Source organism: Bacillus cereus group sp. Sample62 (assembly GCF_036851315.1).
In the GTDB taxonomy this organism is placed as follows: Bacteria; Bacillota; Bacilli; order Bacillales; family Bacillaceae_G; genus Bacillus_A; species Bacillus_A wiedmannii.
Genome location: NZ_JAFLPK010000001.1, coordinates 808,873 through 866,543 on the forward strand (window position 1 = coordinate 808,873; position 57,671 = coordinate 866,543).

Consider the following 57,671-nt stretch of genomic DNA (forward strand, 5'->3'; position numbering starts at 1 on the left):
CCAAAATTTACTGTTCAAGATACAGCCTCCTAAAAAATATGACATTACAGCTGAAATCATAGCACATCAAAGTATTTTTATAGGTCGATTGTTGTCGAAAAATAAAATAATCTGGCTAATAATTGCTAACCAGATTATTTTGTGATTACAAGTTGGTTATATATCGTCTTGAATTGACCATTACGAGAAATTGTATGTTCTGGTGCGTTATAATGAACATGCTCTTCGCCATACTTTTGTTTGAGAAGTTGAATGATTTTTTCCATAACCTGAGATATATCATCTTCAATGTAGGGGATTTTTGCTTCTTCAAACATGTCTTCTATTGAATCGATATAATCATCTCCAACGACATCAATGTTACCTTCAAATTGAATACCTACCCAGTTTACATAGTTTTCAACCAATTCTATTAGTTCTTTTTTCATCTTCATTCATCTCCTTAGTTATAAAAAAGAGAACCTCTTTTTATAAAGGTTCTCCTTTTTTTTAAAAATTATTCATATTCATAAAACTAATTCATAATAATGAATAATAGGTAGACAAGTTGTTCATAATGAGAGTAGGGTGTTTATTTGGATTGATAAAGTTCCAAACCTTTTTCAACATGAGCAATAAAGTAATCCGCTAACTCCGGATTTTCATCATGAGTTTTTTGTAATACCTGACATATTCGTTGCAAACGAAAATGAAGTTCGTGGTTTGGCAAATCTGTTTCCTGGGTGAGAGCAGGAAACAGATTCAGTTCTTCTTGTGTTTGTTGTAGAAAAGAAAGTGAAACCGTATCAGTTTTCATTGTTTCTAAGTTACTGAGATAACCAGGTGAAACATGTAATTTTGCTGCAAGGTCATTTAGGGTAATGCCTTTGTGTTTTCGCAAGGTTCGAATGGTTTGCCCAAGATGTTGTAACAAGTAAATACCTCCCTTATTTAAATTTGAAACGTAAGTTCCTTTGTTAAAAGTATATGCTGCAGGGAAAGAAAACAGACTTTTTATAAATTGTTTTTATGAAAATGAAATAAAAGAAGGAGCGAATCTTTTTGAAAGACACAGAAGCGATTGGATACATTGTAATGGGTGTATGTAGGCTAGGATATGGATTAGATGCTATATTTCAGGCTATAGACTTAGCTCAAGTTATGGTGAGCCAAAACATAAAAGAAGAATTGTGGAATGAAGATGTCTTAGAGGTAGTTGAAAAGTTAGGACATGAAATAGGAATAAATGAAGAAGAGCTAAAATCTGAAATGTATTGGAGTTTTGATGTTCATACAGAAAGCGAAGCACATAGCATTTATGAGAAATTTATTGATTTAAGAAAGAACGAATCAAAATTAACGAGATAACAGTATCGTTATTATGTAAATAAGGTCTAGCTCAGATGAGGGCTAAATCTTATTTGCTTTTTTATATTACCTTTGTGTAGTTATATCTGTCATATTACATTCATAAAGTAACTAGAGAAATGATCTGAGGTGGAATATGACAAGGTGGATAAATGTCCAAGAAGCAATGGAGATTCTAGGGGAACATTATATAAAAGTGAGTTATAAAACATTCACAGATTGGCTTCGTAAGTTAGAAATTCCAGGAGTGCCATCAGATAATCGAAAGGAGGGATGGGCGATTCGACAAGAGGATATATTCGAATTTGTTGATAAAAAACGTCCAGGGCTACGTCAAATTCTTCAAGAGTATCAAGGTTTGGTCGAAGATATGAGCCAATTGAAACAGCAAGTTCAATTGTTGATGGAAAATAGCGAGGAGACAGATACATATGTAGAAGAATCAAATGAAAGTAAAATGGTGGAACAGTTGCAAGGTGAAGATAAGGTTCAGAATGAAGAAGTTAAGTTTTTATATGATTTTCTAAATATAGTCCTGGAGGAGTTACAAGAGTTAAAGGAACAGAATAAGTGGATGAATCAAGCATATGAACAAATTGTGGGTGATTATAATTTTTTATATGAAGAATTTAAAAATTTTCATGTAAATAATGAAGAAATATCTACAATCGAAGAGAGCGAAAGTGAAATAATTCCCAAAATAAATGAAGAAGAATTTCATGAGTTATTACAGGTTCAGCTAAAGCAGAACTTCCCCTACAAACAAGTTCTATTAGAAGATGAAACGGTGAAACAGTTATATACAGTATTTTGTAATAAGTTATTTCTGCAGGATGAAAATAAGCAATCATTTATCATAAGAGAAGGAGATACTTATATTTGTCCCATTACTGAAAAAAAGTATAAACACATTAACCGAATTTATAATCCGATTATTCGTATGTTATTAGAAAATTTGATGGGAGAAGAAAATAAACAGGTGGATGCTAATGTTTCAGTAGAATTAGTAATTCAAGAAAACGAGGATTGTAGTGAGACTGATGAAATTCAACAAATTTAATAATGAGGAAAAGCAAATAACCAAGGTACAGTGTCTCTTGATACATGAAGAGATTGCACCTTGGTTCTTTTTATGGAATTAATTGAACTCCTTTAATAAGAAAGTCCTGTTTTTCATATGAATGAGGTGTATATAAAACACTCATTCGATTGTATCGATTCCAGTTTTGAAATAGGTGACTATGAGAATAGGCGTAAGCTTTCTTTTTAGAAAAGAAGAATTGGACGTGTTCTTTGTCTTTCCCAAAATAGGAGTGACCACAAGAAAAGATGTTTTGGCTCCGAAACGAGGGCTTTGGATGTCCGTTCCCAAATGGTTCAAGAGCCATTAAATCATCAAATAAATGATTTGGGAAATTATAGATTGGAAACTCGCTAATAAAATATGAAACAGGTTTAAAATGAATTTGTTGTTTGGCAGCTTCTTGTATACGTTCTCTAAACCGTTGGATGTTTTTCTCTTCTGGAACAATAGATAATCCAGCCGCCGCCGCATGTCCACCGAATTTCTTCAATAGTTCACCACAGGATTGTATGGCTTGTACAATTGAAAACTTACTTCCATTTCCACTACGGGCTGAACCTATTCCATCATTAGTAAATACAATAGTTGGTTTTTTATAGTGGTTAGAAATTTTAGAAGCAAGGATACCTATGATTCCTTTATGGAAATCTCCTTGGACAACGAGTAAAGTATCTTGTGCTAAGGATTGATTTTGAATGATATCAAATGCTAGTTCAAACTGTTTAGTGGTTAATTGTTTTCGTTGATTATTTAGATTCATAAGATGTTGAATATCTTCTATCGTTGGTTCTGCCTTTTGTAAAATATCTGAGCCGATGTTGGGGTCAGATATACGACCACAAGAATTCAGCATGGGTCCAATAAGAAAACCAATACTAGTGCTATCAATATATTTGAGTTTTAATTGTTCGCGAAATAATTTTAAAAGTGAATTCGGACACGTTCGCATTTTATATAGACCGTACCAACAGATAGCTCGATTTTCTCCAGTTAGTGGCATGACATCGGCAATCGTTCCTATTGTTGCATACTCAATATAATTCCATGTTTCTTTAATCCAGTCTTGCTTTAATGTCATAAAAAGCGCCTGTATCAATTTTAGTGCAACGCCAGCCCCGCACAAATGTTGATAGGGATAGGTATTATCTTTTCTTTTTGGATTAACGAATGCTAAACAATCTGGATGTGCTCCTAATACTTCGTGATGATCTGTGACAATAACATCAATTCCTTTTTCTTTTGCCCGTTTCATTGCTGGGTGTGAACTTGAACCATTATCAACAGTAATTAGTAAAGCAACATTTTCAGGGAGAGAGTCTACGGCATGCGGGGACAATCCATAACCTTCTTCTCTCAGAGGTAGTCTAGATATTACATGTGCACCAAGTTTTTGTAATGCTTGTTTCAAAATAGTAGAGGAAGTGATTCCATCGCAATCATAGTCTCCAAAAATATAGACGGTTTCTTTTTGTTGTATGGATTTTAAAATGCGTTCTACTGCATGTTTCATATCATTTAAAAGAAATGGATTATGAAACTGTGAAACATCAGGATAAATAAAGGACTGTACTTGTTCTTCTGATTGAATACCATGTAAAAAGAGATGGTAGCCCAATAAGGGATCAAGATTTGCTTGCCTTGCTAAATACAGCATACGCCCATGAAAAGGATGTATTTCGAATGGAATGTCAAGTTGTTTCCAGTGCATAAAGAGCCTCCTTATAAATGTAAAAAAGAACCTATCTATGGATAGGCTCTCTTTTCTATATAATATTATTCATCCTAATAAAATTAATTTATAAAATTGAATTAACAGGAGGGTATTTTATAATATTAATCATTGCAAGGGGTGTTACCTTTTAAATAATTCTAATCCTGTTTCGATATGAGAAATAAAATAGTCCGCTAGTTCAGGATCAGTATTGTGTAGTGACTTTAGCAGTTGGCATATACGGTCTAAACGAAAATGTAATTCATGCTGGGAATGTGTTTCTTGGTTCAAAGAAGGAAATAAATTGAACTCTTCATTCAGTTTTACAAGTAAGTGAAGGGAGATAGTGTCGGTTTTTCCAGTTTCGAGATTACTGAGGTAACCTGCGGAAATATTAAGTCTGTCTGCAAACTCGTTTAACGTAATGTTTTTCTGTTTTCGTAAGTTTCGAATCGTTTGTCCTAATTGAGTAATCATTGCTATTCCTCCGATTCTAGCCATTTTAAAAGGAGATAAAACGGAAGTGACTAGGAAAGATGAAATTAAAAATTATCCCTATATAAAAAATATTGGTAGATGTGGAATATAACTCCCGTATTGAGAACAAAATTACAATACAGAAAGTATTCTGTATTGTATAGAAGGAATCCTTCAACTTTTGTATTGTAATAGTCGTTGAAGAAGCTGTTGCTTTGTAGAATGATAGACGTATGGTTAATGATATTTGGACAGGGACCGATGGGACTATTTATATGGATTCACTAATATTTTATTGGGATGTAAGATGAGGAACTTATCTATAAAATAGAAAGATAGAACAGCAATAGTTAATAAATACAATTCATGGGGTTATTATAAAATCACTTTAAAAAAACCATCACATATCCAGGTATAATAAGTAAGATCAATAAAGAATCCATCAATATATTGATGGATTCTTTATTGATCTTACTTTTCTTTTCTAACGCCTTTAAACGGTGTCTGGCTACTTGTTTTTTGATCAAGAATTTGTCCAGTGGCAGTATCACGTTTTGCCCAATTTCCATTTGGAGTTTGGAATTGACTGCGACCTTTTACAGCACCTATGCGTCCTTTACCTGGTTCACCATTTTTTGCCATGTATATCCTCCTTTCCTATATTTTTACTGGTTGAGTGTCTGGTTGTATATATTTTATTATATATAAAAATATAGTTTCTTTATACTTTTTTATCACTTTAAAATAAGTTAGTTTTATGGCAATATCAGCATGAAAGATGAGAGTATTGAAAGGGAATAGAAAGATAAGTTGCCATTTTATTTAAGTCAAATAATAGGGTGTAATATGATTTCTAATTCTTCTTCCCCATTCAAGATAATTTTTTCAATAATCGTTTGTATGAGTGGTTTAAGTTCTTCAACGGGAACGACATTTAATGCATCATGTACGTTTTTTAGCTTGTTCTTTATCCATTCTTCTATTTGAGATAAATTCACATTTGAATTGGATGCAGAAGAAGGCTGTAATGCCAAATTCAGTGTGTCCAATCTTCTTTTTTCTTCTTGTAAATCCTCAAGTTCAATTAATCCAGATGCGTAAGCCTCCACTTTTCTTTGATATCGTTTCTTAGCAGTAGCGACTTTCACCTGATTGGTTACGGAATTCTTTTGATCCTGTATAGATAAAGAGGGGTGTGTCGAAAAACGAAAGGATTCACATAAATTAGATAGACCATCTTTAAAAAGTTCTTCTAGTTTTTCTGATCGATATTGTTTACTGGTGCATGTACCCTTGTTTTTATTAGCAGAACATCTATAAACACGATATCGGTTGTTTTTTGAACCGGACCAACCGATACTCATTCCAGATCCGCATTTTCCACATTTCAATAATCCTCCTAAAAGATGAGGACTAGTTTGCGAACGAGGAGAGAGGGAAGTTTGTTGCATCCTTTTTTCAGCTATATGCCATACGTCTTCGGTAACAATACTTGGCACAACGTTCTCTTTTATAATCCATTCTTCTTTTTGTTTGAGTTGTTCTTTTTTCTTTGAACGATCTTTACGATTCCATACTAGTGTTCCTTTATAAACAGGATTAGATAAAAGTAATTTGATAGAACGAATCGACCATTGTTTATTTTGACGAGAAGGAATACCGAGAATATTTAACTTTTTAGCAATTGCATAAAAGCCGTGACCTTCCTGTGTGTACCAACCAAAGATATCTTGAACAACCTTTGCTTCGTCTTCGTGTATAACAAGCTCTTTATTTTCCAACCGATAACCGTACGGATGTTGGGTCAACCACTTTCCTTTGCTGGCAGCATGATGCATATTCTCAAAGACACGTTCTCGAATGCGTTCTCTTTCGAATTCAGAGACTGCACCAAGAACTTGAAGCGTTAATCTTCCAGAAGGTGTATTTGTATCAAAGGATTCACTAATGGAAACAAATGAAACATCATGTTCTTGAAATAAGTCAATTAGTGTCAATAAATCTAATAACTTTCGGCTCATACGATCTAATTTTGTTACAAGTATTTTTTTAATTTCTTTTGCTTTTACATCTTCTATTAATTTTTTTAAATGTGGTCGATCTATATTTTTTCCTGAAAATCCGTCTTCTATATAAAGGACAACATCTTCAGACCAATTCATTGCTTTACAATACGCTTGTAGTCTTTCTTGCTGCTCTTCCAAAGAAACGCCTTCTTTAACCTGGTCATCTGTAGAGACACGACAATAAATTGCAATGTATTGGGAAGTGTATGTATTCATAAACAGATACCTCCTTGTCCACATATATATGAGATAAGAATTTTTTCATGATAAATTAAGTTATAGGTTTGTCCTGGCTTCCTCCCTGAATAGATATATGTCTATAGGGGGAATACACAATGACAGAAGGAAAAGTTACAATTTCAATTCAAATAAGGAAGGAACATACCTACATTCATAATTCATTCGAACACCTTACTGAATCTGAGGTGTCTAAGTTATCGGAGAAATTTTTACAATTTGAAAAACAGTTGAAACACCTAGCAACAAGTCATCTCCTTTCAAAATTTCAAAATGAAGTTCAGATAGAACGTATACAAATCGAAATGAAAGCAAAAAAAGGTAGTTCATCCATTACTGGATAAACTACCTTTTTTGTATGTGTATTATTCATTATTATAAAAAACATTTACAAATATGAATAAATTATTTGTAAATGCCTATACTGTTGATGGAATTACTTTATATAGAAAGAAGTGAATGAAATGAAAAAGAGTAAGGAAGTAAAAGAGTTACAATTGGGATCAATACAATATGTTCATAATCCACAGGCAACAGAAAAATGGTTTGAGTTATACATGGAGTGTGTAAAAGAAAAGTTGCTACAAGAAACTTCTAAATGCCATGGACAAACGTATATTGAAAATAGAGAGGAAGGTGAATGAAAGCAATGAAAAAAACGATTTCTTACTATAGAAGTTCTACATCACTTCAAGAAAATTCAATTCTGATGCAACGTTCAAGAGTTGTTCACTACAGTATGCAAAAGAAAATACCAATAGATGAGGAATATATTGATGAATATATTTCATCTCGGAAAATTACATTATTGGAACGTCCAGCAATGGCGAAGCTAATAAAAGATATAGAAATGGGAATCGTAGATCGAATACTTGTATACAAACGTGATCGACTAGCTCGGGATTTAAGTGAACATCTGAAATTATATGAGCTATTCAAAAAATATAATATCAAAGTTTGTTTTGCTTCCGGGAATGAAATTCCTATGATGTATTCACCTATGGGAGAATATATTGAGAGCATTCTAGGTGCAATTGCAGAGCATGAAGGAACACAAATTGCAGAACGTATTATGGAAACCCGAATTGCAAATTTCATGTCGGGGAAGTCGGCGGGAAATTTACCATTTGGTTATAAAATCGAAGTAAAAGATGATGAAAAGGTCATTGAGAAAGTAGACGAGGAATTAGCTATTGTACGAGAAATATATGACTGTATTTTAGATGATAAATTTAAAACGTTACAAGAACTTTATAAGGATTTGAATGAAAGAGGAAAACTAAAAAGGAATACAAAGTGGCACCAGCAATTAATTATAGATACAGTTTCTAACCCACTATATATGGGGACTCGAAGAATGGTATTCAATGATCAAAGGAATTTAAAATATTTACTAAATTTATCTATTGTATCCGAAAGTGAATGGAATGAAGTAAACGATAAAGTGTTAGGTATGAGTATCAAAAGGACACGAACAGAAGAGAGAGCTTATTTTCCATTAACCGAACTTTTAAAATGTCATGCGTGTAGAAAAGAATTATCTACAAATACAAGAATGCGTAACGGAAAAAAATATAAGGTATATGAATGCAAGGAACATAATGTTTTTCTAATTGTAGATCAAATTGAAAAAGATGTATTAAAACATGCAAAAGAATTTTTCACTAAGATGTTACAAGATGATTTTGAGAAATTGTATAGACGAGGTCAATACAAAAATATTGAAAGATTAAAGAAATGGATTGCAAATCAAGAAAAAATCGTTAAAACATGTGAATATAAATTTTCTAAAAAAATAGATATTTGGTTAAAGAAAGAAAAAAGTCACCATCAAGAAGAAATGAACACTTTGTATGATGAACTAAAAGAAGAACGAGAGCGATTATTAAAATTGCAAAAACGTCTGTATGAAGTACGAAATATAAAAGAACAGGCAGAACGTTGGTGTAAAGAATTACAATATGAAAATTCAATATTGATATTGAAAGAAGAACAACGAAAAGAGTTTTATCATGATATCATTGAAACCATTTTTGTCAGTGATTATGAATATCATATTGTGTTTAAGCACCCATTTATGATGGTACAGGAGGTGTATTGTGAACCAGAAGAAGTATCAACGAATTGAAGATGTAATAAAAACGGGGAGTAAAGCGGCTTTTTATGCTAGGTATTCAACGGATCAGCAAGACGAGAGCATGCAAGTACATTCAGCGAAAAATGTTTTAGAAGAATACGGTTGTGAATGGCAGGAAGACAATAAATACATTGATCAGAAAACTTCAGCTGTGAAAAACACCGCAGAACAAAGAGAAGAATTCCAACGATTGATTCGTGATGCTAGAAAAAAGAAATTTGATTTTATTATCTCATATAAGAGTGATCGTATTGCTCGTAATACAAAAGAACATTATGAATTCAGAAGAGAAATGAATAAGTTAGGGATACCAGTGATCCTTAGTAGTACCAAAGAAATATATACGGAAGGAGAAATTGTTCCGCAGACAGTGAAAGATGCTTTGACACAAATTGAGCCAGCGATTACTGCTGAGCGAACAAGAGATACGTTTGAAAGTAAAGTAGAAAGAGGGGAATGGATTGGCGGCGAAGCACCTTATGGATACTCCTATGACAAAAGTACAGGAGACTTCATAATGATAGAAAAAGAGAAAAGAGTTGTGGTGGAGATCTTCCGGCTGTTTAAACTTGGTTATGGGTTACAACAGATTACTGATAAGTTATCTTCGGGACAGTGGGATGTCACACAAAAGTGGTACAAGGATAAAATTAAATATATTATTACAAACCCTTTCTACTCGGGATATTTAACGATGAATCGATATAGTAAAGGGAAATTGAATGTAAATATGAGTGATTGGACTTGGTCTGAAAAACAAGAAAGTATTCAAATGTTTATGCCGAGAGAGGAGTGGGAATTTTGTTTTCGGTTATATTTGCAGCGAAGAGAAAGTCATACAGTAAGAAAAATAAATACACCTTTTTGGTTGCGTGATATTTTATTTTGTGAAGAGTGTCAAAGTCCTTTTAGAACAAAAAATCAACGAACTACAAATAAACGTAAAAGTGGAGAAAAGATAAAGTACGGAAAAATGATATATGAATGTAAAAAGTGTAAATTGAAATTAGAAATGGAAACCATTCATGAAAAGTTTAAAATACATATGGTACCGATTATAAAAAATACACTTGAAAAACACCGTGAAGATTTTATACAAAAAACAAAAAGAAATATTGAAGAAGAATGTGAATCCATTTCTCAAACACAACAAGAATTAGAGAATACACAAATGAAATTATTAAATAATATTTATAAGTTAGATGTGAAGATTAGTCAGTTGTATGAGGACGTAATGACAGGAAAGATGGAGATTGATAAAAGCATGGAGGATCAGAAAGACATTGATACGCAGGACGAACAGGTGGAAAATCCGAATAATAAGTTAATTGAAATGTTGTTAACAGGAAGATCAAAGAAGTATAGTGAACTGGAAGACGGGAAACGGCAACAGGAGATGTTAAAAGAAAAACTAAAGAAATTAAAGAATTCCATTTATGTTTTAGAAAATGGAGTTCAGGATGAGATTTTTCATTTTTCGCTTGAAGAAGAGCAGATACAATCTGTACGTAATTTTTTACTACAATTTCTTCAAGGTGTGTACGTGAGAAAAGATCTGAGTTTACGTTATGAGGTATATGAAAATTTAATCCATTGATACCCCACCTATTTATTCAAATATAGGTGGGTTTCTTTTTGTACGAAGTGTATAGCTTGTTAATTTCTTATCAAAAGTTTTCCACGTTAAGAACGATTTGTGAGAAAATGGAATAGAAAGTGGTGTTATTGAGTCATTGTATAATGAATTTTTTTATACAATCCTAGTTAAAATCGTAAGAGGAAATAACCACAAATATATGATGCTATGTCTTGATGTATCAAGGTGTGTACAAGCTAGGGTGATAATTTTAGAGAAAAAGCTGATATGCTAATGGATGGACAAGTTATTTTGATATTGGACAAGCTAGTTTAAACAATGAGTAATAAAAGTCAACAGGAGAGTTTAACCAAATCACGTGTCAATTCGATAGTAGTCGGTAGTATATTTTCTATGAAACTACTTCAAGTGACAAATAAATTCTCGGTTTTGGCGCAATACCATTAATATAGACTCAGGATAATTCTCGGTAATAGAAAGTGCCAGCGATCCCTGCCATTTTCTATTACCGAGAAACATTGGACAAAGAGTGTTTGTCCCTAGTGGTTTTAAGGATTCTGGTCTATTTCGTATCATTACAGTGTTTTTGATTTTAACAGTTCTCGGTTTTAAGAAAATCGAGAAGAGGCAAGCTCGGTTTTAGAGATTATCCGATCCTGTTCTATTTTCAAAGATTTGTAGAATGAAAACGATTTTTATTTAGTATATTGAATTATAAGGATTGAAGTGTATAATGTTACTTTTTTTATGTTACAAATGTAATTTTAATGAGGGGATGTTACACAAATACTATACGGGGAGTTTTTTTATTAAATAGATATAACCAAATTATTATTTGGTTTATTAACAAATGAATTTTTAATAAACCAAAGTGAAAATATTAATAAGAAGATCATACGAAAAAGAAAGTTATTATTCGTAATAACTATGTTTGTTATTACTAGTATCTAGGTTTTAGAGAACTCAAACTTTTTAAACAGATGGTAATAAAAATTTTCTTTTTTATTTGTAGTAAAATGGGATTATGGCAGTTATAGGTACTGAAAATGGAGATTAATAGTAGCGGGGTGTAATTATGGCAAGGAGTACAGAAGCGATGCCCAAGGCAGTTTATGTTTTGGGAGATGAGACTCGATATATTGAACCTCAAGAAGCTATTTCAATACGTGAGTTAGGAGAAATTACAGGATATACCCTTTATTGTGAAAATTATTTTAAATGTGATTGTAATGCTAAGGTGAAGGCAGTGGGAAGGAAAAGAAATCCGGCTTTTCATTTGAAGCAAGAGGAAGAACATTGTCCGGATTGTTCATATCATCTAGAAATCATTCCGATTAAAGAACGAATAAGAAATATACCGAAAAATAAAAAAGCAGTTGTTCAAATTGATGAGAGTGATATGTTTGAAATTAAGGAAAAAAAAATAAAAACAGAAGGAGATAAGCAACGATCTACAAAAGGGAATAGGGTACTAGAAGTTCCTGAAAAAGTTATCACAAGAACAGTTAGTGGAACTAAGAACACATATATTCGAACGATTGCTGATTTAATTGAATTATTGAATAGTGAAGATGATGCAATGATTAAACATACATTAAGGCAGTTATATACTGCAAATATGTTTTATAAAAGATGGGATTATGAAACGATATGGGAGCAACAACCAAAGAATTCCTTTATTGTTGAGGGGTATTTAGATCAAGGGACATTGAAACTCCTAGAGGAAAAAGGGTATACGTATGCTTATCCTGAGTATAAAAAAAAGCCAAATGAAATTCGAATCATGCTAGTCCATCAAGGGAAAGGGAAAAAGAGATTCCAAAAAACTGTAAAAAGTTTAATAGAATGGATTAGTAAAGAAGCTGATGGAAATCGGAAACTAGCCCTCATAAAAGGGAATATTGTTAGTTTTTATGAGGAAAAGAGAATTATTGTATTACATGTTAAAGATATCGATATTAAATATCGAAAGCATGGATACAATGCAGAAACAAAGTTGCCTAAAAAAGCAGTGAAACCAGAACTGTCCCTTCCAAAAATTGAAAAAGAACCTCTTCGACCAGTAAAAACAGAGATAAAACTTTTAGAACAAAAACAACAATTAGATATACACACGGATGAATTTCTTCTTCAATTTATTGATAATCAACAACTGCAAAACATGAAACAAATGGATGTCCCACCAATTCCATTGAAGCAATGGTTTTCAGCGGAGGATACAAGTACATACACATTGGTACCTATTGATAAATTTATGGGTGTTGAAAATTCTAGGAGAAGAGAAGGGAAATGGCTGAATCAATTATATCGATTGGATAGATCCACCCAAAATTTACAAAGGATTCAAATAGATGGGATTGAAAAATTTAAGAATCTTGTACTACGGGAATCGGACATTACTTTTAATTACTATGAAGACTTAGATGTTTATTATGTAGACGACGGTGGAACACATAGAAGTGTTATAGCAAAAATTTTAAACATTGATTATGTGATGGCTAAGATTTGGGTGTATAAATCTAATGGGAAATTGGAAAAAGAACAACAATTATTTAGGAAACATTTATATCAATTAGAAAACAGCATAAGAGAAATGGGTTTTGTTCCTACATATGATAGTGCCAAACAGTCTATATCTATATGTTCTAATGATAATCAACTTGTTACCATTCTTGAAAATTTAGTATATCCTACATTTTATCAGGAGGGGAAAGATACTTTTCCATATTGGATATCAATGTTTCGAGAGTTAAAAGTAGAAGGAGAAAAGCTAAATACAAAGCCACATTTTTTACGGAAATGGATTTTGTATTACAAAAAGAAAAAGAATGCATATTTACATGAGGAGTATTATTATCAGATGCTGCGGATGTATACACTGACTAATAAATAAACAAAAATGTAAGTTTGTATGGGATTTAAAATATAATTACTTACAACAGTTAGACCCACTATACTGAAAATGAGTTGTTTCACCTTACAAACTCAGAGGATAAAAAGCACATGTATATACAGGTGCTTTTTATCGTTTTAGCTTATTTTGTTATGTACTCTTTTTAGTTCTAAACTTTTCTCCAATCCAAAGTGTTGTTTTGGATTCAGAATCCACAATAATATATTTTATTCGATAAGCATCATTTGTTCCTTTGAGAGGTGTATAAATGGATTTATAAGTGTAATTACGTAATTTTTGATTGTCTTCAGTATAACTAGTATCTTGAGATGCATAATTTTGGTTACCAAAAACACTTGGAACTCCTGATAATAGAAATCCAACAACAAGTGTGCAACCCAATGTTTTTTTCACATTGAGCGCCTTTCTATTATAGTATTTCCTATTTTTTTGTAGGAAATACTATAAAATAATTTCATGAAAATGAGAAAAACTTGTCTCATCTTTTAACTCCTTGTTTCATACATTTAGTGTATAGAAGAAGAGGAGGGACAATTATAATGACAGAGGATCGTTTACTTGCACGTGCCATTGATGAGATCACAGAAATTGCAAAAGGATTTGGACTGGATTTTTATCCGATGAGATATGAAGTATGCCCAGCCGAAATTATTTATACATTTGGGGCATATGGTATGCCAACACGTTTTTCACACTGGAGCTTTGGAAAACAATTTTTTAGGATGAAACTTCAGTATGACTTAGGATTAAGTAAAATTTATGAGTTGGTTATCAATTCTAATCCGTGTTATGCTTTTTTATTGGACACAAATAGCCTCATTCAAAATAAATTAATTGTTGCACATGTTTTAGCGCATTGTGATTTCTTTAAAAATAATATTCGTTTTTCAAATACAAAGCGAGATATGGTAGAAAGTATGGCTGCAACCGCAGAAAGAATTAAAGCATATGAACATGAATATGGAAGACAGGAAGTCGAAGAGTTCTTAGATGCGGTACTGGCGATACAAGAACACATTGATCCTTCATTAGTAAGAAATAAACTAGCCTGGACAATGGATGATATGTATGTGGAAGAAAAAGAAGAAACAAGAAAAACTGTTTACGATGATTTATGGGGATTAGATGATGAGAAGAAAAATCGAGAATCCCCACTTATTCGTAAGAAAAAGAAATTCCCGCCGCAACCAGAAAAAGATTTATTGTTGTTTATCGAAGAATACAGTCGTGAATTGGAAGAATGGCAACGAGATATTTTAACCATGTTGCGTGAGGAAATGCTTTATTTTTGGGCGCAAATGGAAACGAAAATTATGAATGAAGGCTGGGCAAGTCTATGGCATCAAAGGATTTTACGAGAAATGGATTTAACTTCAAGCGAAGCAATTGAATTTGCAAAATTAAATGCTGGAGTTGTTCAGCCCTCTAAAACAAGCATTAATCCGTATTATTTAGGAATTAAAATGTTTGAACACATTGAAGAACGTTATGACAATCCGACTGAAGAAATGAAACGAAGAGGGGTTAAGCCTGGGTCAGGTAAACAGAAGATCTTTGAAGTGCGTGAGCTGGACAGTGACACATCATTCATTCGTAATTATTTAACGAAAGAATTGGTTATGCGAGAAGATATGTACTTATTTCAACGGCAAGGAAAAGAATATAAAGTAGTAGATAAAGATTGGAAACATGTACGAGAACAACTCGTAAATATGAGAACAAACGGTGGTTTTCCATATCTGATGGTTGAAGATGGCGATTATTTAAAGACTGGTGAACTATACCTAAAGCATTATTATGAAGGAATTGAACTTGATTTGAAATATTTAGAGAAAGTATTACCTTATATGTATCAACTGTGGGGAAGAACGGTGCATATGGAGTCGGTTGTGGAGAATAAAGGTGTTGTTTTTTCTTATGATGGGAAGATGGTGCATCGAAAGTATGTTTAAAATGAACCGCTGGATATCCAGCGGTTCATTTTAAACATTAGGGTTAAGGGTTTTTAACTTAACATATAAATTAAACCGCATAGTACACTCCCTAAAATAAAGCATGTTATGCCCTTCTGTAATTTTTCATATTTTATAACACATATTTTTGCTAAATCGTGATTTTGTTTAGCCATATCGTGTAGTAATTCTTCATGGGTGATAGAAGAAATTTTACTTATGTATTCTGTTAAGGTAAAACTTGCCATTCCTCCCCATGACATATAATATTCTCGTGTTTTTGGGAATCTTGGCAATAAAACTGAAACAAATTGAAATGCAGAATAAAGTAAAAATAGTAAAGCGATTAAAATCGATAAATTTAAGACTATTCCATGCCAATTTTGAATAGGAAAAGAAATGTTTTTGATCATCTGGAATATAAAAGATATAAGAGCGATATTGACAGTTAACAATATTCCAGATTTGCCATCGGCAAATTTAATATTATCACCGATATAAACAAGGTTATGTTTATGGTAATCAAACAGTGTAGCGGATTCTAATTGGGTGTTATTTTGTTCCATATTCTAACTGCCTTTCACTTATAGTAAGGGTTTGTAACAAATCTTTAAAGTTTCGAGTTTCATCATTAATGTATATTCCGAATTTTTCCTCTCCAATTAAATTTCCTCTATTATTGTAGAGTCTACAAATCATATAATGGTGCCCATTGTATTTTGTAACTTGATTGCAGTAATATTTTCCACGATGTTTTTCCATTTCGAAGCTTAAAGTAGAAGCAGAAGTAGCTTCTTCTCCACGGTTTTCTATAAACCATCTTATATCGTGAACTAAGGGTTTAACGGTAGGATGTAAGGTTAGTGAAAATTTTATATCCAGATCTTTATTCAATGCTCGACTATTAAAAATGTATTCTTGTGGTATATTATTCTCTGTAACCTCGCATGTTAATTTAATATTGGCTGGAGATGATAATAATTTATCTTGTTCATGATTTTTCTTGGGAATATATAAGAAATGTTCTAAGTATTCTTCCCATTTGAAACATCTCATTGAATAGTTAGGATTTTGAATAATATAATACTCTTTTTTATTTTCTCCATTTAGAGAAAAAGTTCTAACTTCATAAAATTCATTAGGTAAATCTAAGAATTTATAAGCATTTTCTCCAAGCATAATCCCATTTCCAGTAGCTTTATTTTGGAGTTTGGCAGCTAAGTCAGTATGAATACTTGTCGATGTAATTTCTGAAATATGATCAATTCCATAATGAGACCAAAGAACTTGTTCATCATTACCTATATCGACTCCTATTCTAATTTTTAAAGGAGATAAATTATGCTGCTCAAAGAATTCTGTTAAAGCTGTTCTATTGAATTCTTGTAATAATGAAGCTGCGTTTAAGGCGTTTATTATGGCATCGGATTTTTTCATGTTTTTGTGACCGAAAAATGCAAATAAAGCATCACCTTGTAAACGGTGAATATGCGCGTTAAAAAGTCTGAAAATCTCGATAGCTGATCTAAGAATAGCATTTTTATAAAATTTCACTTTCTCTAAGTCGAATTTTACCCCTAGCCGGGTAGAACCAGAAATATCAACAAATACAGAGCAAATATATTGATATCTATGTTCACCTTCTTTTAAATCAATAAAATCAGGGTGTGTTCCTATAGTATCTGAAAAATAGTTTCCACTTGCCCCAATGATTGCTCTTAAATTATCGATAGGAGGATTTTCTTCTATTTTGGCACTCTTAGTAAATACATAAGATTCTTGTAGATTTTCTGAAGCTAATTTTTCTGAGAATAGTTGTTTGAAAACTTGTCTTAATTCAGTCAAATCTTATCACGCCCTTTCGGTTTAAATAGTACAAAGAACAAAAAATAATAACATGATTTAGGTTAATCGAAGTAAGGTATAGGTTCTTAGTATATAAAATATATCTGTATATCCTAACGGTTTAATAAATAACATATAGAATAGATTATATTTAAATAAATCATTTATAGCAAATTTAAGTTTAAGAGTTGTAACTTATAATAAAAAAGTGAAGGACATGTTGAATACTATAAAGTAACATAAGGAATTTTGGTCAAATTTGTTATGTTGATCGGAAATAGTGTGGTTGATGTCCTAGGTTAATATAAGTATTAGTAATTCATATGATAAAGCACCTTAGGAATACGAAGGCTGGGCTTCGTACTGGCATCAACGCATACTCCGTGAAATGGACTTAACATCTTCTGAAGCGATTGAATTCGCAAAGCTTAATGCAGGTGTAGTTCAACCATCAAAAACAAGCATTAACCCATACTACCTCGGTATTAAAATGTTTGAAGATATTGAAGAACGCTACAACAACCCGACAGAAGAAATGAAACGACGCGGTGTAAAACCAGGTTCTGGTCGTGACAAAATATTTGAAGTACGCGAAATTGAATGGGATGTATCGTTCTTAAGAAACTACTTAAACAAAGATCTCGTAATGAGAGAAGATATGTACTTATTCCAGCGCCAAGGAAAAGAGTATAAAGTAATAGATAAAGAGTGGGAACAGGTACGTGATCAGCTCGTAAATATGCGTACAAATGGTGGCTTCCCGTACTTAGTAGTAGAAGACGGAGACTACTTAAAGAACGGAGAATTGTACATTAAACATAGTTACGAAGGAATTGAGCTCGATTTAAAATACTTAGAAAAAGTATTGCCATACCTTCATCAATTATGGGGAAGAACGGTGCATATGGAGTCGATTGTGGAGAGTAAGGGTGTTGTATTTTCTTATGATGGGAAGATGGTGCATCGGAAGTATGTGTGATGAAAAGAACGGACATAGAATGCTATGTCCGTTCTTTTTATTTGAAACAAGGTAAATATGCTATTCTTGAAACAAGGGAGTTACATAGAGAAATGGAGCGGTTCAAATGAGCAAAATAGGGGTTTGTAAGGTTGATATTACACCGCCTGTAGGTATTGATTTTGTCGGATACCATAGAGAGACAGGAATAAATAATATTGAAGAGCATATTTATGGGACGATTTTTGTATTTGAAAAAGATGAAATGAAAACGGTGTTTATAAGTATTGATAATATTGGGATGTTAGTAGAAGATACGAACATGATTCGTGAGCGAGTAGCGAGTAGGCTTCATGTACCATTTGAGCGAATAACAGTTGTTTATACACATACACACTCTGGTCCGGAAACTGTTGGTGAGCAACCTTTAGTAAAGTCGTATAAACCGATTTTAGTAAATAATGTAGTGCAAGGTGCTGTTACTGCGAATAACAATTTGAAGTTGTGCGAAGTTGGATGGGGTGTTACGACAGGTGATATTGGTGTCAACCGAAGAGAGAGAACATCTGATGGAAGAGCAAAGATGGGAACAAATATAGAGGGTGTTGTAGATAAACGAATTGGCATGTTGGCAATAAGAAATGCTGAAACGAAGGAGCTATCTGGGATTGTAGTATTTTGTACTGCGCATCCGAATGTTTTAAAAGGTGATAGCGATGTATTATCAGCGGATTATCCTGGAATGACGAGGGAGATTCTTGAGAAAATCGTAAACTGTCCTGTTATTATTATGCAAGGAGCTGCTGGTAATGTAAATGCGAAGTATCGCGGTTCAAGGGAAGCATTAACACAAATGGCTTACATGCTTAGTGGACATGTATTAACGATGTTGCCAACAGTTGCATATAGCCCAATTGTAAATTTAAGGACAGTTTCAAGCACGATGCAAATGAAGTTGAAAGATATTCCTGAAGTTAATGAAATACGAAGTATGGCCCAATTAGTTGAGAAGCAGTGGGGTGTGAATACGGATGAATGGCTTACTATAATTTTAGAGAAATATAAGCAAGGTATTCGGCAGTTAAGTATTGATTTAGAAGTTCAACTGTTTCAAATTAATGATGGTATGTTCTTTGGTATACCGATGGAACCTTTTTCAGAAACAGCTTTAGAAGTGAAAGAGCGTCTTCAAAATGAAATAGCTTTTTTAGGTGGATATACGAATGGATATATTGGTTATTTACCGACAAGAGAAGAGTTTATATATGGTGGATACGAAGTTGAATTAAACCCTGTTGTATATGGGTGTGTTACGGATTTATTGATGCCACCGGAAGAGAATACGGCAGAATTAGTCGTGCAGAGAGCTATGGAATTATATAATACGTAAAATATAGACTCTTGCATATTTGATAAGAAATTTAAAAGAAGCAATAATTATTAATAAAACTGTAGAAAACGAATCCATTTTGAAAAGGACTCATCAAAGTGGATTCGTTTTTATATGGAGTTTTTGTTTACCAAACAGGTCGTATATTTGATGATAATTTCCCTGTATTTTCTTTAGTAACGAATGTTGTTAAGTCTTCTTTGAGCATTTGCATTCGTTCAGCACCTATATTTTCAATCCATCGTTGCTCTATTTCAGCTACTATTTCTTCCTTTGCTTTCATTACTGCTAAACCACGTTCGGTTAAAATAATGATTTTACCTCTTTTATCAGTAGGATGCGTTTTGCGCGTGACATAACCACTGTTTTCAAGAGAATCGATCATTTTACTTACAGCTTGTTTAGAAATTCCTAAATACTCAGCTAGTTCTATACCTGTTGCTCCGTTAGAAAGGATACGTTTGAACATAAAACCGTGTGCTGGCCTAATATCCTCAAATCCCAATTCACTTAATCTGTCATGTAGTTCAGTAATTAATGTACTGAAAGATAATGATAAAAGTGAAGTAAGGTCTAGTTCGTTAAATGTTTGATGATTCATGTATAACCTCCACAATTCTAGTCAATTAAGTTGACTATATATGAAACCTATTGTACTATACAGGATATGGTCAATCAAATTGACTATATCCTGTATAGTACAAATAATGATTTATATAAATAGAATCAATGGAGGTTTCACATGGTTAATATCTTAAAAATTAGAGGGAGTGTCTTTGCACCATATGCATTGTTGGAACCTATTAAGGATCCTGCAACAGGAAGATCATTTGAATATGCTGGAGATGCACGTGAGTTTACACCATACGCTGTGAACGCAAAGCGTTCAAGATTAGAACAAGAAGTGAATATTGATTTTTATAAAAGAGAAATTTTTACATATGCAGATGCTTGTATCGTCACAGTGAAGATTACAAATCCAGATGGCTCAATTGAGTATCAAAAGGGAGAAACAAGTACAGAAAATATTGTATGTACTAATATCGTATGGGGTGAGGATGAAGTTTCATTTGAAATGAGAGCAAGTGCCAGTAATCCGTTAAATGCGGCAGCACCTGCAGCTGATTATTTGTTGGCTATACGAGTTAATAAAAGTGGTACTGTGCATGTTGAAGGTGTACATGATGGTTTTCCTTGCTATGAATTTTATAAACAAGTAGATTTTGGTCCGTTTGAATCAATGTATACACATGATTTTAGAGAAACAAATGATACTCCAGCAGCACTGGCTGGAGAGATGGAATATAGCTTTAAAATGACAGTCTAAACATAAATATAGCACTATTTTTTAGAAGGAAGTAGAAAAGTAAAAGAGAAATCTATTGGTTTTAGGATTGAAATTATGGTCTGTTTTATTCAATAGTATTCAGTATCTAAAATAAAATTATAGAGGTGTTTCTTATGACTAATATCGTGAAAATTAGAGCCAGTGTATTTATCCCAATTTCTTGGACAGAAGCTAAGAAGGATATGGAAACAGGAAAAGTAATTCAATTCGAAGGTGATTCGCGTGAATTTACACCACATGCGGTAAATACGATGCGCTCTAGAGTTGAGCAAGAGGTAGTAGTTGATTTCTATAAAGAAGAAGTGTTTTCATATGCGAACACGGGTATTACGACCGAGAAGATTACAAGTCCAGATGGTTCTGTGAGTAAAAGGACAGGGAAAGCAAGTACAGAAAATATTGTGTGTACTGATATTGTATGGAATGCAGATGATGTGCAATTCAAAATGAGTGCGAGTGCAAGTAATCCATTAAATGTCTATGCACCTCCTGTGGATTATGTATTACATGTATGTGTGAAAGAGGATGGTAGTATGGATATTCAAGGAGAGCATGATGGATTCCCTTGTTTTGAATTTTATAAGCAAGTAGATTTCGGTTCATTTGAAAAAATATATACACATGATTTTAGAGAAACTGGTGATACAGCGGCAGCGCTAGGTGGGAACATGGATTATAGTTTTACAAAGAGATTATAGGAAGTATGACAATGGAACGATGGATTGATTCATTCGTAAAGAACTTGGAGAGGTCTAAGTTCTTTTTTATTTGTTTCGAATTTGTGAAAGAAAGACATATTGATTGAAATTAAATTTTTTATACTCTATCATATACCCATACAGGTATAGGTTTTGTGTATGTGATATATGAGAAAATTCAATAATAAATAAGATGGAGGTTTGAAATATGTCTAGAAAAATAGTTGTAGTAGGTGGAGTTGCTGGCGGAGCATCAGTAGCTGCAAGGCTTCGTCGTTTAAGTGAAGATGATGAAATTATTATGGTGGAGCGCGGTGAGTATATTTCATTTGCAAATTGTGGGTTACCATACTATATTGGCGGTGTCATTACAGAAAGACAAAAATTATTAGTACAAACTGTTGAAAAGATGTCTAAGCGTTTTAATTTAGATATACGTGTATTGAGCGAAGTAATACAAATTAATAAAGAAGAGAAAAAAATTACTATAAAGAATGTAATGACAAATGAAACATATAACGAAGAATATGATGTGTTAATTCTTTCACCAGGGGCAAAACCAATTGTTCCATCTATTCCAGGTATTGAAGAAGTGAAGGCGTTGTTTACGTTACGAAATGTCCCTGATACAGATCGTATTAAAGCGTATATTGATGAGAAGAAACCACGTCATGCGACGGTTATTGGTGGCGGATTTATTGGAGTGGAAATGGTTGAAAACTTAAGAGAACGAGGAATGGATGTTACTCTTGTAGAGATGGCGAATCAAGTAATGCCACCAATCGATTATGAAATGGCAGCATATGTGCATGAGCATATGAAAAATCACAATGTTGAGCTTGTTTTTGAAGATGGTGTAGATGCATTGGAAGAAGGCGGGACTGTTGTACGTTTAAAAAGCGGTTCAATCATAGAGACAAATATGATTATTTTAGCAATTGGTGTACAACCAGAGAGTAGTTTAGCGAAAGATGCAGGATTAGCGCTAGGAGTTAGAGGAACGATAAAAGTAAATGAGAGATTTCAAACATCGGATCCACATATATATGCAATTGGTGATGCGATTGAAGTGAAAGATTTTGTTACTGAAACAGAAACGATGATTCCTTTAGCATGGCCGGCTAATCGTCAAGGTCGTATGTTAGCAGATATTATTCATGGTCATACGGATTCTTTATATAAAGGTACGCTGGGAACTTCTGTAGCTAAGGTTTTTGATTTAACAGTTGCTTCGACTGGAGTAAATGAGAAAATATTAAAACGATTAAATATACCCTATGAGGTAGTGCATGTGCAGGCAAATTCTCATGCTGGTTATTACCCGAATGCTACGCCAGTGCTAATAAAATTAATATTTAATAAAGATAGCGGAAAAATTTACGGAGCGCAGGCGTTAGGGCGTGACGGTGTAGATAAGCGTATCGATGTTATCACAACGGCAATAAAAGCAAATTTAACTGTAATTGATTTGCCAGATTTAGAATTATCATATGCCCCGCCTTATTCTTCTGCAAAAGACCCGGTAAACATGGTGGGGTATGCAGCAAGTAATATAGTAGATGGTTTTGTGGACACAGTACAATGGCATGAAATAGATCGTATTGTTGAAAACGGTGGATATCTTATTGATGTTCGAGAGCCTAATGAACTAAAACAAGGAATGATTAAAGGTTCTATTAATATTCCGTTAGATGAATTACGTGATCGTTTGAATGAAGTGCCAGTGGATAAAGAAATATATATCACTTGTCAACTTGGCATGAGAGGGTATGTTGCAGCGCGCATGTTAATGGAAAAAGGATATAAGGTAAAGAATGTAGATGGTGGCTTTAAATTGTACGGTACAGTCTTACCAGACCGTATTATATATTGATGTTTTTTCATCTTCCACTTCAAAATTTGGTGGAAGATGAAAGCCTATAGATTAAGGTTTCACTTTATGTTTTGCGAATATATAAGGTGGAAATTTAAAATAAGGGTTTACAAAATACCTGTAGGGGTATAATATATTGTCATAGGTTATAAATGGTGACATAATGGTAATGAGGTGATTATACAATGGAATATAATCAAGATATGAAAAATAGATTAAAACGTATTGAAGGCCAAGTTCGTGGTGTGCTTCGTATGATGGAAGAAGGAAAAGATTGCCGAGAGGTTATTACACAGTTAACGGCATCTCGTTCCGCACTTGATCGTACAATTGGACTTGTTGTTGGAACAAATTTAGAGCAATGTTTACGTGAACAGTTTGAAAGTGGTAATGGTTCAAATGAAGAGTTAATTAAAGAAGCTGTTCAATTACTTGTAAAAAGCCGATAATCTGTCAAACGTAAGTGTTGACAGATTTTCAAAAACATTTTAATATACCCCTACAGGTATATGCATATAAATTGTGGAGGAATCGACTATGAGTATAAAAGTGGATATGAGTTTAGATTGTAAAGGTTTGGCTTGTCCGATGCCGATTGTGAAAACGAAGAAGGCGATGGAAGGATTGGCATCAGGGCAAGTGATTGAAGTTAAGGCAACAGATAAAGGGTCTACTGTAGATATACAAAGTTGGGCGAACAAAATAGGACATCAATATATCGGGACGAAACAAGAGGGCGATATTTTGATGCATTACGTTAGAAAAGCACATGAGCATGAAGTGAATGAAGTAGTGAAGTATCCTCATACAATTACGAATGCGGAATTGCAAAATATATTATTAAGTGGTGAAGAGTGTACTGTAGTAGATGTTCGTGAAGCGGCGGAATTCGCCTTTGGTCATATTCCAACTGCCATTTCGGTGCCATTAGGTGAACTAGAAAGCGCAGGATTAGATAAGATGAAACAAATTTATGTTGTTTGCCGAACTGGTAATCGCAGTGATGTAGCTTGCCAAATGTTGAAAGAGCAAGGTTATGCAAATGTGAAAAATGTCATTCCAGGTATGGTAGAGTGGCAAGGGAATATAGAGAATTAAATTTTTTTAAATGAAAATATACCTCAGGGGGTAAGAAGATGAGCGTTAAATCATTACAAGCAAAAGATGTCGCAGAGAAAGTTTTATTCGGAGAGTTATTTATTTTAGATGTTCGTAATGAGACAGATTATGAAGATTGGAAAATTGAAGGAAAACAAATCTCATCTATAAATAAACCGTATTTTGATTTGCTAGATGGTGTAGATCATATTGTAAGTGAATTACCTAAAGACAAAGATGTTTTAGTAGTATGTGCAAAAGAAGGGTCTTCTATATTTGTAGCAGAGCAATTAACAGAGGCTGGATTAGAAAACATTTATTATTTAGCTGGTGGTATGAAGGCTTGGAGTGAATATGTAAAGCCGTTAAAAGTAGGAGATATACAGGGCGGAGGAAGTATATATCAATTTAACCGTCTTGGAAAAGGCTGTTTATCTTATATGGTCGTTTCAAATGGTGAAGCAGCAGTTATTGATGCAGTAAGAACAGTTGAAGCGTACGAAGAGTTTGCGAAAGAGCATGCTGTTACGATTACGAATGTAATGGATACACATTTACATGCAGACCATATTTCTGGAGGGCGTAAGTTAGCTGAAAAAGTCGGTGGTACGTATTGGTTACCTCCAAAAGATGCCGAGGAAGTCGTTTTCTCATACGAACCGCTTGTAGAAGGATCTGTTATTACGGTGGGAGGTACTAAAATTGAAATTGACGCGTTATACTCACCGGGGCATACGATTGGGAGTACATCATTTATTGTAGATGATTCCTATTTATTATCAGGCGATATTTTATTTGTAGATTCAATCGGGCGTCCAGATCTTGCTGGAAAAGCTGAAGATTGGGTGAGTGATTTACGAAATACGTTATATACACTTTATAAGGAGCTGTCTCAAGATTTAATTGTTTTACCAGCCCATTATTCAAAAATAAGTGAAATGGATGAAAGAGGCATTGTGAGTGCGAACTTACAAGATCTATTTAAAGAGAATGTAGGATTAAATATTGTAGATGAGGTAGAGTTCCGTAAAACTGTAACAGAAAACTTACCGCCTCAGCCAAATGCATATGAAGAAATCCGTCAAACGAATATGGGTAAGATTCATCCGAGTGTGGATGAAGAGCGCGAAATGGAGGTTGGTCCAAATCGTTGTGCAGTGCACGATTCATTATAAAATACAGCTTTAATCAGTAGGGATATCCCTACTATAGCCTAACGTTTTTACAGATGAATTTTGAAATGGAGTATTACTGCCCGCAAATGGCGGGATAAAAATAACAAACTGGAGGAATAGATGATGAATGTAAAACAAGTATTAGATGCGAAAGATTTAGCATGTCCAATGCCGATTGTAAGAACGAAGAGAGCGATGGATGCTTTACAAACGGGAGAAGTTTTAGAAGTACATGTAACGGATAAAGGGTCAGTTAAGGATATTCCAGCATGGGCAAATAAAGGTGGTCATGACATCGTAAAGCATGTAGAAGAAGCTGATGTGCTGAAGTTTTGGATTAAGAAGGCATAGTATTTTTATAAATGCAGAGAGGTTGGTTATATGAACACAATATTAAGTACGCTTTTCATTGTACTTGCTGCATGGTTTGTTATTTCACGTTTTTTACCTGTGAAAGGTGTTCAAAATATAAACGGAAAAGAATTAAAAAGTATAGTAGGAAAACAGGGAAAGTATTTTATCGATGTTCGTACAGTAGGTGAATATAGAGGAAATCATATGAAAGGGTTTCAAAATATCCCGCTAAATGAGTTAGCTAGTAAGACAAATCAATTAGATAAGAATAAGGAAGTAATCGTTATTTGTCAGAGCGGGATGAGAAGTAAACAAGCAGCAAAAATGTTAAAAAAATTAGGGTTTCAGAAAGTTATAAATGTTTCAGGTGGTATGAATGGTTTGTGAGGAGTGGACTTTAAAATGAAAGAAATGACAGCAAAAGAATTAGAAGAAAAATTATTACGTAAAGAAGCAGTAAATATTGTGGATGTACGTGAAGTAGAAGAAGTAGCTGAAGGGAAAATTCCAGAAGCATGTAATATCCCACTAGGACTATTGGAATTTCGTATGCATGAGCTAAATAAAAAGCAGGAATATATTATCGTTTGTCGTTCAGGCGGAAGAAGTGCAAGAGCCGTTCAGTTTTTAGAAAGTTATGGTTTTCAAGTGATCAATATGGTAGGTGGCATGTTAGCGTGGGAAGGGAAAGTCGTATAGTACAGAGATAAATGATTTGAGCCTTTTTATAAATAATCAAATACCCCTATAGGTAATTGGAGGGAGAACAACATGGAACAACAGAAGAAAACAACAATCGTTTTATTTAGCGGAGATTACGATAAAGCGATGGCTGCTTATATTATTGCAAATGGTGCAGCGGCGTATGATCAAGAAGTGACTATTTTTCATACTTTCTGGGGATTAAATGCTTTAAGGAAAGATGAACATGTGAAGGTAAAGAAAACTTTCATAGAAAAAGTATTTGGAAAAATGATGCCACGTGGTGCAGATAAGATGGGATTATCAAAAATGAATTTTGCCGGTATGGGACCAAAGATGATTAAAGGTATTATGAAAAAACATAATGCGATGCCTTTACCAGATTTAATGGATTTAGCGAAAGAACAGGGGATTAAACTTGTAGCTTGTCAAATGACGGTAGATTTATTAGGGTTAAAAGAGGAAGAGATTATGGAAGGGGTAGAGTTTGCAGGAGTAGGAGCTTATTTAGCAGATGCTTCGGATGGGAATGTAAACTTATTCATTTAAATCACCTTCTTTTTAGAAGGCGGGGGATATAAGGTGAGTTTAGTCGTATTACTTTTTATAATTGGGTTTATAGGATCGTTTATATCAGGAATGGTTGGAATTGGCGGTGCGATTATTAATTATCCAATGATCCTATACATTCCGGTATTGCTAGGATTTACTAGTTATACGTCACATGAAGTGAGTGGTATTACAGCGGTGCAAGTATTCTTTGCAACTTTTGCAGGTGCATGGGCTTATCGGAAAAGTAATGATATGGATAAAACGCTAGTTGTGTATATGGGAGCTAGTATTTTAATAGGAAGTTTCATAGGTAGTTTTGGTGCTAACGTATTAGAGGAACATACGGTCAATGTTGTTTATGCAGCGTTAGCGACAATTGCTGCTATTATGATGTTCGTACCGAAACGTAATAATGGTAATGAAGTGAAATATAATAAATGGTTAGCAAGTTTGTTAGCGTTTATTGTAGGCGGAGCATCAGGCATTATAGGTGCTGGAGGTTCGTTCCTTTTAGTTCCAATTATGCTAGTCATTTTAAAATTGCCAATACGTACAACAATAGCGACATCTATCGCTATTACGTTTATTTCCTCAATAGGGATTACGACTGGAAAAGTGATAACTGGGCAAGTAGTTGTAATTCCAGCTCTTATTATTGCGATTGCAAGTATCTTTGCTGCGCCGCTTGGAGCGCGAGTTGGGAAGAGGATCAATCAAAAAGCACTACAATATATGTTATCGATTTTGATTGTAGGCACTGCTGTTAAGATGTGGATTGATATGATATCGAAATAAAAGGATGGCGCTGCTTGCAGCCCATCCTTTTATTTCTCTCGTTATTTGAGGACAGGTTGATTATGCCCAAATAACTTTCATTAAGTTTTTATATTCGTCATTTGCTAATTTATATAGCATTCTCGTATGTTCAAAGACAAGTGCTGGATTAAAGTTTGGTTCTGAGAATGCAAGCGATGCTGAAATATCAATTGCATTTTGCTTGTTTAATGTGAATTTTGCAAATCGATAAGATGTGTTTAATTCATTGATAACATGCAAAATATCATTTGTTGACGTTGCATCAGGTACGTGAGCAACATTGAAGCAGTATATATCTACAGTAGGATGTTCGTTTTGGAAAGCAGCGATAAGTTGAATTTTTGCGCCAGCTTCTGTCTCTAATCCTACTGAAAAATGAACAGAACCATCATTTTCATCTATATTTTCTTCCATGAATATATCGTTTGATTTTAAGTAGTCTTTAAAATCTGAGATGTTGTGTTTTACTGCAGCTTTCATATGTATGAGCCCCCTGATAATTGGAATAGATTGCTACTATTTATTATAATTTAAAAATATTAAAAAAGATAGTTAGAAAGTTCTGATTTTTGGTTTCGGAGAAATAAAAAGAAGCAGTACTCTACCTCCATAGAGAACTGCTTCTTTTTTATTCATTGTCGTTAGACGATGTTTCTGTGTCTTCACTGCTATTTTTATTCTTATTTTTAGATTCGTTGTTACTTGATTCGCGTTCACTTGAATTTTCCGACTTAGATTCTTTTGTTTTCTCTGTGCTTGTTTTCTTTGAATCAGAGTCTGTTTTTGTATATGCAGGTAATCCAAGGTGAGCACGAAGTTGGTTTGTTACATTTGCTAATTCTTTTTTATCTGGATTGTAGTAATATGTTCGGCCGCCACCAGCAGATTTGCTACATGTATCGTCACCTTTTTCCATATAGCAGTCTTCACCTTGAATTTGTAATTTCTCAATTTCTGAGTCCGATCCGTACTTATAGAATGAAAGCATATCATCGAATGTTAAGTTAGTAACGAATTGTCCGTTAATATCATCAATGATGTTACCAACTTTTGTTACAGATCCAACGCTTGTTAGTTTCTTTAAAATTGCTTCAATAACGAGCTGTTGACGTTGTCCACGCATTGCATCACTATCAATGTGTCGCGTTCTAGCAAGAGCAAGAGCTTCTTCACTATTTAGCTTTTGAACACCTTTCTTCAGGTGAATCGCATCAGCAGTATCATTACTATCTTGTTCAGTAAATTCAACTGGTACATCGACTTCAATACCGCCTAAATCATCGACAATTTTCATAAATGATTTGAAGTTAAACTTTACAAAGTAATCGACAGGAACATTCATTAATTTTTCAACTGCATCAATACTTGCTTGTGGTCCACCATCTTTTCCGTTTTTAGTAGAACCGTATGCATGAGCGTGTGTAATTTTATCTTTTTTCTTTTCCACTGGAATATAAGTATATGTATCTCGTGGAATACTTAATAGTTTTACAGTTTTGCTATCCTTATTAAACGTTGCAAGTAATAGTGCATCCGTTCTTATAGCTTCACCATATTCTTTCCCACGGACATCGCTTTCATCAACACCCATGATTAAGACAGAGACGTTATTTGTGATAGGTTTTACAGCTTTATCACGTAAATCAGATTTATCACCGCGCGCTAAATCGTGTGCGGCATTTCGAACAGCAGAAGATGCTTTATTTACTAAAAACCAAGTATAACCGCCACCTATTATTAAAAAGAATAGAATAACGCTTATAATAATTTTTGTTTTTTTCTTACTTTTTTTCGGTTTACTACGTGTATTTTCTTGCAAAGATGGGTTTTGCTCCATTTCCTGTACTCCTTCATTTGGATTGAAATACGACACTCATATCCACTTATTATAATGAAATTTAGCGAAAAAAGACATTACAAATCATTTACATTTCGTAAAAATTCAATAAATTTATAAAAAGTCAGATTTTTTATATTTTATTTTTGAGATGTAGAATAAGTATAAGTTGTTTTAGTAGAAATGAAAATATGTATTGTGAGAAAGTAATAGAGAAGTAAGATTTGTTGAAATATAGCCAAGAAGAAATGAGTAGGTTTACTTCTTTCTTCTATATAATAAAGAAGAAATTTACGGATAAAGGAGAGAGCATAATGAATCATACATCATTCCGAGCAATCGTTGTGAACGAAACAGAAAGTAAGCAGTTTGTAAGAAACGTTGTAGAGAGAGAAGTAAGTAGTTTACCTGAGGGAGACGTATTAATACAGGTTCATTATTCTTCATTAAATTATAAAGATGCTCTTTCAGCCACGGGTAATAAAGGTGTTACGAGAACATATCCTCATACGCCAGGGATTGATGCAGCAGGAGTGGTTGTGAGTAGTGCAGATGAAACCATTAAGGTAGGAGACCAAGTTATTGTAACGGGATATGATTTAGGTATGAATACTTCTGGTGGTTTCGGAGAGTATATTCGCGTGCCAGCATCTTGGATCATCCCTTTACCAGAGGGAATGTCATTAAAGGAAAGTATGATGTACGGGACAGCAGGTTTTACAGCTGCTTTATCAGTATATAAGCTTATTGGAGCAGGTATAACGCCTAGTATGGGAGATGTTTTAGTAACGGGTGCAACAGGCGGCGTAGGGAGTGTAGCTGTTAGTATTTTAAGTAAGCTAGGATTTAACGTAGTAGGAGCGACAGGGAAAATGGAAGAAGAAGAGATGCTACTACGTCTAGGAGCGAAACAAGTGATTCATCGTACGGAGTTGAATGATGAATCAGGAAGACCAATGTTAAAAGGGATATACGCCGGGGTTATCGATACTGTAGGTGGACATATGCTAGAAACCGCTTTAAAAACGGTAAAGTATGGTGGTTGTGTAACGACGTGCGGTAATGTGGCAGGACAAGAATTGCAAACAACGGTATATCCGTTTATTTTGCGAGGCATAAGCCTTTTAGGAATCGATTCTGTGCAATGCCCAGTGGATGTGAGAAGAGATGTGTGGACGCTTTTAGCAAGTGAATGGGAAAATAAAGAGCTACTATCTTATACAGAAGAATGTACATTAGAAGAGTTAGATGAAAAGTTTATACTTATATTGCAAGGAAAGTTAAAAGGAAGAACTGTTGTAAATATGAAATAAGAAAAGAGACGCTTAAGTTAGCGTCTCTTTTCTTATTATAATGATTGTTTTAAATTGATTTTACCTTGTTCACCTAAAACACCATCAGCAATATTTACAGCGTGATCACCGATACGCTCTAAGTTACTTACCATATCAACGAAGATGATACTTGCATCACCTGAACAGCTACGTTCGTTTAGACGTAATACGTGACGTTTACGAAGAACACGTTCCATTTGGTCGATTTTACGTTCTTTTGCAATAACCGTTTGTGCTAGTTCAGTATCGAAGTTTGTTAAAGCTTCAACTGCGTCTTGTAATGTTGAAATTGTTAATTCAAGCATTTCATTTAGTTCAGCTAGTGCTTCGTCTGATAGGGAAACACGGTTTGAAATTTGGAAATCTACAAGTTCTACAAGATTTTCTACATGATCACCAACACGTTCAATATCTCCAACAACACCTGCTAAAACGGAATGTTTTTCAGAGTCTGAAGGTGAAAGCGGCTTTTCCGATAGTAAAACTAAATACTCGGTAATTTTTTTATCTAAATTGTTAATAGCTCCTTCTAATTGAGTAGCCATGTTTTCATGCTTTTTGTCTTGTGTATTTAAATATTGATTGGCTTCTTTTAAGCCGTGTAATGAAAATTCAGCCATACGCACAACCTCTTTTTGAGCTTCAGTTAAAGCAATAGCTGGAGATTGCTCAATAAAGATTGGATTTAAATGTTGCGGTTTGAAGTTAATAGATGAATCTTCACCACGAATGATTTTTGTTACGATCCATGCTAATACTGCAATAAATGGGAACTGAATGATTGTATTCGTTACATTAAATGTTCCATGTGCAAATGCAATTGTCATTTCTGGATTTAAGTTTAATGACGTTTGGAAATATTGGATTAAACTTGTAAATGGTACTAATAAAATTGTAAAGATAATGGTACCGATAATATTAAAGATAACGTGAACTAATGCTGCACGTCTTGCGGCAATTGAAGTACCGATTGCTGCTAATACTGCTGTAATTGTTGTACCGATGTTATCACCGAACAATACAGGAAGAGAAGCTTGTAAATCAATAGCACCTTGACCGAATAGTTCTTGTAAAATACCGATTGTTGCGCTTGAGCTTTGTACAATTAAAGTGAACACTGTACCGACAATAATTCCTAAAATTGGATTGTCACTCATGCTAACCATTAACTCTTGGAATGACTCTAAAGAGCGAAGAGGTTTCATACCTGCGCTCATTAATTCTAAACCGAAGAATAACATACCAAAACCGAATACAACTTGACCTACAGAATGTACTTTTTTATTTTTAAAGAAGAATAGTAAAATCGCTCCAACTGCCATAACTGGGAGCGCATATTCTCCGATTTTAATTCCGATAATAAATGCAGTAACTGTCGTTCCGATGTTCGCACCCATAATAACACCGATTGCTTGTCTTAATGTCATAAATCCGGCACTTACAAGTCCGACTGTTAAAGCGGTTGTTCCTGAACTTGATTGGATTAATACAGTAACTAACATACCTGCTAGTACACCCATAAGTGGGTTTGTTGTAAAGCGATCTAAAATATCGCGAAGACGATCTCCAGCTGCTTGTTGCAGTCCATCGCCCATGTATTTAATACCAAATAAGAAAATACCTAATCCACCAACGAACTGGAAGATCATATCTTGAACATTATATTCCACGCATTCCACTCCTTAAATTTCATGTACGCTGTAATTATTAACTAAACCTTGAGGCACTGTAAACGGTTTGCTAGTAAAATTTACACTAACTTTACAAAGGGGCAAAAAGTTTACAATTCTTTAAAGAAACACCTGTGTTTTATTAGTTTTTATCTTGTATAAATCTTAATTTTGTAAATAAATCACACTTTTTAGAATAGTATTGTTCAGGTGGATATGAAGGAAAGCGTCTGCGAGTTCATCGTATATTTTTTGATGAAAGTTAAAAAAATATGTAGGGAGATGAGTATATTAATTTATTTCTCGTTACTCATCCCGTTTGTGTGCATAAAAAAAGCTACTGAATTATCCAGCAGCTTTTTCTCTGTTTTTATCTCCATGCTTTTGCTTTCTTATACTTGTGATGTAAATGAACAGGAAAGCAATAAGTAATAGAGAGGAATAGCGATATACAGTTGCATAGTTGGTAAAGTGTGCAATGAACCCAAATATAATTGCGCCAGCACCAATTCCGAGGTCAAATGCTGAGAAAAATGTAGCTGTTGCGACTCCTCGTCGGTGTGGTGCTACTCGGTCAATCATCCATGCTTGCAGTGCAGGTTGAATCGCTCCAAATCCACTTCCGTAGCATGCTGCTGCAATAATTAAACTCGGAATGGTAGTTGTATACGACAGTAAAATAATACCTGTAAACGTAATAATAACTCCTGGAATAATAACGAATGCATGGCCTTTCGCATCGTATAACTTTCCAGAAAACGGACGAGTAACAGCGATTGCAAGTGCATTAAATAAGAAGAAGAGGCTTATATCAGCAATTCCGACTTCCGTAGCAAATAATGTAATAAAGCTCCCGATTCCGCCGTACATTAATGTAATACATAATATTAATAATGAAGGAAGTAAAGCTTTGCGCTCAATAAATCCATCGAGAAAAGTACCAGATGTTTGCTGTGGTGGTTGCGGTGATTTTTTGATTTGAAGTAGTTTCGTTAATATTAATGAAACAATTGTACATGAAAGTGCACATAAAAAAAGAATCGTGAAGTTATATGTTTGCATAAGCCAAAGTCCGATAAGTGGACCGAGCGCCATTGCAATCGTTCCAGAAAGTCCGAAATATCCCATGCCTTCACCGCGGCGAGCTTGCGGAATTAAATCTGAAACGACAGTTCCATATGTAGTCGTTGTAATACCAAAACCAGCTCCGTGTAAAATTCGCACGGCAAGCAATAGGAAAACAGTTGAAGCGAAAAGATAACTACCCATAGCGAGTAAACAAATAGCAGTACCGATCATTAAAATGATTTTTTTATTAAATTTTTGCAATGCATTTCCAGTTAGCGGTCTAACAAAAAGTGCAGCAACGGTAAACATACCGACAACCAATCCGATATTGGAACTTGTGCCACCAATTTCTTTTACATAAACAGGTAAAGTCGGAATTAACATTTGAAACCCTAAAAACATACATAAGTTTGCTAGAATTAGCGCAAAAAACTCTTTCGTCCATAACGGTTCTCGTTTTACGAGTATTGCTTCTCCCATATATTCATCCCCTATATAAAATTTTCTCTTTTCTTTCGAGTATATGTATTGGTCAATGTAACAGTCAAGGAAGGTGCCTTGAAAACGTATAACAATTTTCGAGGTGGAAAAACTGACAAATTTGTGTAAAAGCTACACAACTATGAAAAAAAGTTGTAAAGTATAGATGTATAGACTTGTAGTTGTTATGAATGATAGAAATTGTTTTTTCTTTAAAGAAAGCGGATTCAAAAAGTAGTGAATGAGAAGGGGATATATACTTTTTCACTACATATATTTGAAAAGGTTTACAAAACAACGAAGAAAGAGGCGTGTACATATGAGACGATTAGGTATTTCTATTTATCCAGAACATTCAACGGTAGAGAAAGATAAGGAATATTTAACATTAGCAAGTAAATACGGATTTACTCGTGTATTCACATGCTTATTGTCTGTAGATGGAGAAAAAGAGAAAATTATAGAAGAGTTTAAAGAGACAGTCTCTCATGCAAATGCATTATGGTTCCAAGTATTAGTTGATATTAGTCCGTCTGTCTTTACACAATTAGGTATTTCATATAATGATTTATCGTTCTTCCATGAGTTAGGAGCGTACGGCATTCGTTTAGATGTCGGTTTCTCTGGTTTAGAAGAATCGATTATGACTTACAATCCATACGGCTTAAAAATTGAAATTAATATGAGTAACGGTACGAAATATGTAGATAACATTATGAGCCATAGACCAAACCGTGAAAATTTAATTGGTTGCCATAATTTTTATCCGCATCGTTATTCAGGATTATCATACGATCATTTCATTAAATGCTCGAAACAATTTAAAGATTACGGTATGAGAACGGCTGCGTTTATTTCATCCTTTGATGCAACGTACGGACCTTGGCCAGTAACAGAAGGCTTATGTACGTTAGAGCAGCATCGTGAATTACCGATGACAACACAAGCGAAGCATTTATTTGCGACAGAATTAATTGATGATGTTATTATTGCGAACGCGTATGCATCAGAAAAAGAATTACAAGCACTAGGTGCATTAAATAAAGAGAAACAAACATTTGATATAGGATTATATGATACAACAACAGAACTAGAAAAAATTATCGTATTAGACGAGCCTCATTTTTACCGCGGAGATGTATCTGAATATATGATTCGTTCGACACAAAGTCGTGTGAAATATAAGAAAGAAGAGTTCAAACCGCATAATACACGTGAAATTAAACGCGGTGATCTTTTAATTGATAATGAACAGTATGGTCAATATAAAGGTGAATTACAAATTGCTTTAAAAGATATGGTGAATACAGGAAAAACAAATGTAGTTGGCCGAATTGTGGAAGAAGAAATTTTCTTATTAGATTATTTACAAGCATGGGATAAATTCGGATTTACATTAAAGAAATAGATAAAATGAAAAAGGAAAAAACTACTGACCTCAGCAGCTTTTTCCTTTTTATATATATATTGTGAGAGGAAGAGCTATGACAAAAGTGCATCAGCGATTAATTTCTATTTTAGAGGAGTTTTTAGAAGAGAAATCGATGTTAAATCGAGCTTTTTTAGCGAGCCGTTTACATGTATCAACGAAGACGATTCAAAAAGATATAAAATTATTAAATGATATATTGGAAGAAAACGGGGCGAAAATTGAATCGCAAAGAGGGACTGGATACGAACTAGAAATTATACAAACGAAGAAGTTTGAAGAGTTTTGCGTGGGGCTATTTCAAAAACAGACGGAGAAGATCCCAACTTCTTATGAAGAAAGGATAGCGTACATTCTGCAACGTATTGTAACGACAGAGGGGTATGTGAAGCTTTCACAGTTAGCAGAAGAGATTTATGTGAGTAAATCGACTGTGAATTTAATTATGAAAGATGTTACAGATATATGTGGTCGCTATCAATTACAAATCGAAAAGAGACCGTATTATGGTATACGTATTGTGGGAGAGGAGTTTCATATTCGTTCTTGTTTATCACAATATGGCTTACCGCGTTATGATCATACTCCGTTTCATGAGCAATTTGAACAGAGGGATACATATTTATCGTTACCTCATATACCGCTTATCCGTTCGGTTATATTAAAGTATATCGAGGGAGGAACGATATATTTATCAGATATTGAAATTGATAATTTAGTCATTCATATTGCAATTGCATTAAGGCGTTGTGAAGATCAACATTATATGAAAGGACTAAATGCGGAGCAATCAGAACTTATCATAAAGAAAGAATATACAATTGCGAAACAGATTGTAGGGGATTTAGAGAAAGAGTTGCATCTTTCATTTCCAGAAGAAGAAGTTTTATATGTGACGATGCATTTATTAAGTACTGCTGTTACAGCGAAAGATCGTTATGAAAATGTGGAAGAGCTATTAGGGAAAGATCTATATGCATTTATGCAACATATTCTTTTTAAAGTAGCGGAAGAACGGAATCTTATTTTTTATTATGATGAAGAATTATTATTTGGTTTTGGTGTTCATTTAAAAACGTTATTAAACCGTTTGAAGTATAAGTTAAATACGAGAAATCCTCTATTGGCAGAAGTGAAAAAGAATTATCCGTATGCTTTTGAAATTGCGGTTCTCGTAGGAGATATAATTGGTGAATATACGGGAGAATCGATTCCGGAAAGTGAAATTGGTTATATTGCGATTCACTTTGGCGGAGCGATGAGTCGTTTACAGGAACAGAATCAAAAGAAAAGATGTTTACTAGTTTGTGCGACTGGTCAAGGAAGCGCTCAGCTATTGAAATATAAAATTCTATCACAGTTTCGAGATAAATTAGAGATTGTAGGGATTACAGGTTATTATCAATTGAAAGTGGAAGACCTTTATAAAGATAAAATAGATTGTATTATTAGTACGATTCATATACCGAGTGGTTTGCCTGTGCCTGTTATAAAAGTGAACTCAATATTTGATGATAAAGAGATTAAGTCAATCGGTCAGCAGTTGTTTACGCATGTGAATACTAGTGTGCAGCAGTATATAAAGGAAGATTTAATCTTTTTAAATCATAGAGCTTCTACGAAGGAAGAGGTTATTCAGTTTTTATGTGAGAAAGCTGCTGAGAAAAACTATGTACCAGAAAACTTTTATAATTCTGTTATGGAAAGAGAAAATACATCTCCGACAGCGGTTGGGAATTTAGTTGCGATTCCTCATCCGATGCAGTTATTAAGTGAGAAAACATTTTTGATGTTTTGTACACTTGATAAGTCCGTTGACTGGGGAGATAAAAAAGTACAAGTTATTATTTTATTTAGTGTAAAACGTAATAATAATGAAGATTTACAGCGGCTTTATGATTTTTTATATGATATTATGTCTAGTCAGCATACGATAGAGAAATTAACTCAGGCTGGAATGGTTGAAGAATTTCAAGAGATTTTACTATCGTTTTGAAAAAGTATATAAAAACTTCCGTTACACAACGGAAGTTTTTTATGTTTAATTGTATGCGTTTTCATAATAAGATAAACATATAGAAAAAAGATAGCTTGGGGGAATTTAAAATGACTGATATGCAAACTCCATTTGCGTTAATTTTACATGGTGGCAATGCGAGAAGCGCGGCGCTTGAAGCAATTGCTTTTGCAAGACAAGGAGATTTTGAGAATGCGAGTGAAAAGATGACACTTGCTAGTGAAGAGATTTCAGCAGCTCATCGCATTCAAACAGACTTAATTCAAGAAGAAGCAAGAGGAAATCATGCAGAAATCAGTTTACTGTTAGTGCATGCACAAGATCATTTAATGAATGCAATTACAGTGAAAGAACTTGCTGAAGAATTTATCACTCTTCATAAACGAGTAGAAGAGAAAGTGACAGTATAAGATGTACATTTTATTATGTTGTGCAGCGGGCATGTCAACGAGTATGGTTGTAAGAAAAATGCAAGAAGAGGTAAAGAAACAAGGAAAGGATTATAAAATTAAAGCAGTTGATTCAGAACTTGTGAAACTGGAGATAAAAAATGCTGATGTAGTTTTAATTGGACCACAAGTGAAGTATTTGTTTCCAACTGTACAGTTTCTTGCGAATTCATATGATATACCGGTTGCAATAATAGAACAACGAGATTATGGCATGTGTGACGGTTTAAAAGTATTGAAACAAGCAGAACAATTAGTTTTAGCATAATTATATTTTTTTTTAATATAAACATTATAATGTTATAACTTTTGTCCTTACGTAGTAAAGAGAAAGAGGAGGGGTATTGATGAATGGTTTTATGAGTTTTATGGAACAAAAGATTATGCCAACAACGCAAAAGATTGCAGGACAACGACATTTATTAGCAATTCGAAACGGAGTTATTTCTACATTGCCGTTAACGATTGTCGGATCATTTTTCGTTATCTTTTTAAATTTACCAATTGATGCATATATGGAATGGATTGCACCATTTCGCCATATTTTAGATATTCCATTCCGGTTTACAGTAGGTTTAATGGCGTTATACGCAGCATTTGGGGTAGGAGCTTCACTCGCAAACTTTTATCAGCTCAATCAGTTAAGTGCAGGGTTGTTATCTGTACTCGCCTTTTTACTAGCATCAGTTGAACCAATTCAAATTACGAAAGCTGTACCAGGTGTTATTGATGCGGGAAGATATATTTCAGTAGGAACATTAAGTGCAACGTCTTTATTCGGCGCAATTGTTACAGCATTAATTGCAGTAGAAATTTATCACTTTATGATTAAGCACAATATCTCGATTAAATTACCAGACAGTGTACCACCAGCAGTTGCAAACTCGTTTGCAGCATTAATTCCAACTTTAGTCGTTATTCTTTTATTCTGGGGTATTCGTTACGGTTTAAAATTCGATGTAAATACAACAATCACGTATTTAATTGCACCACTAAAATCAGTATTAGTAGGAAATAATTTATTCGGCGGTTTATTAACAGTATTCTTAATCGTGTTCTTCTGGTCATTCGGTATACATGGCCCAGCCATTTTAGGACCAATTATTCGTCCGATGTGGGATTCAGCAATTCTTGAAAATATGGAAGTATTCACAGCTACAGGAAATGCACATCAATTACCAAACTTATTTACAGAGCAATTTATTCAATGGTTCGTATGGATCGGTGGATCAGGCTCAACATTAGCTTTAGTTATTATGTTTATGTTCTCTAAATCTAAGTTCCTAAAAGAATTGGGTAGATTATCATTCGTACCAGGTTTATTCAATATTAACGAACCAATTATTTTTGGAGCACCGATTGTAATGAACCCAATCTTAATTATTCCATTCGTTATTACACCGTTAGTGACAACGACAGTATCATATTTCGCAGTTGTTTCAGGCATGATTCCGCTCATGATGGCGAAACTGCCATTTACGATGTTAGCACCAATTGCAGCGATTATTAGCACGGACTGGACAATTATGGCTGGTGTACTTGTACTTATTAACTTTGTTATCTCATTCGTTATTTACTACCCATTCTTCAAAATGTATGAGAAACAACAAGTAGCAGGAGAGGAGAAAACAGAATGCTCGGAGCAATTATCATCTTAATTACATTCGTAGCGGGGCAGTGTATTGCACATTATTCAAAATGGGTACAAAGTAAATCTTTATTAGTGTTACTACTCGTATCAATTGTATTTATCGGTAGTTCAATGGGTGCATATGTAATGCTAAGCTTACAATCACCGTACGTAATTATTGTACCAACGATTTTATGTGCCACATGTTTATCTGCAAAATATAGATTTACGAGCATGGCATTAATACAACGTGTGAAGGAGATGCAAAAGCATGGAGCGTAAATTAGGAATTTCACTTTATCCAGAGCATTCAACGAAAGAAAAAGATATGGCATACATTTCGGCAGCAGCACGCCACGGTTTTTCAAGAATATTCACATGTCTATTATCTGTGAATCGTCCGAAAGAAGAAATTGTAGCTGAATTTAAAGAAATTATTAATCATGCAAAAGATAACAATATGGAAGTTATTTTAGATGTAGCTCCGGCAGTATTTGATCAGCTCGGTATTAGCTATAGCGATCTGTCATTCTTTGCAGAGTTAGGTGCAGACGGTATTCGTTTAGATCTAGGATTTGATGGATTAACAGAAGCGAAAATGACGAATAATCCGTACGGCTTAAAAATTGAGCTAAACGTAAGTAACGATATTGCATACTTAGAAAATATTCTTTCGCACCAGGCGAATAAACCAGCTTTAATTGGTTGTCATAATTTCTATCCGCAAAAATTTACTGGTCTTCCGTATGATTATTTCATTCGCTGTAGTGAACGCTTTAAAAAGCATGGCATTCGCACGGCAGCATTTATTACGTCACATGCAGCCGACATTGGTCCATGGGATATTAATGACGGATTATGTACGTTAGAACAACATCGTAACTTACCAATTGAAGTACAAGCGAAACATTTATGGGCAACGGGGCTAATTGATGATGTTATTATCGGAAATGCTTATGCGAGTGAAGAAGAGTTAGAGAAACTAGGAAACTTAAATCGTTACATGTTACAGCTGAAAGTACAATTTGTAGACGAAGCGACTGAAGTAGAGAAAAAAGCAACACTGCAAGAATTACACGTAAGACGCGGCGACATAACAGAATATATGGTACGTTCTACAGAAGTACGTAAAAAGTACAAAGACTATGACTTCCCAGTGCGCGAAAGTGTACGACAGGAAAGAGGGCAAGTTGTAATAGGTAACAACTCATTTGGTAAGTATAAAGGTGAACTGCAAATCATTCTAAAAGAAATGCCGATAGATGAACGGAAAAATATTGTCGGTACAATTGCAGAAGAAGAGTTATTCTTACTAGATTATGTAGGAGCTTGGACACAGTTTACTTGTGTGGAATAGGGAAGGAGAGGATGCTATGGCATCCTCTTTTTTCTGTTGAAATAGTAATCTATCGTATATAGAATGCAAAGAGATAGATTTAATTTGGACGGGAGAGAAGGAGATGGAAGAGTATATAGATGATTTATTAAAGCGGATGGATGATGAAGAAGTAGGTATTCGGCAATGTGCGTATGAAGAAGCAAAAGAGCTAAATGACCTGTTAATTTTTCCTTATTTACAGCAGAAGATAATCAAAGCAAAAAAGGTATCTATGAAGAAAAATATTTATTATTTAATGACGAAACTCGCTATTAATACGAAAGAAATTTGTATTGCAGATTATCTTATAGATTGTTTGGAATGTGAACAAAGTCCGACTCTGTTAAGTGAATTGCTTAATAATATTTATAGGTTGCCAGAAGTAAGTGATACAAATAAAATTATTCCTTATATTTATCATAAAAACGATTCTGTTCGTTTTTGGGCCGTTTCTTCCTTAAAGTTATGTAAATCATTAGAAGCGGAAAGTTCTTTGCTAAAGTTGCTTGATACTCTAGAAAATAAAGATGAGATTACAAATGTTTGTTATACTTTGCTTGAGATTGGAACAAAGCAAGCAATTCTGCCGTTAACAAAGCTTTTATATAGTGATAGTGCTTATGTTCGTTCAATCGTTATTGAGGTGCTAGCAAAAGTAGGGGGATCGGACTTACAAATAGTTTATATAGAAGCTTTACAGGATACAAATGTAATGGTGAAATATGAAGCTGTGCGAGCTATTTATGCAAATGGAGATGAAATGGCAATTAAGCCAATTTGCGAACGTGTAACGAAAGTTGTTTCTAGAAGACGTAAAAATGAAGTAGAGCTTACTGATGAATCAGAGGTTATTATTGCTCTTTGTTTTTTACATAAGTTTGTTGATCATGAAGAAGTTTTAAAGACATTTGATAAAGTGTACAAAAAACGTGGGAATTTGTTTATGGCGGAGAGGAAGTGGCTTCGAGACAATATTGCTTACTTTCAAGAGAAAGAAATATTGTAAGAATCATAAAAAAAGAGTCAGCCTCAATGAGACTGACTCTTTTTTATATGGTAATTAGTTTAATACTTTAACTGTAACTGTTTTACGTCCCCAGCTACTTGATGTACCTTTATCAGGCATTAAAACGTCGATTTTATTTCCTTTAATAGCTCCACCAGTATCACCAGCGATTGCTACTCCGTAACCTTCAACCCATACTTTTGAACCTAATGGAATGACACTTGGGTCAACTGCAATAAGTTTCATGTTTGGATTAGCTGTTAAGTTGTGACCTAAAGCTGATTTTACTTGGTCGCCTGCTTTATAACCATTTTCAAGTGGATCTGCTGTGTAAGCCGTTGCTACAACACGTAACTCACGAGAAGATGATGGTGCACTTGTTTCAGTTTCTTTTGCAACAGGTTGTTGTGTAGCTGGTTTTTGAGCTTTAGCCGCTTCACGAGCTTTAGCTGCCTCTTGAGCTTTAGCCGCTGCTTGAGCTTCAGCTGCTTCTTGAGCTTTAGCTGCTTCACGAGCTTTAGCTGCCTCTTGAGCTTTAGCCGCTGCTTGAGCTTCAGCTGCTTCTTGAGCTTTAGCTGCTTCACGAGCTTTAGCTGCTTCTTGAGCTTTAACTTCTGCTTGAGCTTCAGCTTCTGCCTGAGCTTTAGCTGCTTCACGAGCTTTAGCCGCTTCTTGAGCTTTAACTTCTGCTTGAGCCTCAGCTACTTCACGAGCTTTAGTTGCCTCTTGAGCCTTAGCTTTTGCTTGCGTTTCAGCTACTTCACGAGCTTTAGTTGCTTCCACTGCTTTAGCTGTATCTTGAACTTTAGTTGTTTTTTCTACTTTAACTGCTGGCTGAACTTTAACTGGAGCTTTACCTGTTAAGTAAGGAACATGAACATAAGCTGTTTTTCCGTTATATTCAAATTGAATCCAGTCATTTTGTACTTGGTGTGTTGTTTCAATTACATCATCTTGTTTTAATTTACCAAGAATTTCTGAGTCTGTGTTTGCACCAGCACGTACGTTTAATACGTTTGCTGTTACGTAGTAAGTGTCTTTTGTATAGTCGGCGCTAATGAAAGCTTCTTTACCACTATTCAATTTCACTTTTGACCATCCGTTTTCTGTATGTAAAACGTTAACTTTATATCCATCTAATAACTTGCCGACAACTTGTGATTCAGTAGTTGGGTTTTCTCGTACGTTTAGTACGTCAGTTGTTACAATCGTTTCTGCTTTAGCAGATGTTGTGAAAATCCCAAGACCAAAAACCGCTGCTGTTGCTATACCCATAAATTTTTTCATAATAGCCTCCATTGCATTTGTTTTCGTTGACCTCATTATAGCAACCATTATTTTCTTATTTGCGGAAAACACAAAACTACAAAGCATTCGTAATGGGTCATTAATATTCTGTAATAATTCCAGTAATATCCTAAAAGCGTTTTCTTATAGTTGTTAGGGGAGGTTAGAGCATGTGATACATAAAAATGAGAGTATTTCAATTTCTAATAGGTTAATAATGTTTCTGTAGTGTTACATAAGTTTTTCGCAGGTGTTACAAAAGTGGGGTATTTCACTATTGTAACGTAGAGATAGTTATGTAATAATAACTATTTTGGTTGTGTAAATATATATATGAGGTGAAAATCAATGAAATATCGCAATAATTGTTACAAAATAAGTCGAGGTATGGAAAAAATTACGCCTTGATTTTAGTCTGTCACATATTATTTTTGCAATAATAGGATTCTATAATAGCTTTAGTACGCTAAAATAATTAAAGGTGCTTATAACGTGAAACATATATAATAGAAGAAACACGATTTAATAGATAAAGTGAAACTTTAATCAGTGGGGGGGATTCTTCCTCCCCAACTGATTATTAGTTGAACCAATCGGGCTTTTATGGGCAGTTGATCCCCCACCTAAATTCTTTGCTTTCGCTGAATTTTGAGGTGGGGGTCTTACTGCCCATTAAAGCGGGATAAATAAAAAAACGTAGGAGTGTAAATTCCTACGTTTTTTTTTATTCATATCGTAAACATTCAATTGGATCAAGTTTTGCAGCTTTGTTAGCTGGCAGTAGACCGAATATAATACCGATTAACATGGAAATACCTACTGCAAGAAGCCCAAGTTCTTTTGAGACAACGAGTGGCCATCCGGCAAAGATTGAGACGATCCAAGCGAAGAAGATACCGAGCATGAATCCGATGAAACCACCGAGTCCTGTTAAAATACAAGATTCAATTAAGAATTGTGTTAATACTTTACCACGTGTTGCACCAAGTGCTTTACGAATACCGATCTCACGTGTACGTTCTGTTACAGATACAAGCATAATGTTCATTACGCCGATACCACCAACAAGTAATGAGATAGCAGCAATACCACCGAATACCATTTTCATCATGCCGATGGATTCATCTAATTGCTTCGTAAATTCACCTAAATCCTGTGCTTCGAATTTATGCTCAAATTTAGGTGCTTTCATTTCGTTTAAAACAGAAACGGCTTCTTTTTCTACACTTTTACGTTCTGCTGGAGAGGTCATTGTTAATCTTACAGAGTCATACTCAGTTACTCCTGAAATGATAGGAGCGTTTTCAAGTGATGTATAACCTTCAGGCATAGCCATTCCGAACTCATTTTTCGTTTCGTATACACCGACTATTTTATATGGCTTTCCTTTTATATCTGTGTATAAATTTGATTCCCAACCATTAAATAATTTGTTGAAAGCTTCTTCATTTACTATAACAGCAGGGATTGCTTGGTTTAATTCGCTGTCGTTTAATTCACGACCGTGAACTAATTTTATTTTCGAATCTGTCATAAAGGCGCCTGTTCCACCTTTTAAATCAAGGGAAACATCTTTTGAACCAGCAGATGCTTTTACTTTCATACTTACATCAGGATACACATCTTTAACGCCTGGTACAGTTTGAAGACGGTTTAGCATATCAGGTGTGATTTTGGCACTATCTGTTCCGTAATCGGGATTGTTGTAGTAAATCGTTACTTCGTTATCTTTTCCTTGACCTAACTCTTTTTTAAATTTTGCGTTTGTACCATCACCCATTGAAATGATAGTAATGATGGCACTAATACCGATAATAATACCTAACATCGTTAAGATAGAACGCATTTTATGAGCAAAGATAGAGGAAAGGGCCATACGTATATTTTCACTCGTGTTCAAAATTAACCTCTCCAATCTTGGACGATATTTCCGTCGCGAATTACAATTTGACGTGCTGCAGCTTCCCCAATTTCACGATCGTGGGTAATCATAATGATTGTTGAGCCTTGTTTGTTTAATTCGTAAAAGAGGTCCATAATTTGTGTACTCGTTTTCGTATCAAGTGCTCCCGTCGGTTCATCGGCTAAAATGAACTTTGGATTATTTACGATTGCACGAGCGACTGCGACACGCTGTTTTTGTCCACCTGATAATTCGTTCGGTAAGTGCGTAGCACGATCAGCTAAACCTACTTTTGTTAAAGCGGCTAATGAGCGCTCACGTCTTTCTTTTTTATCAACTCCAGCGTAAATAAGAGGTAGCTCTACATTTTGAAGTGCTGTAAGTCTCGGTAATAACATGAAGTTTTGGAATACGAATCCGATCTCTTTATTACGAACGCGTGCAAGTTCTGTTTCAGACATGTTTGAAATATTTTGACCAGCTAGTTCATACGCACCTGTCGTTGGTTTATCTAAGCAACCGATAATGTTCATTAATGTTGATTTACCAGAACCAGATGGTCCCATAATAGAAGTGAATTCTCCCTGGTTCAGTGTTACGTCAATGCCGTGTAATATTTGAACGGATTCTGCACCATTTTGGAAAGATTTCGTGATGCCTTTTAAGTTAATCATTCAACGACAACCTCCATACCATCTTTTAAGTCTTTTTCAGGTTTAGAGATAATTTGCTCTCCTTTTTTCACTCCAGAAACTTTTGCTTCGCTATCTGTTTCGAATTCAACAGTAACCGCTTGTTCTTTCGCCTTACCGTCTTTTACGACGAAGACAACATTTTTGTCACCTTTTTTCACGATGCTGCTTTTCGGAACAATCGTACCAGTTGCTTCGCCAGATTTACTTGTTACGTAAACGTGGAAGCCGTTTTGTAATTCTTCACTATTGTCTAATGTGACAGTGAATTGATAGTTAGAAACTGTTTTGTTTTCATCCATGCTCTTTAATGGTGTAGAACCGATTTCTGTTACTTTTCCTGTCCAAGTTTTACCAGCAACCGTTTTTGATGAAACAGTTACTTCTTGCCCAACTTTCATACTAGCAAGCTCATATTCAGAAAGTTGACCTTTTACTTTAAATGGACCAGCGTGACGAAGTGTAATGCCGCTCATACCTGTTTTTTCATCAGCGATTTTTACGATATCATCAATTACGCCATCAGTAGGGCTCGTTACAGAAAGTGTGTTTACTTTCTCTTTTGCTGCTTTAATTATTTCATCAGATTTTTCAACTTCAAACTTTTTCATTTCAATTTGTGATTCTAATTGTTGTACTTCGATTTCGGATGCTTTTAATGCTTCAGCAGGAAGGCCTGCATTTTTATCTTTTTGTAATTTTTGTTTCGCTGCATCAATTTGTTTTTGGAACAATGTTACTTCTTTTTGTGCGATTTTCTTTTGCATTTCTGCTTCCGTTACACCTTGTTTCGCAGTAGGGTCATTATATTTAAAAAGGAGTTGCCCTTTTTTCACTTCATCACCTTTTTTTATAGCTAATTCATACGTACCTTTTGTTGGATCAAATGAAATTGTTTCGATGCCGTTTGGAATGACTTCACCGCCAAATTTTTGCGCGTTTTCAATTTGTTTTTCTGTTACTTTATATCCGCTATATGCCATTGCTACTTCTGAACCACCGCCACCAGCAAATGCAAAATATGATCCAGCTGCAATTCCGATTGCTACTACACTAGTAATTAACACTTTATTTTTCTTCTTCATCTATTTATCACCTTTTCGTTCGTTTTAGTATCTACATTAAGTATAAAAGAGGTGAAGAATCTTACAAATCGTTTTAGCTTACAATAACCTTACAGTTTTGTAAGGTATGAATATGTAAATGTAAGGTAGAGCTTGTCCTAGTGTAAGCAAATGAATTGACTCGTCGTTTCTTTCTAACAATAATATTGTATGAAAGAGAGGAGGAGGCAAGATGGAAGCTTATTTTAGTGCGCATCCATTAAAACCATTTATTCCATACTCAAGGCAACACGTCCTTATATTATTTATTATGTTGGTGGGGATATTTTTTCTGTATCAATACCAAGATGTATTACGGCAAAGTGAGTGGAATATAACGGTTCGATATGCGATTGCATTTTTATTTATTGGGAGTGAAATTGGGCTCCATATGTGGGAATGGAAAGCGGGGATTTTTGAACTAGGCACTTCATTACCATTTGAGCTATGTACGATTAGTTTATTGTTAGCATCGATTATGATTGTAACGAAAAGTTACCGCATATATGAGATTGTATTTTTTACGGGAATTATTGGTGCATCACAAGCTATGTTAACGCCAAACTTGCAGTATGCTTTTCCACATTTTCGTTTCATTGAATATTTTATCGCACATATATTGCTCATTTGGGCACCACTCTTTATGACATGGGTGGAAGGATATCGTCCAACATTACAATCTATTAAACGCACGATGATATTTTTAAACATATTAATTCCAATTGTTTCGTTTGTGAATTACAAAACGGGTGGAAATTATATGTTTTTAGCTCATAAGCCAGAAACTGCTTCGTTACTTGATATGTTAGGGCCACATCCTTACTATATTATTTCATTAGAACTCGCAGCGCTTATGGGGTGTTTTATTTTGTATATACCATTTGCGAAAAGAGAAAAACAGGTACACAAAGAATCGTTAGGGTCATAACCTAGCGATTTTTTATATATTGAATATTTACAATTCAGAAAATTAAGAATAAAATTAAAGGGTAAATTATATAAAGAGAGAAGGGAAAACGTGGTCAAAAAAGTTTTTCTGAATGGGATGGAAGTGACGGTTCAATTTATTATTTCGATTTTGGGTATTATTTGTTTAGGGGCATTGCCGAAATTGTTTTACGGATTTGAGCTGCATGCATCAGAGTACATACAGAGTTTAAAAGAAGTGTTTGTGAACTTAATGGATATTTCCAATTTTAAATATGTGGGAGATAAATTTTTATTTCCGCAGTTGTTCGTCCATTATAAAGAAACGATTATTATTTTTTTGGCTGCTTTTTTTATTTCATTATTTGTAGCATTTTGTATTGTTTATGTCATTATGAGTAGTTCACCGCGTATACAACATCGCATTAAATCATTTCTCATCTTCCTAGAATCTATTCCAGACATTCTTCTTATTTTAGTATCACAAATTTTAGTTGTATGGTTTTTTAAACAAACAGGTTTTTTACCTTTTCAAATTGCATCGATTGGAGGCGAGTCGATTAGAGGATTGCCAATATTTTGTTTGAGTATACCGACTACGATTCTGTTTGTAAAAATGTTAGTGCTTCGTTTTGAAAATGAGCTAGAAAAAGATTATGTACTATTTGCTAAGGCGAAAGGACTTAATCGTTTTCATATTTTAAATCGTCATATTTTACGAAATGTGTTGCTTAGTACATTATTCTTTGCGAAAACGAATATCTTTTTTATGTTATCTAATTTATATATTATAGAATGGATTTTTAATACGGGTGGTATTTTTATGTTTTTGAAATCGTATTTCGGTATTAGAGTTGAGGTTTTCATCGTTAGTGTGCTTCTTATATATATTCCGATTTTTATTTTATTTAAATTGTTTCATTATCTCATTCCGGCTGCGATGAAGGAGAGATTATAATATGTGGACGTATATAAAACGTGATAAAAGATTTTGGATAAGCATTGGGTTTCTTCTCATATTAGTTCTTTTGAGCATCGGAAATACGTTATGGAATGATGGACATATTAGACAAGTTACATTGCAATATGATGCGGATGAAAATCCACAAGTGCCACCGTTTCCACCTTCATTACAATTTTTACTCGGGACAGACCGGAAAGGGTATGACCTGTTACATTTAGTCATTGAGGGCGCGAAGTGGACGATTGGTATATCTATTTTAATTGCGGCACTTAGAATGGTAATAGGTGTGTTTTTCGGTGTCGTACTCGGAACATATGTAAAAAGAGGTTTTTCAAAAATCGAGGCTTTTTTTGATAGTTTTACAGTTATTCCAACAGTTATGATTGCATATTTTTTTCTTCAATCTGCAAATGCATTTGGGAGTGGAGAGGAAACAACAACTTTTTTTGAAAGGGCTTCGTTTCAAGTTTTATTACTTGTAATGCTTGTGATGCCAGTTATTGCACTGTATGTTGCGAAGGAAGTCCGTAAGTTGAGAACCGAAGAATTTATTGAAGCTGCGTGCATATTAGGTGGATCGAGAAGGCACATTGTTATAAAGCATATTTTCCCGCATCTCTATATGACGTTTATACTTGTATTTTTTCAGCAGTTTACGCAAACTCTTACTATTTTACTGCACTTAGGATTACTGGAAATATTCTTTGGTGGAACAGTTCAGTTTTTAGGACCGATAGAAGAAATAGAATCTTACACGCATGAATGGTCAGGTTTAATTGGAGTCTATTTTAGATCATTAACAGTGAATCCGTGGATTCCGCTCGTTCCGATTACATTTTTTGGACTTACTATTTTTTCAGGAAATATGATTGTAAAAAGTATAGAAGAGGCGATGATGAAAGTAAGGTTAGGAGGAGAGATAAAGAAGGCTGCTATAGAAGCGGAACAATCTGCTGTGCAGTCAAAAGAAGAGTTATTTACTTTTAAACATACGATGTGAAAATAAAAAGAAGCAAGCATGGATTTCATGCTTGCTTCTTTTCTTTATTTTGTAGAAACTTCACCTTCAGCTTCTGTTTGCGGAATAAAGTATCCGATTAGACCACCGATTATTGCTGGAACGATCCAACCGATTCCTAAGTTGTAAAAAGGAATGGTGTGTACAATGTTCGCAATAAAACTTGGTATCATTTCCACATTATCAAGTGCATGAATACAGCTAATAAGGAATGCTGCGATCATTGCTCCGATGTAGACAGAAGGTTTACGTTTCGTATATTTATCAAGAAATGATACGAAAATTAAAATGATTGTAATTGGATACAAAATGATTAATACAGGTAATGTAATTTTGATTAATAAACTTAATCCTAAGTTTGAAATCACGAAGCTAAAAATACAAACGTATAGTACGAGCTTTTTGTAGGAAACGTTTGTTAATACTGTTGCAAAATAGTTGGCGAATGCACTTACAACACCAATTGCAGTCGTTAAACAAGCGAAGATAATGGCGATACTTAATAAAACATTACCGCTTGTCCCAAAGAATTGGTACATAACAGTAGCTAATAGTTGACCACCGTTCTCGAATTGTCCCAAGTTTCCGTTTGAAGCGCCGATATAACCGAGTAAGAAATAAACAATTGTTAAGAATAGAGCTGCAATGCTTCCGCAAATAATTGTATATTTCGCAATTGATTTCTTCTCTTGTATACCGTTTTGGCGAATTGCATTTACAACAATTGTTGATAATACAAGTGCTCCAATTGCATCTAACGTTAAAAATCCTTCAAGAAATCCTTTGAAAAATGGAATTTCTTTATAGTCACCAACAGGTTCTGCAAACGTTCCTGGTGAAAGAATCGCTTTTGTTGCCATAATTGCAATAATTCCAAGTAAAATTGGCGTTAATATTTTTCCAATATGATCTACTAATTTTGATGGATTTAATGATAAGAAGTAAACGACTGTAAAGAAAATCGCACTAAAGATTAACATAGAGTACCATTGGTCCGGGAAAAGTGGTGCAATCCCAATTTCGTAAGATACAGATCCAGTTCGTGGAATAACAAATAGTGGGCCGATTGAAAGATAAATAATGATAGCGAATATTGCTGCGAATTTTGGATGAACACGGCTTGCTAAAGTGTTGAAACTACCACCGGCAAGGGCAACAGCGACGATAGCTAGTAAAGATAAACCGACGTCTGTAATAATAAATCCTGTAATGGAAATCCACATATTTTCTCCAGAAGAAAGACCGAGAAGGGGCGGGAAAATCATATTACCAGCACCGAAGAAAACTGCGAATAGTAATAAACTAATCGAAAGTATTTGCGCTGGTTTTAAAGTTGTACGCATATAAAGAAAATCCTCCTAATGAGTGTTTTTGTCGAAAATTCAAATAATTTGTCGAGTAACTGTTACTATTTTAAAGGTCTGATGACTAGAAAGCAATAGGGAATTTTGAAAATATTAAAAAATAATACATTAAATCGAATAAATATACTATTTATATCTTCAATAGGAAGGATTTAACTTTTAACGTAAAAAAACACATATCGCTCGGATACGTGTTTTAAAAAAATATTTTTTTATCACGTTCTTCTTTTAAAATTTCTACAGCTTCTCGGAAACGTTGTGAATGGACAATTTCTCGTTCACGTAAGAAGCGCAGGCTGTCATTTATATCTGGATCATCTGATAAGTTAATGAGCCATTGATATGTTGCTCTTGCTTTCTCTTCAGCAGCAATATCTTCATATAAATCTGCAATAGGGTCTCCTTTTGCTTGAATATAAGTAGCAGTAAAAGGAACACCACCAGCATTATGATAAAACAAAGCACTATCATGATTAGCGTAATGTGCGTCTAATCCAGCAGCTTTCATTTGCTCTGGTGTTGCATCTTTTGTTAATTTATAAATCATTGTCGCAATCATCTCTAAATGTGCGAATTCCTCTGTACCAATGTCGGTTAGTAGGCCAACAACTTTGTCAGGAATTGTATAACGTTGATTTAAGTAGCGAAGAGCAGCAGCTAGTTCGCCGTCCGCACCGCCATATTGTTCAACTAATAATTTGGCGAGTGCTGGATTGCAAGTTCCCACTTTAACTGGGTATTGTAATTTCTTTTCATAAATCCACATAGTTTCTCTCCTTTATATTTGCCATGGCCAAGGACCTTTGCTCCATTCCCAAGGAGCATTAGAATAGCTGTTTCCAAACTGTTGGAGTGGCCCGTATTTTTCTTCCATCTTTTGTTTTAATACTCTTCGTTTATAGGAAAAATCATTAAATTGATTAATCGCGGCGGTGTCATCTGGATGTGTATCTAAATAAAGAGTGAGTTCAACTAGTACAAAGTCCAGTTCTTGAAGCTCCAGTAAAAGCTGATAGTATTCTTCTGGTAGCGATTGAGTCACGTCAGTAGTCACCGCCCTTTTTTATAAGGATTTTCATAATAGTCATAAAAAACAGGCCATAAAGTCCCTTTTTGTAGCGCTTCTTTTGGCGTGAATTGCGGTAAGTTTGGCGGTTGAAAGCCTAAAAATAAATTAGGCGGAGTAGAAAAATATTTTTTTCCGATAGGAGGACAAGGATCGAGAGGACTATGATAGGGCACGAATGATCTCATATATTTATTCACAAATAGACCTCCTTAAATGTTCATTACTACGTATTGTATTCAGACATAATGAGCATTTATGACACATATAAAAAAGTAATAAGTACAGGGGGAATGAATGTGGAGAATGTAAAGAATTTAATTGTGTTAGAAGTAAAGAACTTAAAGGAAACTCTGTATTTTTACGAAGGGATTTTAGGAATAACACCTAGTTCAGAGAGGCCGCAATTAGATGTTACAGGGGTTTGGTATGATACCGATTCAACGAGAATTAGTTTTGTTATGAATCGCAGTTTGGGCGGGCGTGAGAAGAGTGTTGCGGACTCAGTTGATGTTCTAACGTTTTCAATTTCTAACATAGAGAATGTAAAGAAGAGGTTAGTATTTTATAAAATTGTATATAGAGAAAACAAAAGCGAGAAAAGTATTATAGTACAAGACCCAGATGGATATAAACTTCAAGTGGTAGAGAAGGATGAATAAAAGGAGGGGATTTAGTGGAGAGAAATTATGAAGAAAGTGCGTTGTTTGAGCATCAATTTTGGCTAAAAGTACTTACTGATCATGCACAATTTTTACTTGATGCATTAGCTCCGAAGGAAAAAGAGGATATAAAAAAAGCTACTTACTTTGTTGAAACATTTACGAATTTGTTAAATAAAGTTCGGAATGTGAACCTGATGGCATTCTCACAAGAGGCAGAACAAGCTGCTAAGGAAATTCGGACGTTTAAATTAAGTATTATACAGAAGCAGTTGGAAGGGAAAATTACCATTCATTTTACGCCAACTTTTATTAACCATATGGTAAACGAAGTGGAAGAGTATATAACGGTTTTAGAGTTTTTGAAGAAGGGGGAAGTTCCGCCTGTTTTTCATGAACTGCATTATCATCTCGTTTGGTTAACTGATGCGGCTGGTCATGCGGGTTCTATTTCTGGTGGGCTAGATCTTGTTGAAAAAAGATTAAAAGAGAAAAGCGAAGAATTTACGAAGCATTTTGAACAATTTTACTTAAAGGCAGTTGAGATGACTGGGTATTTACGAACGGAGCTTCATCATTTTCCAGCATTAAAGAAGTTTACAAAAGATGTTTCACTTGAATTGAAATTATTTTCGCATTTTTTACATGAAGTGGAAGAGCTGGAGTTATCGCATGAAGTATTAAGTGCACTATCAGCTAGAATGGCAGATCATATGGCAAGGGAGGAATGTTATTATTTATTAAAATTAGCTCAATCATCTGGACTCGAAATGCCGAAATGTAATCCACTTTAAAGAACAAGAGGCCAATTTCATTTGGCCTCTTGTTCTTTTTTGCTTTCTCTTTTTATTTTTGCTTGTTCAATACTTGCCTGTAATGTCTCCATAATATTAATGATGTTCGGAGCTGGAGAGATTGTTTCCGTTTTTTCCTGTTGTTCAATTTTATTCTCGATTAATTCGGTAAGGGCTTCTTTATATGCATCTGTATACATTTCTTGTTCAAAAGGATTTGTAAGGTGGTGGATTAAATTAATTGCTGCAGTGAGTTCTTGTTTTTGGATAGGATAATTTTCGTGACTTGGTAAATTAGGTGTATTTGTTATACCGCGAATTTCATTAGGGTAGTGGATGGTTTGTAACATAAGTCCATCTTCAAAGTTACGGATAATAGCTAAATGTTGTTTTTTTCTAATAGAAATATGAATAAGCCCAAGTTTATTTGTACGTTCAAGAGCTTCTTTTAATAATAAATATGATTTTTCATGTCCTGGGGTAGGACCTATAAAATAAGAACGGTCATAAAGAACAGAATCGATTTCGTTATTTTGGATAAAAGATATAATACGAATGGATCGTGGTTCGTGAGCTTTTTGCAACGCAGCTAATTCTTTTTCATCAATAATGATGTATTTATGAGGTGCATATTCATAGGCTTTTACAATATCTTTATCATCAATTTCTTCATCCGTGCAATCAGGAGCAAATTTTTTATATTTAATAGGTGTTAAGCATTCTTTATGGAGACTTAAAAATTTTATATCGTTTTCTTCTACGGCGCTATATAGTTTAATTCCTATATTTAATAGTCCAAGTGAAAGTGCACCTTTCCATACGGTATGCAAATGAAACATCTCCTTTCGTTCAAAAATGATTATGTATATTATGAGATAGTAAGAAATTTCCTATACGTTTTTTGTTTTTTACGGAAGGGCTTGGAATATAAAATATATTGACAAGCCCTCTGAAATATTTTAATGTGATTGTATAAAACTGTGTATATAAAGGGGAGTAACTTATTACAGTAAAGTCGTCATTACAGGGAGAAACCCTCGGCTTTATTGGCAACGTTTCGTTGTTAGTGAGACCTTTACCAGCAATGGTAAAGGCCCCTTATTGTCTTTTTTAGGACCCTTACCATATTTGGTAGGGTCCTTTTTGTATACAAAGAGAGGAGAAATAAAAATGAAAAAACTTATTAGTAGATTAAGAGTTGTATTTCATGTTCGTCGTTTCGTTCCATTCCTATTTGACTTTTTTACTTCAAAAGAGGTTTCAATAAAGAAGAAAATTTTATCTGTTGCTTTTTTAGTTGGGTATGTTGCGATGCCGCTTGATTTAATTCCAGACTTCCTGCCGTTTATCGGTATTTTAGATGATATTGGAATTGTGTTATTCATTTTGAACAGAATTGTAAAGATGGCGCCAGTGCAATTGCAAGAAAAGCATAATGTAAACGTAGGATAGGAGTTGAAAATATGGAGCAAATTATTTTAGATATAATCGAGTTTTTAAAGCAGTTTTCTTATTTTGGAGTTGTGTTAGCATTAACGTTTGAATTTATTCCAGCAGAAGTAGTTTTGCCTATGGTTGGATATTGGGTGTACGAGGGAGATATGAATTTTTGGCTAGCTGTATTAGCTGGGACACTTGGCGGAACGACAGGACCATTAACGTTATACGCACTCGGTTATTACGGTGGCCGTCCTCTATTAATAAAATACGGGAAATACTTTTTTATTAAAGAAGAACAAATTCAAAAAGCAGATGATTTCTTTGAGAAATATGGGCCAGTTGTAGCGTTTGTTGGACGTTTTGTGCCGGGAGTTCGAACACTTATTTCCGTTCCATGTGGTATGGCGAAAATGAATATATGGAAATTTAGTATATATACATTTGTAGCAATGTTCCCGTTAACGACTTTGTATATTTATTTTGGGATGAAATTAGGTCCGCATTGGGAAAAAGCGGCGGATGTTGTTGGACAATATATGTTCCCGATATTACTAGCCGTAGTTATTGTTGTAGGTGGTATTTTAATCTATAAATTTATGAAAAAAAGAAACAGAACGGAATCTATCTAGTCGTTAGTACAGGAGTTGTCTTATTTTTTGAAAATAGATGAATAGTACAGGCAAAAGACTCTGAAGGACATACACATATAGGGAATGAAAAGAGAGAGGGGAAACAACTATGTCTTGTGAGTGCTCAGGAACAGTTTTAACGTGTTGTTCAGATAATAGTAGTAACTTCGTCCAAGATAAAGTATGTAATTCATGGTCTAGTGCCGCCGCTAGTACATTTACTGTGTATGCGAATAATGTGAATCAAAATATCGTTGGAACAGGTTATTTAACTTATGATGTCGGGCCGGGTGTGAGCCCTGCAAACCAAATTACAGTGGCAGTGCTCGATTCAGGCGGAGGAACGATTCAATCATTTACCGTTTCTGAAGGAACAAGTATTGCGTTTACGTTCCGTCGTTTTAATATTATTCAAATTACGACACCAGCTACTCCGTTAGGAACCTACCAAGGAGAGTTTTGTATTACTACACGTTATTTAATTTCATAGAGAGGGGAAAATAAGATGGGGAATTGTAGTACTAATCTTTCATGTTGTGCAAATTCGCAAAAAACGATTGTTCAAGATAAAGTTTGTATTGATTGGACTGCAGCAGCTACTGCTGAAGTAATTTATGCAGATAATATTTCTCAAGATATTTATGCATCGGGGTATTTGAAAGTGGATACTGGTACTGGACCTGTTACACTTGTGTTTTATACTGGCGGTATAGCAGGAACAGCATTGGAAACGATTGTTGTTGCAACTGGAAGTAGCGCATCTTTTACAGTTCGTCGTTTTGATACTGTTACGATTCTTGGAACAGCAGCAGCTGAAACTGGGGAATTTTGTATGACGATTCGTTACTCTTTATCTTAATATATATTGATTTTTAGATTTTAAAAACGTGCAAACGATTTATTAGTTTGCACGTTTTTTGTAGTCTTTTGATTAGATTCAAAAGGATAGTTTTTGTAGTTAAAGGCAATCTCGCGTTGATTTACAATAAGTTAATTGGAAACAATAGCGCCCTTCAATGTAAATAGAAGGATCTGATGGAATATCGATAAGAGAAACAGATTGTAAATCAAACCCTGTGTATGAAATGGTGTTTCCGGGTAAAACTGTAAAAATATTTGTGGTAGAACCGATGATTTGGACTGATAATGCAGAAGTACTATTTCTATTGTTATATACGGAGATAGTACCAGAT

The 57,671-nt window shown here is 34.4% G+C and carries 63 protein-coding genes and 1 pseudogene (2 of these 64 only partly in view); 39 read left to right on the forward strand and 25 right to left on the reverse strand.

All coding sequences use genetic code 11. The annotated features are described in order from the left end of the window. The 3 genes from J0835_RS04125 to J0835_RS04135 all read right to left on the reverse strand — a co-directional run. Positions 1 to 60: the 5' end (the start) of an excalibur calcium-binding domain-containing protein gene (locus J0835_RS04125; protein ID WP_002074625.1), read on the reverse strand. It extends 675 nt beyond the left edge of the window; only the first 60 of its 735 coding nucleotides appear in the window; it begins with the start codon at positions 58 to 60; its stop codon lies off the left edge, out of view. 74 nt (positions 61 to 134) lie between these two features. Further along, a complete protein-coding gene (locus J0835_RS04130; protein WP_000711885.1) occupies positions 135 to 428 on the reverse strand; it encodes a hypothetical protein in 294 nt (97 codons plus the stop codon). A 143-nt stretch (positions 429 to 571) separates the two neighbouring features. Continuing rightward, complete coding sequence (locus J0835_RS04135) at positions 572 to 913, reverse strand: helix-turn-helix domain-containing protein (protein WP_000939093.1); 342 nt, start codon at positions 911 to 913, stop codon at positions 572 to 574. A 128-nt stretch (positions 914 to 1,041) separates the two neighbouring features. On the opposite strand from J0835_RS04135, the gene J0835_RS04140 reads away from it, so the two are divergent. After that, complete coding sequence (locus J0835_RS04140) at positions 1,042 to 1,347, forward strand: hypothetical protein (RefSeq protein ID WP_000655428.1); 306 nt, start codon at positions 1,042 to 1,044, stop codon at positions 1,345 to 1,347. A gap of 136 nt (positions 1,348 to 1,483) precedes the next feature. After that, positions 1,484 to 2,407, forward strand: a complete 924-nt coding sequence (locus tag J0835_RS04145) for a helix-turn-helix domain-containing protein (protein WP_000199102.1) — start codon at positions 1,484 to 1,486, stop codon at positions 2,405 to 2,407. Positions 2,408 to 2,477: 70 nt separating this feature from the next. Here the strand turns inward: J0835_RS04145 and recJ are convergent, their stop codons facing one another. The 4 genes from recJ to J0835_RS04165 form a co-directional block, all read right to left on the reverse strand. Further along, complete coding sequence (recJ, locus tag J0835_RS04150) at positions 2,478 to 4,139, reverse strand: single-stranded-DNA-specific exonuclease RecJ (RefSeq protein WP_017560709.1); 1,662 nt, start codon at positions 4,137 to 4,139, stop codon at positions 2,478 to 2,480. 144 nt (positions 4,140 to 4,283) lie between these two features. Continuing rightward, positions 4,284 to 4,619, reverse strand: a complete 336-nt coding sequence (locus J0835_RS04155) for a helix-turn-helix domain-containing protein (RefSeq protein WP_000632663.1) — start codon at positions 4,617 to 4,619, stop codon at positions 4,284 to 4,286. 471 nt (positions 4,620 to 5,090) lie between these two features. Beyond that, positions 5,091 to 5,261: a hypothetical protein gene (locus tag J0835_RS04160; protein WP_001097070.1), complete on the reverse strand. Its 171-nt coding sequence runs from the start codon at positions 5,259 to 5,261 to the stop codon at positions 5,091 to 5,093. A 185-nt stretch (positions 5,262 to 5,446) separates the two neighbouring features. Next, entirely contained in the window at positions 5,447 to 6,901 is a 1,455-nt protein-coding gene (locus J0835_RS04165; RefSeq protein ID WP_001099724.1) for a recombinase family protein, read from the reverse strand. 119 nt (positions 6,902 to 7,020) lie between these two features. On the opposite strand from J0835_RS04165, the gene J0835_RS04170 reads away from it, so the two are divergent. From J0835_RS04170 to J0835_RS04190, 5 genes are all read left to right on the forward strand, one after another. After that, positions 7,021 to 7,266 carry a hypothetical protein gene (locus J0835_RS04170; protein ID WP_000134691.1) on the forward strand — a complete coding sequence of 82 codons (246 nt, stop codon included), beginning with the start codon at positions 7,021 to 7,023 and terminating at the stop codon, positions 7,264 to 7,266. Between the two features lie 120 nt (positions 7,267 to 7,386). Continuing rightward, the gene (locus tag J0835_RS04175) at positions 7,387 to 7,566 is read left to right on the forward strand and encodes a hypothetical protein (RefSeq protein ID WP_000748562.1); all 180 of its coding nucleotides are present in this window, start codon (positions 7,387 to 7,389) and stop codon (positions 7,564 to 7,566) included. Then, the gene (locus tag J0835_RS04180) at positions 7,563 to 9,050 is read left to right on the forward strand and encodes a recombinase family protein (protein ID WP_000646469.1); all 1,488 of its coding nucleotides are present in this window, start codon (positions 7,563 to 7,565) and stop codon (positions 9,048 to 9,050) included. The genes J0835_RS04175 and J0835_RS04180 overlap by 4 nt, the downstream gene beginning before the upstream one ends. Then, on the forward strand, positions 9,022 to 10,656 hold the full coding sequence (locus J0835_RS04185; RefSeq protein WP_001072158.1) for a recombinase family protein: 1,635 nt from the start codon (positions 9,022 to 9,024) through the stop codon (positions 10,654 to 10,656). Before J0835_RS04180 ends, J0835_RS04185 begins: the two co-directional genes overlap by 29 nt. A gap of 1,075 nt (positions 10,657 to 11,731) precedes the next feature. Further along, entirely contained in the window at positions 11,732 to 13,549 is a 1,818-nt protein-coding gene (locus J0835_RS04190) for a hypothetical protein (protein ID WP_002074604.1), read from the forward strand. 150 nt (positions 13,550 to 13,699) lie between these two features. Here J0835_RS04190 and J0835_RS04195 read toward each other — a convergent pair whose 3' ends face one another. After that, positions 13,700 to 13,963: a hypothetical protein gene (locus J0835_RS04195; protein ID WP_000751715.1), complete on the reverse strand. Its 264-nt coding sequence runs from the start codon at positions 13,961 to 13,963 to the stop codon at positions 13,700 to 13,702. 146 nt (positions 13,964 to 14,109) lie between these two features. On the opposite strand from J0835_RS04195, the gene J0835_RS04200 reads away from it, so the two are divergent. Continuing rightward, complete coding sequence (locus J0835_RS04200) at positions 14,110 to 15,522, forward strand: SpoVR family protein (RefSeq protein ID WP_000133859.1); 1,413 nt, start codon at positions 14,110 to 14,112, stop codon at positions 15,520 to 15,522. Positions 15,523 to 15,575: 53 nt separating this feature from the next. On the opposite strand, the gene J0835_RS04205 is transcribed toward J0835_RS04200, so the two are convergent. Both J0835_RS04205 and J0835_RS04210 read right to left on the reverse strand, forming a co-directional pair. Further along, positions 15,576 to 16,088 (reverse strand): Pycsar system effector family protein, encoded by a 513-nt coding sequence (locus J0835_RS04205; RefSeq protein WP_000437364.1) that lies wholly within the window; start codon positions 16,086 to 16,088, stop codon positions 15,576 to 15,578. Further along, positions 16,075 to 17,367, reverse strand: coding sequence for a nucleotide-binding domain-containing protein (locus J0835_RS04210; RefSeq protein WP_000137917.1), 1,293 nt, complete (start codon positions 17,365 to 17,367; stop codon positions 16,075 to 16,077). The genes J0835_RS04205 and J0835_RS04210 overlap by 14 nt, the downstream gene beginning before the upstream one ends. 346 nt (positions 17,368 to 17,713) lie before the next feature. Between J0835_RS04210 and spoVR the strand changes: the two are divergent. Together spoVR and J0835_RS04220 are read left to right on the forward strand one after the other, a co-directional pair. Continuing rightward, a pseudogene (gene spoVR / locus J0835_RS04215) lies at positions 17,714 to 18,346 on the forward strand (stage V sporulation protein SpoVR); the annotation flags it as partial. 106 nt (positions 18,347 to 18,452) lie between these two features. Then, positions 18,453 to 19,715 (forward strand): neutral/alkaline non-lysosomal ceramidase N-terminal domain-containing protein, encoded by a 1,263-nt coding sequence (locus J0835_RS04220; RefSeq protein ID WP_087979516.1) that lies wholly within the window; start codon positions 18,453 to 18,455, stop codon positions 19,713 to 19,715. A 127-nt stretch (positions 19,716 to 19,842) separates the two neighbouring features. Here the strand turns inward: J0835_RS04220 and J0835_RS04225 are convergent, their stop codons facing one another. Further along, positions 19,843 to 20,316, reverse strand: a complete 474-nt coding sequence (locus J0835_RS04225) for a MarR family winged helix-turn-helix transcriptional regulator (RefSeq protein ID WP_087979517.1) — start codon at positions 20,314 to 20,316, stop codon at positions 19,843 to 19,845. A 141-nt stretch (positions 20,317 to 20,457) separates the two neighbouring features. Between J0835_RS04225 and J0835_RS04230 the strand changes: the two genes are divergently transcribed. The 11 genes from J0835_RS04230 (at position 20,458) to J0835_RS04280 (ending at position 28,310) form a co-directional block, all read left to right on the forward strand. Next, a complete protein-coding gene (locus J0835_RS04230) occupies positions 20,458 to 21,042 on the forward strand; it encodes a DUF3238 domain-containing protein (RefSeq protein ID WP_087979518.1) in 585 nt (194 codons plus the stop codon). Between the two features lie 134 nt (positions 21,043 to 21,176). Continuing rightward, positions 21,177 to 21,761: a DUF3238 domain-containing protein gene (locus J0835_RS04235; RefSeq protein WP_087979519.1), complete on the forward strand. Its 585-nt coding sequence runs from the start codon at positions 21,177 to 21,179 to the stop codon at positions 21,759 to 21,761. Between the two features lie 208 nt (positions 21,762 to 21,969). Beyond that, positions 21,970 to 23,634, forward strand: coding sequence for a CoA-disulfide reductase (cdr, locus tag J0835_RS04240; protein ID WP_087979521.1), 1,665 nt, complete (start codon positions 21,970 to 21,972; stop codon positions 23,632 to 23,634). Positions 23,635 to 23,819: 185 nt separating this feature from the next. Further along, entirely contained in the window at positions 23,820 to 24,083 is a 264-nt protein-coding gene (locus tag J0835_RS04245) for a metal-sensitive transcriptional regulator (RefSeq protein ID WP_000456206.1), read from the forward strand. Between the two features lie 88 nt (positions 24,084 to 24,171). After that, the gene (locus J0835_RS04250; protein ID WP_087979522.1) at positions 24,172 to 24,732 is read left to right on the forward strand and encodes a sulfurtransferase TusA family protein; all 561 of its coding nucleotides are present in this window, start codon (positions 24,172 to 24,174) and stop codon (positions 24,730 to 24,732) included. Between the two features lie 38 nt (positions 24,733 to 24,770). Then, complete coding sequence (locus tag J0835_RS04255; protein WP_087979523.1) at positions 24,771 to 25,907, forward strand: MBL fold metallo-hydrolase; 1,137 nt, start codon at positions 24,771 to 24,773, stop codon at positions 25,905 to 25,907. Between the two features lie 120 nt (positions 25,908 to 26,027). Further along, a complete protein-coding gene (locus J0835_RS04260) occupies positions 26,028 to 26,258 on the forward strand; it encodes a sulfurtransferase TusA family protein (RefSeq protein ID WP_078419570.1) in 231 nt (76 codons plus the stop codon). Between the two features lie 30 nt (positions 26,259 to 26,288). Next, complete coding sequence (locus J0835_RS04265; RefSeq protein ID WP_087979524.1) at positions 26,289 to 26,648, forward strand: rhodanese-like domain-containing protein; 360 nt, start codon at positions 26,289 to 26,291, stop codon at positions 26,646 to 26,648. A gap of 15 nt (positions 26,649 to 26,663) precedes the next feature. Continuing rightward, a complete protein-coding gene (locus J0835_RS04270) occupies positions 26,664 to 26,960 on the forward strand; it encodes a rhodanese-like domain-containing protein (protein WP_087979525.1) in 297 nt (98 codons plus the stop codon). 72 nt (positions 26,961 to 27,032) lie between these two features. Then, positions 27,033 to 27,512: a DsrE/DsrF/DrsH-like family protein gene (locus J0835_RS04275; RefSeq protein WP_000437730.1), complete on the forward strand. Its 480-nt coding sequence runs from the start codon at positions 27,033 to 27,035 to the stop codon at positions 27,510 to 27,512. 33 nt (positions 27,513 to 27,545) lie between these two features. Next, positions 27,546 to 28,310, forward strand: coding sequence for a sulfite exporter TauE/SafE family protein (locus J0835_RS04280; protein WP_087979526.1), 765 nt, complete (start codon positions 27,546 to 27,548; stop codon positions 28,308 to 28,310). A 60-nt stretch (positions 28,311 to 28,370) separates the two neighbouring features. On the opposite strand, the gene J0835_RS04285 is transcribed toward J0835_RS04280, so the two are convergent. Both J0835_RS04285 and J0835_RS04290 read right to left on the reverse strand, forming a co-directional pair. Then, positions 28,371 to 28,811 (reverse strand): hypothetical protein, encoded by a 441-nt coding sequence (locus J0835_RS04285; protein WP_000642356.1) that lies wholly within the window; start codon positions 28,809 to 28,811, stop codon positions 28,371 to 28,373. A 148-nt stretch (positions 28,812 to 28,959) separates the two neighbouring features. Next, on the reverse strand, positions 28,960 to 30,168 hold the full coding sequence (locus J0835_RS04290) for an LCP family protein (RefSeq protein WP_087979527.1): 1,209 nt from the start codon (positions 30,166 to 30,168) through the stop codon (positions 28,960 to 28,962). 314 nt (positions 30,169 to 30,482) lie between these two features. Between J0835_RS04290 and J0835_RS04295 the strand changes: the two genes are divergently transcribed. Further along, the gene (locus J0835_RS04295) at positions 30,483 to 31,481 is read left to right on the forward strand and encodes a YhdH/YhfP family quinone oxidoreductase (protein WP_001016994.1); all 999 of its coding nucleotides are present in this window, start codon (positions 30,483 to 30,485) and stop codon (positions 31,479 to 31,481) included. A gap of 35 nt (positions 31,482 to 31,516) precedes the next feature. On the opposite strand, the gene J0835_RS04300 is transcribed toward J0835_RS04295, so the two are convergent. Both J0835_RS04300 and J0835_RS04305 read right to left on the reverse strand, forming a co-directional pair. Then, positions 31,517 to 33,172, reverse strand: a complete 1,656-nt coding sequence (locus J0835_RS04300; protein WP_087979528.1) for a Na/Pi cotransporter family protein — start codon at positions 33,170 to 33,172, stop codon at positions 31,517 to 31,519. A gap of 345 nt (positions 33,173 to 33,517) precedes the next feature. Then, positions 33,518 to 34,720 (reverse strand): MFS transporter, encoded by a 1,203-nt coding sequence (locus tag J0835_RS04305; RefSeq protein WP_087979529.1) that lies wholly within the window; start codon positions 34,718 to 34,720, stop codon positions 33,518 to 33,520. A 319-nt stretch (positions 34,721 to 35,039) separates the two neighbouring features. Here J0835_RS04305 and J0835_RS04310 point away from each other — a divergent pair, with 319 nt between their 5' ends. The 8 genes from J0835_RS04310 (at position 35,040) to J0835_RS04345 (ending at position 42,629) form a co-directional block, all read left to right on the forward strand. Next, a complete protein-coding gene (locus tag J0835_RS04310; protein WP_333728060.1) occupies positions 35,040 to 36,128 on the forward strand; it encodes a DUF871 domain-containing protein in 1,089 nt (362 codons plus the stop codon). Between the two features lie 76 nt (positions 36,129 to 36,204). Further along, the gene (locus J0835_RS04315; RefSeq protein ID WP_087979530.1) at positions 36,205 to 38,145 is read left to right on the forward strand and encodes a BglG family transcription antiterminator; all 1,941 of its coding nucleotides are present in this window, start codon (positions 36,205 to 36,207) and stop codon (positions 38,143 to 38,145) included. Positions 38,146 to 38,255: 110 nt separating this feature from the next. Beyond that, positions 38,256 to 38,576 carry a PTS lactose/cellobiose transporter subunit IIA gene (locus tag J0835_RS04320; RefSeq protein WP_000131328.1) on the forward strand — a complete coding sequence of 107 codons (321 nt, stop codon included), beginning with the start codon at positions 38,256 to 38,258 and terminating at the stop codon, positions 38,574 to 38,576. Position 38,577: 1 nt separating this feature from the next. Further along, positions 38,578 to 38,883 carry a PTS sugar transporter subunit IIB gene (locus J0835_RS04325; protein WP_087979531.1) on the forward strand — a complete coding sequence of 102 codons (306 nt, stop codon included), beginning with the start codon at positions 38,578 to 38,580 and terminating at the stop codon, positions 38,881 to 38,883. 79 nt (positions 38,884 to 38,962) lie between these two features. Further along, on the forward strand, positions 38,963 to 40,273 hold the full coding sequence (locus J0835_RS04330; protein WP_001013047.1) for a PTS sugar transporter subunit IIC: 1,311 nt from the start codon (positions 38,963 to 38,965) through the stop codon (positions 40,271 to 40,273). Then, the gene (locus tag J0835_RS04335; RefSeq protein WP_000900037.1) at positions 40,249 to 40,527 is read left to right on the forward strand and encodes a hypothetical protein; all 279 of its coding nucleotides are present in this window, start codon (positions 40,249 to 40,251) and stop codon (positions 40,525 to 40,527) included. The genes J0835_RS04330 and J0835_RS04335 overlap by 25 nt, the downstream gene beginning before the upstream one ends. Continuing rightward, positions 40,517 to 41,602, forward strand: coding sequence for a DUF871 domain-containing protein (locus J0835_RS04340; protein WP_087979532.1), 1,086 nt, complete (start codon positions 40,517 to 40,519; stop codon positions 41,600 to 41,602). The genes J0835_RS04335 and J0835_RS04340 overlap by 11 nt, the downstream gene beginning before the upstream one ends. Before the next feature lie 103 nt (positions 41,603 to 41,705). Beyond that, positions 41,706 to 42,629, forward strand: a complete 924-nt coding sequence (locus J0835_RS04345; protein ID WP_087979533.1) for a HEAT repeat domain-containing protein — start codon at positions 41,706 to 41,708, stop codon at positions 42,627 to 42,629. A 54-nt stretch (positions 42,630 to 42,683) separates the two neighbouring features. Here J0835_RS04345 and entC read toward each other — a convergent pair whose 3' ends face one another. The 4 genes from entC to J0835_RS04365 form a co-directional block, all read right to left on the reverse strand. Beyond that, positions 42,684 to 44,039, reverse strand: a complete 1,356-nt coding sequence (entC, locus tag J0835_RS04350) for a cell wall-binding protein EntC (protein ID WP_144537693.1) — start codon at positions 44,037 to 44,039, stop codon at positions 42,684 to 42,686. Positions 44,040 to 44,640: 601 nt separating this feature from the next. Then, entirely contained in the window at positions 44,641 to 45,792 is a 1,152-nt protein-coding gene (locus J0835_RS04355; protein ID WP_442893516.1) for an ABC transporter permease, read from the reverse strand. Positions 45,793 to 45,818: 26 nt separating this feature from the next. Further along, positions 45,819 to 46,493 carry an ABC transporter ATP-binding protein gene (locus tag J0835_RS04360; protein WP_000609098.1) on the reverse strand — a complete coding sequence of 225 codons (675 nt, stop codon included), beginning with the start codon at positions 46,491 to 46,493 and terminating at the stop codon, positions 45,819 to 45,821. Further along, the gene (locus J0835_RS04365) at positions 46,490 to 47,596 is read right to left on the reverse strand and encodes an efflux RND transporter periplasmic adaptor subunit (protein ID WP_087979536.1); all 1,107 of its coding nucleotides are present in this window, start codon (positions 47,594 to 47,596) and stop codon (positions 46,490 to 46,492) included. Before J0835_RS04365 ends, J0835_RS04360 begins: the two co-directional genes overlap by 4 nt. Before the next feature lie 211 nt (positions 47,597 to 47,807). Between J0835_RS04365 and J0835_RS04370 the strand changes: the two genes are divergently transcribed. The 3 genes from J0835_RS04370 (at position 47,808) to J0835_RS04380 (ending at position 50,505) form a co-directional block, all read left to right on the forward strand. Then, entirely contained in the window at positions 47,808 to 48,542 is a 735-nt protein-coding gene (locus J0835_RS04370; protein WP_087979537.1) for a YwaF family protein, read from the forward strand. Positions 48,543 to 48,632: 90 nt separating this feature from the next. Further along, positions 48,633 to 49,499 (forward strand): ABC transporter permease subunit, encoded by an 867-nt coding sequence (locus J0835_RS04375; protein ID WP_140386675.1) that lies wholly within the window; start codon positions 48,633 to 48,635, stop codon positions 49,497 to 49,499. A gap of 1 nt (position 49,500) precedes the next feature. Continuing rightward, positions 49,501 to 50,505 carry an ABC transporter permease gene (locus tag J0835_RS04380; protein WP_087979538.1) on the forward strand — a complete coding sequence of 335 codons (1,005 nt, stop codon included), beginning with the start codon at positions 49,501 to 49,503 and terminating at the stop codon, positions 50,503 to 50,505. 44 nt (positions 50,506 to 50,549) lie between these two features. Here J0835_RS04380 and brnQ2 read toward each other — a convergent pair whose 3' ends face one another. The 4 genes from brnQ2 to J0835_RS04400 form a co-directional block, all read right to left on the reverse strand. Next, the gene (brnQ2, locus tag J0835_RS04385) at positions 50,550 to 51,866 is read right to left on the reverse strand and encodes a branched-chain amino acid transport system II carrier protein BrnQ2 (protein WP_087979539.1); all 1,317 of its coding nucleotides are present in this window, start codon (positions 51,864 to 51,866) and stop codon (positions 50,550 to 50,552) included. 217 nt (positions 51,867 to 52,083) lie between these two features. Continuing rightward, positions 52,084 to 52,653, reverse strand: a complete 570-nt coding sequence (gene cotJC, locus J0835_RS04390) for a spore coat protein CotJC (RefSeq protein WP_087979540.1) — start codon at positions 52,651 to 52,653, stop codon at positions 52,084 to 52,086. 12 nt (positions 52,654 to 52,665) lie between these two features. Further along, positions 52,666 to 52,929, reverse strand: coding sequence for a spore coat protein CotJB (locus J0835_RS04395; RefSeq protein ID WP_000194492.1), 264 nt, complete (start codon positions 52,927 to 52,929; stop codon positions 52,666 to 52,668). Between the two features lie 8 nt (positions 52,930 to 52,937). After that, the gene (locus J0835_RS04400; protein ID WP_087979541.1) at positions 52,938 to 53,153 is read right to left on the reverse strand and encodes a spore coat associated protein CotJA; all 216 of its coding nucleotides are present in this window, start codon (positions 53,151 to 53,153) and stop codon (positions 52,938 to 52,940) included. Between the two features lie 48 nt (positions 53,154 to 53,201). Here J0835_RS04400 and J0835_RS04405 point away from each other — a divergent pair, with 48 nt between their 5' ends. Both J0835_RS04405 and J0835_RS04410 read left to right on the forward strand, forming a co-directional pair. Next, positions 53,202 to 53,615: a VOC family protein gene (locus J0835_RS04405; RefSeq protein WP_098086079.1), complete on the forward strand. Its 414-nt coding sequence runs from the start codon at positions 53,202 to 53,204 to the stop codon at positions 53,613 to 53,615. A 14-nt stretch (positions 53,616 to 53,629) separates the two neighbouring features. Continuing rightward, complete coding sequence (locus tag J0835_RS04410; protein ID WP_087979543.1) at positions 53,630 to 54,409, forward strand: DUF2935 domain-containing protein; 780 nt, start codon at positions 53,630 to 53,632, stop codon at positions 54,407 to 54,409. Positions 54,410 to 54,426: 17 nt separating this feature from the next. Here the strand turns inward: J0835_RS04410 and ku are convergent, their stop codons facing one another. Beyond that, on the reverse strand, positions 54,427 to 55,239 hold the full coding sequence (gene ku, locus J0835_RS04415; protein ID WP_087979544.1) for a non-homologous end joining protein Ku: 813 nt from the start codon (positions 55,237 to 55,239) through the stop codon (positions 54,427 to 54,429). A gap of 340 nt (positions 55,240 to 55,579) precedes the next feature. On the opposite strand from ku, the gene J0835_RS04420 reads away from it, so the two are divergent. The 4 genes from J0835_RS04420 (at position 55,580) to J0835_RS04435 (ending at position 57,337) form a co-directional block, all read left to right on the forward strand. Then, entirely contained in the window at positions 55,580 to 55,861 is a 282-nt protein-coding gene (locus J0835_RS04420) for a YkvA family protein (RefSeq protein ID WP_000733852.1), read from the forward strand. 11 nt (positions 55,862 to 55,872) lie between these two features. Beyond that, the gene (locus J0835_RS04425; protein WP_087979545.1) at positions 55,873 to 56,478 is read left to right on the forward strand and encodes a DedA family protein; all 606 of its coding nucleotides are present in this window, start codon (positions 55,873 to 55,875) and stop codon (positions 56,476 to 56,478) included. Between the two features lie 109 nt (positions 56,479 to 56,587). Continuing rightward, positions 56,588 to 56,968 carry a DUF3992 domain-containing protein gene (locus J0835_RS04430; RefSeq protein ID WP_001277551.1) on the forward strand — a complete coding sequence of 127 codons (381 nt, stop codon included), beginning with the start codon at positions 56,588 to 56,590 and terminating at the stop codon, positions 56,966 to 56,968. A 15-nt stretch (positions 56,969 to 56,983) separates the two neighbouring features. Beyond that, on the forward strand, positions 56,984 to 57,337 hold the full coding sequence (locus J0835_RS04435; RefSeq protein WP_087979546.1) for a DUF3992 domain-containing protein: 354 nt from the start codon (positions 56,984 to 56,986) through the stop codon (positions 57,335 to 57,337). Between the two features lie 99 nt (positions 57,338 to 57,436). Here J0835_RS04435 and J0835_RS04440 read toward each other — a convergent pair whose 3' ends face one another. Beyond that, on the reverse strand, positions 57,437 to 57,671 hold the 3' portion of the coding sequence (locus tag J0835_RS04440; protein ID WP_087979547.1) for an S-Ena type endospore appendage. Its footprint extends 233 nt past the window's final position; the window shows 235 of its 468 coding nt (coding positions 234–468); its start codon lies beyond the right edge, outside the window — the gene reads right to left on this strand; the stop codon is at positions 57,437 to 57,439.

Coding starts and splice junctions, on each gene's coding strand:
- J0835_RS04165 (WP_001099724.1), bottom strand. CDS start 6,901: ATGAATACATACACTTCCCAATACATTGCAATTTATTGTCGTGTCTCT.
- J0835_RS04290 (WP_087979527.1), bottom strand. CDS start 30,168: ATGGAGCAAAACCCATCTTTGCAAGAAAATACACGTAGTAAACCGAAA.
- J0835_RS04420 (WP_000733852.1), top strand. CDS start 55,580: ATGAAAAAACTTATTAGTAGATTAAGAGTTGTATTTCATGTTCGTCGT.
- J0835_RS04255 (WP_087979523.1), top strand. CDS start 24,771: ATGAGCGTTAAATCATTACAAGCAAAAGATGTCGCAGAGAAAGTTTTA.
- J0835_RS04205 (WP_000437364.1), bottom strand. CDS start 16,088: ATGGAACAAAATAACACCCAATTAGAATCCGCTACACTGTTTGATTAC.
- J0835_RS04265 (WP_087979524.1), top strand. CDS start 26,289: ATGAACACAATATTAAGTACGCTTTTCATTGTACTTGCTGCATGGTTT.
- J0835_RS04425 (WP_087979545.1), top strand. CDS start 55,873: ATGGAGCAAATTATTTTAGATATAATCGAGTTTTTAAAGCAGTTTTCT.
- recJ (WP_017560709.1), bottom strand. CDS start 4,139: ATGCACTGGAAACAACTTGACATTCCATTCGAAATACATCCTTTTCAT.
- J0835_RS04235 (WP_087979519.1), top strand. CDS start 21,177: ATGACTAATATCGTGAAAATTAGAGCCAGTGTATTTATCCCAATTTCT.
- J0835_RS04250 (WP_087979522.1), top strand. CDS start 24,172: ATGAGTATAAAAGTGGATATGAGTTTAGATTGTAAAGGTTTGGCTTGT.
- J0835_RS04355 (WP_442893516.1), bottom strand. CDS start 45,792: ATGGCCCTTTCCTCTATCTTTGCTCATAAAATGCGTTCTATCTTAACG.
- J0835_RS04295 (WP_001016994.1), top strand. CDS start 30,483: ATGAATCATACATCATTCCGAGCAATCGTTGTGAACGAAACAGAAAGT.
- J0835_RS04260 (WP_078419570.1), top strand. CDS start 26,028: ATGATGAATGTAAAACAAGTATTAGATGCGAAAGATTTAGCATGTCCA.
- J0835_RS04325 (WP_087979531.1), top strand. CDS start 38,578: ATGTACATTTTATTATGTTGTGCAGCGGGCATGTCAACGAGTATGGTT.
- J0835_RS04405 (WP_098086079.1), top strand. CDS start 53,202: ATGAGCATTTATGACACATATAAAAAAGTAATAAGTACAGGGGGAATG.
- J0835_RS04175 (WP_000748562.1), top strand. CDS start 7,387: ATGAAAAAGAGTAAGGAAGTAAAAGAGTTACAATTGGGATCAATACAA.
- J0835_RS04340 (WP_087979532.1), top strand. CDS start 40,517: ATGGAGCGTAAATTAGGAATTTCACTTTATCCAGAGCATTCAACGAAA.
- J0835_RS04315 (WP_087979530.1), top strand. CDS start 36,205: ATGACAAAAGTGCATCAGCGATTAATTTCTATTTTAGAGGAGTTTTTA.
- J0835_RS04365 (WP_087979536.1), bottom strand. CDS start 47,596: ATGAAGAAGAAAAATAAAGTGTTAATTACTAGTGTAGTAGCAATCGGA.
- J0835_RS04435 (WP_087979546.1), top strand. CDS start 56,984: ATGGGGAATTGTAGTACTAATCTTTCATGTTGTGCAAATTCGCAAAAA.
- J0835_RS04360 (WP_000609098.1), bottom strand. CDS start 46,493: ATGATTAACTTAAAAGGCATCACGAAATCTTTCCAAAATGGTGCAGAA.
- J0835_RS04320 (WP_000131328.1), top strand. CDS start 38,256: ATGACTGATATGCAAACTCCATTTGCGTTAATTTTACATGGTGGCAAT.
- J0835_RS04270 (WP_087979525.1), top strand. CDS start 26,664: ATGAAAGAAATGACAGCAAAAGAATTAGAAGAAAAATTATTACGTAAA.
- J0835_RS04245 (WP_000456206.1), top strand. CDS start 23,820: ATGGAATATAATCAAGATATGAAAAATAGATTAAAACGTATTGAAGGC.
- J0835_RS04285 (WP_000642356.1), bottom strand. CDS start 28,811: ATGAAAGCTGCAGTAAAACACAACATCTCAGATTTTAAAGACTACTTA.
- J0835_RS04180 (WP_000646469.1), top strand. CDS start 7,563: ATGAAAGCAATGAAAAAAACGATTTCTTACTATAGAAGTTCTACATCA.
- cdr (WP_087979521.1), top strand. CDS start 21,970: ATGTCTAGAAAAATAGTTGTAGTAGGTGGAGTTGCTGGCGGAGCATCA.
- J0835_RS04370 (WP_087979537.1), top strand. CDS start 47,808: ATGGAAGCTTATTTTAGTGCGCATCCATTAAAACCATTTATTCCATAC.
- J0835_RS04330 (WP_001013047.1), top strand. CDS start 38,963: ATGAATGGTTTTATGAGTTTTATGGAACAAAAGATTATGCCAACAACG.
- J0835_RS04380 (WP_087979538.1), top strand. CDS start 49,501: ATGTGGACGTATATAAAACGTGATAAAAGATTTTGGATAAGCATTGGG.
- J0835_RS04225 (WP_087979517.1), bottom strand. CDS start 20,316: ATGAATCATCAAACATTTAACGAACTAGACCTTACTTCACTTTTATCA.
- J0835_RS04430 (WP_001277551.1), top strand. CDS start 56,588: ATGTCTTGTGAGTGCTCAGGAACAGTTTTAACGTGTTGTTCAGATAAT.
- cotJC (WP_087979540.1), bottom strand. CDS start 52,653: ATGTGGATTTATGAAAAGAAATTACAATACCCAGTTAAAGTGGGAACT.
- J0835_RS04190 (WP_002074604.1), top strand. CDS start 11,732: ATGGCAAGGAGTACAGAAGCGATGCCCAAGGCAGTTTATGTTTTGGGA.
- J0835_RS04130 (WP_000711885.1), bottom strand. CDS start 428: ATGAAAAAAGAACTAATAGAATTGGTTGAAAACTATGTAAACTGGGTA.
- J0835_RS04220 (WP_087979516.1), top strand. CDS start 18,453: ATGAGCAAAATAGGGGTTTGTAAGGTTGATATTACACCGCCTGTAGGT.
- J0835_RS04160 (WP_001097070.1), bottom strand. CDS start 5,261: ATGGCAAAAAATGGTGAACCAGGTAAAGGACGCATAGGTGCTGTAAAA.
- brnQ2 (WP_087979539.1), bottom strand. CDS start 51,866: ATGCGTACAACTTTAAAACCAGCGCAAATACTTTCGATTAGTTTATTA.
- J0835_RS04275 (WP_000437730.1), top strand. CDS start 27,033: ATGGAACAACAGAAGAAAACAACAATCGTTTTATTTAGCGGAGATTAC.
- J0835_RS04200 (WP_000133859.1), top strand. CDS start 14,110: ATGACAGAGGATCGTTTACTTGCACGTGCCATTGATGAGATCACAGAA.
- J0835_RS04345 (WP_087979533.1), top strand. CDS start 41,706: ATGGAAGAGTATATAGATGATTTATTAAAGCGGATGGATGATGAAGAA.
- J0835_RS04335 (WP_000900037.1), top strand. CDS start 40,249: ATGCTCGGAGCAATTATCATCTTAATTACATTCGTAGCGGGGCAGTGT.
- J0835_RS04145 (WP_000199102.1), top strand. CDS start 1,484: ATGACAAGGTGGATAAATGTCCAAGAAGCAATGGAGATTCTAGGGGAA.
- J0835_RS04305 (WP_087979529.1), bottom strand. CDS start 34,720: ATGGGAGAAGCAATACTCGTAAAACGAGAACCGTTATGGACGAAAGAG.
- J0835_RS04230 (WP_087979518.1), top strand. CDS start 20,458: ATGGTTAATATCTTAAAAATTAGAGGGAGTGTCTTTGCACCATATGCA.
- J0835_RS04155 (WP_000632663.1), bottom strand. CDS start 4,619: ATGATTACTCAATTAGGACAAACGATTCGAAACTTACGAAAACAGAAA.
- J0835_RS04170 (WP_000134691.1), top strand. CDS start 7,021: ATGACAGAAGGAAAAGTTACAATTTCAATTCAAATAAGGAAGGAACAT.
- J0835_RS04310 (WP_333728060.1), top strand. CDS start 35,040: ATGAGACGATTAGGTATTTCTATTTATCCAGAACATTCAACGGTAGAG.